A 57,671-nucleotide genomic window follows, 5' to 3' on the forward strand; every position below is an offset into this window, starting at 1 on the left:
TCAAAAAAACTTTTGTGGTTAAAACAATAAAAAATGAAAAATTTTATAACAGTCAACGATATCGGCAACCTTGAATCTGCAATTTCAAAAGCATTGGAAATCAAAAAAAATCCATTTGCAGAGCAAGATTTAGGCAAAAATAAAACCTTAGGTTTGGTGTTCTTGAATCCAAGTTTGAGAACCCGAATCAGTTCTCAGAAAGCCGCTCAAAATTTGGGAATGAACTGTATCGTCATCAATGCAGGACAAGATTCTTGGACTTGGGAATTTGGCGAAAATGCTGTAATGGATGGTACTACTGTTGAACATATCAAGGACGCCGCGAGAGTTTTGAGCGAATACTGTGATATCATCGGAATCCGTTGTTTTGCGGATTTCAAAAACAAAGAAGATGATGTCAACGAAAAAGTTATCACTCAGTTTACAAAATATGCAACCGTTCCTGTAGTTTCTTTGGAGTCGGCGACGAGACATCCGTTACAAAGTTTTGCGGATATGTTGACCATCAAAGAAAATTGGCACTTCGACAAGCTCAGCGAACATCGCAAACCTAAAATTGTTTTAACTTGGGCGCCACACATCAAGCCAATTGCACATGCTGTTGGAAATTCTTTTGCAGAATGGGTGCAAGAATTAGATGCTGATTTTGTGATTGCGAATCCAAAAGGATACGATTTGGACAAAAATTTCACAAAAGATGTCCCTGTTTATCATAATCAGGATGAAGCATTAAAAGATGCTGATTTTGTTTACGTTAAGAATTGGTCTTCCTTTGAAGATTATGGTCAAACTCCTGAAGTTGAAGGTGATTGGTTGTTGAGCGAAGAAAAAATGAAGCTGACGAATAATGGAAAAGTAATGCATTGTCTTCCTGTTCGTAGAAATGTGGAAGTTGCGGACGAAATCCTCGACCATCATTCCCTGATTTATGAGGAAGCCAACAACAGAACGTATTCGATGCAATATGTTTTGAGTGAAATTTTAAAGAATTATCCGTAATCTGTCATTGCGAGCGTAACGAAGTGAAGCGCGGCAATCTATACTTAGAAGGGGATTGCTTCGTCATTCTTCCTCGCAATGACAAAAATGAATAAATATGCAACAACTCCACATCATCAAAATCGGCGGTAACGTCATCGATTTCCCAGAAAAACTGAATGCTTTCTTGAACGATTTTTCAGCCATTGAAGGTTACAAAATCTTGATTCACGGTGGTGGAAAATTGGCAACGGACTTGGCGAAAAAATTAGATATTTCACAAGAAATGGTCAACGGAAGACGAGTAACCGATGCCGAAACTTTGGATGTGGTAACAATGGTTTACGCGGGATTAATTAACAAAAAAATCGTAGCACAACTTCAAAAAAATGGAGGGAATTATGTTGGCGTTTCAGGTGTGGATTTTAATTTAATTAAAACTAAAAAAAGAGAAGTTAAAGATGTGGATTTTGGATTTGTAGGTGATATTTTTGATGAAAGCATCAATAAAAATCAAATTGAATCTTTAATTAAATCTCAAATCACGCCCGTTTTTTGTGCAATTACGCACGATGGGAATGGTAAACTTCTTAATACCAATGCAGATACTTTGGCTTCTTCGATTGCCGTTGCGATGAGCAAAATTTTCAAGACAAGTCTGTATTTTTGCTTCGAAGAAAAAGGGGTCTTGCAAAGTTGGGAAGATAAAGATTCGGTGATTTCTGAGATTAATTTCGAGAAATTCGAAGATTTAAAAAAACAAGGAATCATCAGCAAAGGCATGATTCCAAAATTAGAAAATGCTTTATCCGCCATCGAAAACGGAGTGGAAAATGTGTTTATTTTACAGGAAACCTATATTTTACAAACGATTAACGAAAACAAAACGAATGGAACAAGAGTTTCAAAATAAAATTGAAGAACTTTACGAGGAAGCTTTATCACTCCTCAAAACATTGATTTCAACACAATCTTTTAGCAAAGAAGAGGACAAAGCGGCGGATATTGTTCAAAAATTTTTGAGAGAAAAAGGCATCAAAGCTGAACGCAAACTCAATAATATTTGGGCGCAAAATTTACATTATGACGAATCCAAACCTGTGATTTTATTGAATTCTCACCTGGATACGGTTTTGCCGAACAAGTCTTATACTTTGGACCCATTTTCTCCGATTGAAAAAGAGGGGAGATTATTCGGTTTGGGAAGTAATGATGCGGGAGGAGCTTTGGTTTCTTTATTGGCGACGTTTCTTTATTTTTATGACAAAAAAGATTTGGCTTATAATTTCTTTTTCACGGCAACAGCTGAAGAAGAAATTTCAGGTGAAAACGGCATCGAATGCATTGTTCCAAGGTTGGGTGAAATTGGTTTTGCGATTGTTGGTGAACCAACCGAAATGCATTTAGCCATTGCTGAAAAAGGCCTTTTGGTTTTGGATTGTGTTGCAAAAGGAACGCCTTCTCACGCAGCGCATCCTAACGATGACAATGCAATTTACAACGCTTTAAAAGACATCAATTGGTTCCGAACGTATGAATTTCCAAAAAAATCCAAATTTTTGGGAGGAGTAAAAATGACGGTTTCAGTTATCAATGCGGGCTCGCAACATAATGCAGTTCCTGACCGATGCCATTTTACGGTAGATGTTCGAGTGAATGACCAATACAATAATTTGGAAGTTTTGAAAATTATTGAAAATCACGTTAAGTCCGAAGTAACGCCTCGTTCTGTAAAACTAAATCCTTCCAAAATTGAAGAAACACATCCATTTGTTTTAGCGGGAATTGAGTTAGGTAGAAAAACATACGGTTCTCCAACAACTTCTGACCAAGCGGTAATTCCGTTTCCTTCGTTGAAAATGGGACCTGGACTTTCGACACGTTCGCATAGCGCAGACGAATTTATTTACCTTCATGAAATCAAAGAAGGAATTGAAATCTACATCAAAACTTTAGAGAAAATCGTTTAAAAAAAACAGAATTGAAGTTGTTGCGACTTCTAAATGGTCTTAATTAGAATAAACTTTGTTTATTCAGATTTAACATTAAGACAATAAGTGAATTATAAAGTCATTTTTTAAGAAATCAATAAATTGATTTTAATAAAGAATATTAAGCTAAATCTCTTAATGTTTTACACCTAAGAATAATCTGATAACAAAAGCTTTTGCGACTTTTGTGGTTTAAAAAAATATAAAAATGAAACTTTGGCAAAAAGATAATACCCAATCGGGAAGTGTCGCAGAAAAAATCGAGAAATTTACGGTAGGAAACGACCGTGATTTTGATTTAGTTTTGGCGGAATCTGATGTAGATGGAAATCTCGCTCATGCGGAAATGCTTTCTAAAATTGGACTTTTAACCGAAGACGAATTTTTGAAACTAAAGTTTGAATTAAATTTAATTAAAAATGAAATTGAGGAAGGGCGCTTTGTGATTGAAGAAGGTATCGAAGACGTCCATTCTCAAATCGAATTTCTTCTCACTAAAAAGTTGGGTGAAATCGGAAAAAAAATTCACAGTGGAAGGTCTCGCAACGACCAAGTTTTGGTGGACTTGAAACTTTTTCTAAAGAAAGAGATTATCAAAATTTCTGATTTAACAGAAGACCTTTTTCATGAACTTCAAACCCAATCCGAAAAACATAAAAATCAATTACTACCTGGTTACACGCATTTGCAAATTGCGATGCCTTCATCGTTTGGACTTTGGTTCGGCGCTTATGCAGAATCCTTGAATGATGATATGGAAGTGCTTTTGGCAGCTTACAATGTGGTAAATAAAAACCCTTTAGGTTCTGGAGCTGGCTATGGTTCTTCATTTCCTTTGGACAGAACTTTTACCACGGAAAAGTTAGGTTTTGAAAGCATGAATTACAATGTCGTTTATGCTCAAATGACAAGAGGAAAATTCGAGAAAATTTTGGCAATGGCGATGGCGAATTTGGCGGCGACATTGAGCAAATTGTCTTACGATATTTGCCTTTACATGAACCAAAATTTTGGATTTATCAGCTTTCCTGATGAGTTAACGACAGGAAGTAGCATTATGCCACACAAAAAGAATCCTGATGTTTTCGAATTGATTCGAGGGAAGTGCAATATTATCCAAGCTTTACCCAATGAGTTGATGTTGTTGATTAATAATCTTCCTTCGGGTTATCATAGAGAATGGCAATTGACGAAGGAATGCCTTTTCCCAAAAATTGAAAGCCTAAAACATTGTCTGGAAATGATGACCTTCATGTTGCAAAATATTATCGTTAAAGACCAAATTTTAGAAGATGAAAAATATCATTATCTTTTTTCCGTGGAAGAAGTTAATCGTTTGGTTCTGAATGGGATGTCATTTCGTGAAGCTTACAAAAAAGTCGGAATAGACATCGAAGAAGGACGTTTTGAAACCTCAACTGTAGTGTCGCATTCGCACGAAGGAAGCATTGGAAATCTTTGTAATCAAGAGATTAAAGAGAAATTTAATTCTATTAAAGAGAAAATTAAATAATAAAAAACGCTTTCAGTTATTCTGAAAGCGTTTTTGTTAAACTATATTTTCTATTCCGATAGTGGAATTTTATAGGCCGTTTCTTTTTTAACTTCTGCCATGACAATCGAACTGTGATACTGACCAATATTCGGAATATTAGAAAGTGTGTCGATGATAAAATTGTTATACGAATTGATATCCGAAGAAATAATTTTCAACATATAATCATAAGTTCCCGAAACGGACATTAATTCCACAATTTCAGGGATGTTCATAATTTCCTTTTCGAATCTCACCAATGCATCTTTGGATTGCTCTTTCAAGGTAATATTACAATAAGCCGCAATTCCCAAACCGACTTTGGAACGTTCTACCAAAGCCACATATTTTTTGATAATTCCGGCTTGTTCCATTTGTTTAATCCTCTCATACGTAGGTGTAAAAGTCAGATTAATCCTTTTTGCTATTTCCTTGACCGACAATGTTGAGTCTTGTTGAAGGATTTCAAGAATTTGGATGTTTTTTTTGTCGAGGGCTGCCTTCATAGTTTTTTTTGCTAATATAGAAATCTATTGCCCTTGTTGCAACATTCCTCCATCATTCTTTTTCTCTTGATTCAAAAGATTAGGGTCTTCTTTCGCTAACTTGTTTTTGGTAGGGATTTTATAATTGACGGAAAGTCCAAAATTTTGTCCATCAAAACGATTTCCCAAGAAAATATTAGAGTTATTGTATAAAGAAGTCACTGCATTTCTGTTCATTCTGAAGATGTCGTTAGCAAAAACAGAAACCGTCAATCGATCTCCCATAAATTTTTTGGTTGCAGTAAGGTCAACGCTATTAAACCAAGGTTTCTCCATATGATAGTAGTAATAATTACCTTTGGTCATTGTGTTGTAATTGGCAACCAACTTGATATCTTTTGGTAAGATAATTTGCGCCATAATATTGAAAATCCAAAATCCATCACTTTTCAAATCTGGTAGTTCATGCAATTGATAGCCAGTGTATAGGTATAAGAAATTGATTTTGTCTGGATTGAAATTGAAACTCATGGTCTCCTTCAGACCTTTGGTGAAAAGCATCAATGGTAGCGGAAGACCCACATTGAAATTATGGATTTTCATTTGTGAGATATTGATAAATCCATTCCTTACGCCATAAGCTTCTCTTCCGTCAATAACTGGTTGTTCTGGAAAGAAATAAACTTTATCCGCAACTTGTACTGATTGATTTTCTGCAAAACTCACATTATAGCCAATAAATGCGTAATCGAAAGCGCTAATTTTGACTTCGAAATTATCATAAATGGTGGGTTGTAGGAAGGGGTTACCTCCAAATCCGATGTTAGGGTTTTGATAATTGGTGTTATTAGGATTGAGTGACGAAATACTTGGCAACTGAATTTTTTTATTGTAATTAAGTGCGAAATACACTTGCTTCATAAAGTTATACTGAATGCTTGCATTTGGAAAAATCTTGAATTTGTTAAATGCTGTTAGATCTTTGGTAAGCAACCCTGTATCATTATCCAAAACCTTTCCGTCGATATCGTAGTTTTCTGCTCGAAATCCTAAGATGAAATCCAATTTTTTCAGTTTTGCTTGTGCTTCTGCATAAAAACTGGCAGTTTCTCTTTGATATTTGAGATTGGTAATGGATTCGGATTCTGTATTGAAATTGACATTCTCGTAGAGACCTCCTAGCGAAATTTTTCCCTCATCAAGAATCTTTACCGGCTGCGAATAATCAGTTTTGAACTGAATTGTATTTTGTTCCGATCCTGTTTCGAAATCGGAGCTAATGGTCGAGCTTGGGAAATAAGCATTTCCAGATTGGTCGTAGTCGGAAGTATATCGATTAAAAGACCCTTGGAAATTCAGTTTTTTATTAGGGTCGTCAAATTTTTTCTGATAAGTGATACTGGCGTCATTTCTGGAATTGAGCGTTTTTCCAAAATCTTTTGTGGTGTAGTCTTGGAGGTCGTAAGTGTAGTTAGGATCGATACCGTTTCTGAAGGCTCGGAAACCAAAACTTTCTGTTTGTGCATCATTATTATTGTAATTCCAATCATAATTGGCTAATAAACGGTCTTGGCCAAGGTCAAAAGTCAGCGCCGTTTTTACAAAATATCCTCTTTGTACTCTATCAGAATAGGTGCCGGTAATATCGTCGATTTCACTTCTTTGGAAGTTTTCACGATAGTTTTGTCCAACATTTAATTGCCATCCGAAAAGTTTGTTTTTGGCATTCAGTAAAATTGAATTGTTGAATCTGTTTCTGAATTTGTCGTAATTGGTGAACGCATATCTCCCCGTGTAAGTCGCAGAAAGATATTTTTTAGCATTTCTATTGGTAATAATATTGATAATAGCACCACCTGAAGTTGCTGGAAATTCTGCACCTGGTTGAGTGATGATTTCTACTTTCTCAACAGAGTTAGCTGGCATTCCTTCTAAAAATGCTTGTAACTGATTTCCGCTAATCCCTAAAGGTCGTCCGTCCATATAGACATCCAACATTTTACCTTGATACATCATCCCTGCAACATCGGAAACAATAAGTCCTGGAAGTTTTTTTACTCCTTCCATCAATGTTCCGTTATTGAGATGAGGTTGTTCGGAAAAGTCGAAAATTGTTCTGTCGGCTTTTTGTTCAACAGCTTTTTTAACTTTGGTTATCGTAACCTCTTCAATTTTTTTCTCTTTGGACTCGGTTTTAGTATTGTTTTCTTGAGAAAAGTAAAATATTGGATTAAGCGCTAATGCTAATAAAATTAGTCTGTTTTTGTTCATATCATTTTGTCTGGTTAATTAGACTTGATTTTTGGTGTTTTGTTACAAGCGTTTTGGTAAATATTGTCGAACTGAGATTGTCGACTATTATTGGTTTTTTTTATCGTCGATGTTGCTTATATGATAAAAATTATTTCTAATTATCAGGGTCTTATAGCTATTTTTATTACATTTGAGTATTAACAAAAAAAACTATTAAATATGAAAAGAGTTGTTTTATTCTTTGTGTTCTTGTTTTCTTTAAGTGTTGTAGCCCAAGACAAAGGCTGGACTAAATTAGCGGAAAAAAATGTTGGCTTCAAAAGCGATAAAGACAAAGTGACTTTGGTCGGCAATGAAAGGGATATCGACAAAGTGAAAATCAAATGTGTCCAAGGAACTTTGAAATTATACAGCGTTACCATTGTGATGGATAATGGTAAATCTAAAAAATATGACGCAAAAGCGATTGGTGTCCTAACTAACGGAATGTCTTCTGCCTCTTATGGGGTCCCTGACAAAAACGATAAGGTTAAATATATAGAATTTGAATACGATTCCAAGGGAATGGTTGCCGTAACCAAAAGAGCAAAAATTGAGATTCTTGGTAGGAGGGACTAAAATATATAAAGGGTAAGAAATCATTCTTACCCTTTTTTTGTGTATTTATCAGAATGATTGGCTAATAAATTTTAAAATAGATTTAGGATTGGTGAGTTAATTATTTTGTTAGATAATCAGAAACTTCAACCCATTCATATTCTGGAGAAGAGTTGATTAGGTGTCTCAAAACTGCTGCATGCGAGTTTCCCATAATGACCAAGATTCTGTCTTGTTTGTTTGTTGTAATACGTTGTAGGTTTCTAAAAATTCGCAGATTTCTGTCATACCAATATATAGCGAGCATGTCTGCTCCATCAAATTCGCGAAGTTTAAAATCTCCTGTTAAATAAGCTCCATAATCGTATTGATGATATTCTTCAGAATTCATGTACAATAAAATCTCCTTTAAAGTGGAATTTTTGGCTTCGGAAGATTTGTAAAAATTCAGATATTTCTTGGTGATTTCGTCATCACTTAGAAAATCATAATCTTGAGTTAAAGTTTTAAAATATAATGAGTCAGTCCTCCCAAATCTTTCACCCAAATCATTGATAATCGACGACGCATCAACACTATAAATTTCAGGTAAATTGAGTTCCGACGCAATCCGCATTCCGAGTTGAAAACGTTCGTCTCTTTGGTTCTTATATTTTCCCTTCTTGTATTCATCGAATTTTTTGTTGGCGTTCCAGCTTGGGAATGCTTCAATGGCAATTTTGGTAGGATTAAATTTTTTAATACTTGCCACAATTTCATCCATTTCTTTTGCTTTTTGTGGCGAAAGCACATCAATTTTATCGCTTTCCGCCGTTTTTATTGCATCCAAATTGGGATAATCCATATGGAATGTTCCAAAAACCATTATTTTGGCTCTTTGAGAGTCGAAAAAGTCAGAGGGTCTTTTCTTCTGAGCAATCGAGATGCAAAACGTAGTCACCAATAGTAAGACTGAAAAAATTTTAGTATTCATTGTAATAATATTTTTCGCAAAACTGCTCAATTGTCTGAACTTCAAGAAGTAAATTCTATAAACCGTGCTATTATTCCGATGAATTGGTTCGTAGATAAAAATGAGGTGTTTGCAGAATTGGTGATGAAGATTAGTTCAAAAGCCTTTATTTTTGTGGTTATGAAGAAAAAGCATCTCATCCTTTTACATGTCCTTTTTTGGGGTATCATGATTTTTAATAAATTTTTGGCAGCATCTTTTTCTGGTTCAAAAGTCTCTATAAATCTATCTATTACCTTTCTTATAGTCAATTTTATTGCGTTTTACTTTAATTACTTTGTTGTGCTTCCTTTTGTGATGAGAGAAAGGAGAACTTGGAAATTCATCTTTGCTTTCTTTGTTTCCTTTTTCTTTTTTATTGCTTTAAGATTTGTAGTGGAGGAAGTAACTTTGCCCCATATTGTTGGACATGGGAATTATGAGGTAGGAACAACATTTTTTTATTACGTTTTCGATAATTTTTATTGGGGAAGTAATGCAGTTTTTATTAGTTCGCTCATTTGGTTTTTAGATTATGCTTTTAAAAAGGAGCAAGAGAATAAGGTATTATTAAAACAAAAAAAGGACGCCGAACTCAGCCTTTTAAAATCGCAAATCAATCCGCATTTTATTTTTAATACTCTGAATAACATTTATTCTTTGGTTAATCAAAAATCGGATAAATCTTTGATGGCGATTGAAAAATTGGGCGATTTGTTGAGGTATTCAGGAAAGGAGCTGGATAAAGATTTTACAAGTATTGCTTCTGAAGTGCAATACATTCAAAACTTTATCGATTTGGAAAGTCTTCGCTTGCAAAATCCTGAAAATATTCATTTTAAAACAGAGATTTCGAATCCGAACCTTAAAATCGCACCAATGCTTTTAATTCCGTTTGTGGAAAATGCCTTTAAGCATGGAGATTTGAAAAATGATATTTTAAATATTGAAATTAAAACTGAAGGAAATGAGTTGATTTTCATTCAGAAAAATAGAATTTTGAACAGTCAAAAAGACAATACTTCGGGAATCGGAATTGAAAACGTCAAGAAGCGATTGGAATTACTTTACCCTGAAAAACATTCGTTGAAAATCACCAATGATTCTCATTTTTATGAAGTAAATTTAAGAATGGAATTATCTCTGTTGAATTTGTCATCCTGAACATAGCGCAGGGAAGTGAAGGATCTTTCGAGATGCTTCCTTCGTCAGCATGACATTCGCAATTTTAGTTATATTAGGTTAAAGAAAAATATAATATTTTGAAAAAACTCAGTTGTTTAATTGTTGAAGACGAACCACTTGCAATTCAGCTTTTGGAGGATTACATTTCTAAAACCTATTTTTTAGAATGTGGATTTTCCACGACCAATCCTTTGGAAGGACTGCAAAAAATTGAAGAAACTTCTTTCGATCTTATCTTTTTGGACATCCAAATGCCTGAACTCAGCGGAATGGATTTTCTTAAAATTCTGAACAACCGAACCAAAGTAATTCTGACAACCGCTTATTCCGATTTCGCATTGGAAAGTTATAATTATGGTGTGGTTGATTATCTTTTGAAACCGATTTCCTACGAAAGATTTTATAAAAGCATTTTGAAAGTCAAGGGTTTTTATGATTTAAAATTAAATGAAATTCAACCCGAACCAGCTCTTCCTGAAAAAGAATTTTTCTTCATAAAATCTGAAGGCAAACAAGTTAAACTACAGTTTCAAGACATCATCTACATCGAAGGTTTGCGAGATTATGTCAATATCAAAACCTTGAAAGAGGAATGGATTGTTCTCGAGAATTTGAAAGATTTAGAAATGATATTACCTCAAAATTTTATGCGTGTTCATCGCTCTTTTATTGTTAATCTTAATAAAATCGAAAGTGTCGAAGGCAACCGAGTTTTCATCAATAATCAGCCAATCCCGATTGGAGAAACGTACAAAAGTAGTTTTCAAAATTGGTTAGAAAAGCAGTAGAATCTACTACCGTAAAGTACTCAAAACAACGAAAGTAACAAAAGACAAAAATTAGATCTAAATCACGAAAAAGGAAACAAAATTTTGAAAATCATTGATTATTCTTTTGTCTCTTTTGTGGTAATAAAAATACATTTTATTTCATAGATAAATCAAATTAATACTATTAATGAAAGGTCAAAGTGAAGTGCTTTGACTTTTTTATTTACTAATTATCAATAGGTTATAATTTTTTATCTAAAAATTTTAGAGTAAAATATAAATCTTTGCGTCTTTGTAGAAAAGGCCTTAACAATTAACAAACAAAATTTTAAAAATGAAAGATAGAACATCATTTATAGTACCAAAAATACTTGGAATAACAGTTTTAGTAGGTGTCGCTACTTTTATCTTAGCGATGGTTTTCAAACTTCTTGTAGCTGGATTGGTTCTTGCGGGAGTCGGAACCCTGATTGCGAAAGCAGTAGGAAAAAGAAGAAGATACTTCGACCGACAAGAATACTATCAACCTGCCATTTCCAACGATCAATTTAATCAAGATAATTCAGCTTTAAGTCCAGTGAGACAAAGTGTTTCCAATGACTCGGCAATTATCCCAATTTATTAATCTTTAAAAATCAAAAAATTATGTTTAATACACGCACAACAGAACAAAACAGAGAACAATTCAGAAAATGTAGTAACGATTTCAGAAACAAATTCGAGAAGAAATTTCAACAAGGATTTGGACGAGGAAATCATCCTTTCAAAGAGATGTTCTTACAGAAAATGAGCCATCACAAACCTGTAAACATCATCGAAAACGAGGGTAACTTCACATTACTTTTGTTTGCACCAGGTTTAGAAAAGCAATTTTTCAAAGCAACCGTAAAAGACAACGTTCTCAAGATTTCTTATCAAGCTCCTGAAGTTAAAGATGAAGGAAAATATGTTCATCAAGAGTTTTTTGCAAGTTCATTTGAAAGAGCTTTCCAATTGACTAACAAAGTTTTATCTGAAAATATTTCGGCAAACTACGAAAACGGAGTTTTGAAAGTGACACTTCCAAAAAATCCTGAAACCAATCAACCAGCTCAGGATATTTCGGTCAACTAAAACTTTAAGTTTAACATAACAAGAAAACCTCATCGTTTGATGAGGTTTTCTATTTTAAATAAGAATCTAAATTTTTAACCAAATTGAAATTACTGATACTTAGCGCAATTTGTAATTCCCAATTCGTTATTAATTCTTATGTAGTTTCCATTCTTTTAATCAAATTGAGAGCAGAACCAGCGTTAAACCAATCAATTTGAGCTTGGTTATAAGTGTGGTTTGCAATAATAGTATCTTTAGTTCCATCGTTGTGAACAAAGTCAATTGTCAATGGTTTTCCTGGAGCAAATTGGTCAAGGTCTAAGAAGTTAACCACATCATCCTCACGGATTTTGTCATAATCTGCCTTGTCAGCAAAAGTTAATGCTAACATACCTTGTTTCTTCAAGTTAGTTTCGTGGATACGTGCAAAAGACTTCACTAAAACAGCTCTTACGCCCAAGAATCTTGGTTCCATTGCAGCGTGCTCTCTTGAAGAACCTTCACCGTAATTTTCGTCACCAACAACTATTGAAGGAACTTGCGCAGCTTTGTAAGCTCTTTGTACAGCAGGAACTTCACCGTATTCACCAGTTAATTGGTTTTTAACGTTGTTCGTTTCCATGTTGTAAGCGTTAACAGCACCAATCAACATGTTGTTAGAAATATTGTCAAGGTGACCTCTATATTTCAACCAAGGACCTGCCATAGAAATATGATCCGTTGTACATTTTCCGAAAGCTTTAATTAAAACAAAAGCACCAGTAATGTTCAATCCGTCCCAAGCTGGGAATTCTGCTAACAATTGAAGTCTATCAGAAGCATGGCTTACATTAACCTCAACAGCAGAACCGTCTTCAGCAGGAGCTTGATAACCATTATCATCAACTGCGAAACCTCTTGCAGGCAATTCAGAACCTTTAGGCTCATCTAATTTTACTTGCTCTCCAGCTTCGTTAGTTAAAGTATCTGTAATTGGATTGAAGTCTAATCTTCCTGAAATCGCCACCGCAGCCACCATTTCCGGAGAAGCTACGAAAGCGTGCGTATTTGGGTTTCCATCTGCTCTTTTCGCAAAGTTTCTGTTGAAAGAGTGAATGATAGAGTTTTTCTCTGCTTTTTCAGAACCTTCTCTATCCCATTGTCCGATACATGGACCACAAGCGTTAGTAAAGATTCTTGCGTTTTGAAATTTTCTGAAAGAATCCAAAAGACCATCTCTTTCAGCTGTGAATTTCACTTGCTCAGAACCTGGATTAATTCCTAAGATAGCTTTTGGCTTAACACCTTTTGCAACTGCATCTTCAACAATCGAAGCTGCTCTTGAAAGATCTTCATATGAAGAGTTAGTACAAGAACCGATTAAAGCCCATTCTACTTCTAAAGGCCAACCATTAGCTTCTGCTTTCGATCTGAATTCCGCAACTGGAGTTGCTAAATCTGGAGTAAAAGGTCCATTCAAATGTGGAGACAATGTAGAAAGGTCGATTTCGATTACTTGGTCAAAATATTGTTCAGGGTTTGCATAAACTTCAGCATCACCTGTTAAATGTTCAGCAATTTTATCAGCTGCATCAACAACTTCTTGTCTTCCAGTTGCAGCCAAATATCTTCTCATAGAATCATCATACCCAAAAGTAGAAGTTGTAGCACCAATTTCTGCACCCATGTTACAGATGGTTCCTTTTCCAGTTGCAGAAAGAGATTGAGCTCCTTCACCGAAATATTCAACGATGCAACCAGTTCCACCTTTTACAGTTAGGATTCCAGCAACTTTTAGGATAACATCTTTAGCAGAAGTCCAACCGTTCATTTTTCCAGTTAACTTCACACCAATTAATTTTGGCATTTTTAGTTCCCATGCCATTCCAGCCATTACGTCAACTGCATCAGCACCACCAACACCGATGGCAACCATTCCAAGACCTCCTGCATTTACTGTGTGAGAGTCTGTCCCGATCATCATTCCACCAGGGAAAGCATAATTTTCTAAAACTACTTGGTGAATAATACCCGCACCTGGTTTCCAGAACCCGATACCGTACTTATCACAAACAGAACTTAAGAAGTTAAAAACTTCAGAGTTTTTATTAATTCCTTCTTGTAAATCTTGTTCAGCACCAACTCTTGCTTGGATTAAGTGGTCCGCATGCGCTGTTGAAGGAACAGCAACTTTGGATTTTCCAGCTTGCATAAATTGCAAAAGCGCCATTTGTGCCGTAGCATCTTGCATGGCAACTCTATCTGGAGCGAAATCTACATAAGAATTTCCTCTTTCATACGATTGAGTGGCATTACCTTCCCAAAGGTGGGCGTAAAGAATTTTTTCAGAAAGTGTCAACGGCTTTCCAACTGCTTGTCTCGCAGCTTCAATCCTCTCAGGATAACGCTCGTACACTTTTTTAATCATGTCGATATCAAAAGTCATAGTGCTAATATTTTACAGTATTTTTATAAGAAGGTCAAAAGTACGAAATTTTAAATATTTTTGGTTTGGATAAAGATAGTTTTTTTCGATTTTTTTGTTTAGAATTGAAAAGAAATGATAGTGAAGTCAAGAAAGTCAAGATTTTTTTTGATTCTTAGTAAAAATTTAATTTTAAAAGAGCGGGTTTTCAAATTTCAAGAAGATTAAATTTGTATAAAAAACTTTGTCTACAGAAGAATTATGGAATCATGAAAATCTAAAGGCGTACTTTTTTGTAAATTTTTGATTTTGAGAATGATTCTATACATTGATAGATTTTTTCGAGAGAGTCAGTTTCTTTTTTTTAAGAAGAAAAAAACAATGAATGATAATATAAATTGAGCTTATGTTTAAGATGATTAATGTGCCGGATCATTTGCAGAAACTCGTAAAATATTTTTACATGTTGGAGCAGTCTGAAGAAATGGGGAAGAGCCAGTATGTTTTGCCGCCTTTAACTCCGATTGTTGGTTTTATTTATCAAGGTGGTTGGAGTATTCGTTCCAAGACAAGAAATGAATTAGTAGAGTTTACACTACCTTCTTTTTATGTTGTCGGACAGGCTCTTTCTGGATATGATTTAATTATTGATGATCAATGGTCTGGTATTATTGGAGCAGCGCTAAAACCCGATGCGTTGTGGCAGATCTCTAAAAAGGACACGAAAAAATTCACGAATGTTGCTTACGAATCTGCTGACTTTTTTTAGGATTAGATTTTGGATATTTTAAAGAAAAGTATTTAAAATGTGATGATGAGCAAGGAAGGATAAATTTGGTATTGGATTTCTTTGAGAAAGTTCATCAGGGCATTGATTATGAATATAGTCCTGCAACAGATATTGTTAATATGATTGCTCAAAAAAACGGCATTATTAAAGTTGGTGAAATATGTGAACAGCTGAAAATGAATGAGCGTTATTTGCAACGATGCTTCAAAAAAGTTATTGGAATTACCATTAAGGACTATGCAAAAATGGTCAGATTCAATTATTTGTATTCGGAGATTTTCCTAAAACCCGACAATCAAGATATGGAAGCGCTGATTTACATGTATCAATATTACGATATGTCTCACTTTTATAAAGATTACAAATTTTTCTTTAACGCGATACCTACAAAGGAACATTCAGAGAGATTTCAGCTTTTTTCGGAATTGGTGCAAAATGGGAATTATCTTAAAAAATAATTTTTCCCGTTTGGATTTTTTTGTCGGTTTTTTACAGTGGTGCAAATACGAGATGCTTTAATTTTGCACTTAGAATAAAGCACGATAAAAAAAACACATTAAATAAAACACGCGATGAAATCGCTTTCAACTGCCTTTTGTATTTTTTACAAAAGGCTTTTGTTTTTAATAGTCATTTTGAAAATCGTTTTTGTCTGATCCTAACCTAAACTTAATATTAAAGAAAGTTTTATATCTTTGCCCCAGAAATTTAAGGGGTGCTGTGAAAAGCTGAGATGATACCCAATGAACCTGGAACAGGTAATGCTGTTTAGGGAAATTTGAAAAATGTACCAATGTAAAGATTTTCCAATGTACCAATGGAATTGATACATTGTTACATTGAAAAAATTGCTACATTAATTATCGCCCCTTTTATTCAATTAATTTAAAATTAAAAGAATGAAAGGATTTTTTATTTTGGGACTTTGTGTAAGTCCGGCTGTGTTTTTTGCACAGGTAAAACAGGATTCGGTTCAAGAATCTAAAATTCAGGAAGTGCAATTGATTAAACGGCTTCCGATAACCAAAGAAATCATTAATGTTTCCAAAGATTTGGACGGGAAGAATCTCGGTCAAGATTTGCCGATTTTGTTGAAGAATCAGACCTCTGTCATTTCGACATCCGATGCAGGAAATGGAGTTGGTTACACAGGATTTCGAATTAGAGGTGTTGGTGGAAACGGGATTAATGTCATGATGAATGGTGTTCCTTACAACGACTCCGAAAGTCAAGGAACGTATTTTGTTGATGTTCCGGATTTGACGAGTTCAGCATCGCAAATTGTTATTCAACGTGGCGTTGGAACGTCTTCCAATGGTGTTTCAGCATTTGGAGCGAGTGTTAATGTTCTTTCCAAAAATCCTGATGAAAAATTTTATGTCAAGTCAGATAATTCTTATGGCTCGTTCAATACCTATAAATATTCTGCAGAAATTGGAAGTGGAAAGTTTTGGAACAATCGACTTTCTGTGATGGGACGTTATACCAAAATTCATTCGGATGGTTATATTGACCGAGCTTTTTCGGATTTAGATTCGTATAATTTTTCGGGTCTTTTTGAAGAAAATAAAACCAAAATTCGACTCTTAGCTTTTGGTGGAAAAGAAAAAACGTATCAAGCATGGAACGGAATTGACAAGGCGACTTGGGAAACCAATCCAAAATTCAATTATTCTGGTGCAATTTACAGTGATGATTGGAGCGAAATTGTTGGATTTTATGATAATGAAACTGATAACTACAAACAGAATCACTATCAATTGTTATGGAATCAAGGTTTAAATGAAAACTGGAATCTCGAAACCACTTTACATTATACCAAAGGAAAAGGGTATTATGAAAATTACAAACAAGGCGACCCGTTTGCGAGATATAATTTGGCTGACCAAAATGGTGAGCAATATTCCGACTTTATCAGAAGAAAATGGTTAAATAATGATTTTTATGGAATTATTTCCACCGTTTATGGAAAGTTGAATGCTGTTGATTTGAATTTCGGAGTCGTTGCCAATCAATATTACGGAAGACATTATGGCGAAGTTTCGGGAGTCTATTTTCCGCAAATTCAAAATCACGAATATTATCGAAATCGTTCTGTAAAAAATGAAATGGCAGGTTTTGCAAAAGCAATTTTTAAATTGAATAAATTCGAAATTTTTGGAGACCTTCAATTGAGAACCATTGGTTATGATGCCAAAATTTTAACTGAAGGCGATGATGAAGGAGCTAATTTGGATAAGAATTGGACATTTTTCAATCCAAAAGCAGGCGTTTCTTATCAAATCGAGAAAGGGAAGCTTTACTTTTCCTACGCTAACGCACATCGAGAACCAAACCGTGATGACTTGATTGCGAATCCTGAAACTGAAGCCGAATCATTACATGATTTTGAAGCAGGTGTTGAAAAATCTTTTGGGAAAATTCAATTGGGAGCGAACCTATACTATATGTACTACGTAAATCAGTTGGTTCTGAATGGGCAAATCAATAATGTAGGCGAATTCATCCGAACTAATTCGGGGAAATCGTTCAGAACTGGTCTTGAAGTTTCCGCTGTTGCCAAACTTTCAGAGAAATGGAATGTTTCAGGAAATTTTACTTTGAGTGACAGCAAGAATTTAGATTTCAAACAAGAAAATAATGGAGAGATTCAAAATTTAGGGAAAACCAAAATTTCTTTTTCACCGAATGTTATTGGAAATATTTTATTGAATTATCAACCTCTTAAAAATTTAAGTTTAGGAGTTCAAAATCAATACGTTGGAAGTCAGTATTTAGACAACGCCGATTCCGAAAACTTGAAGTTGCCTTCGTATTATTTAATGGACTTCAATGCAAAATATTCGCTGAACTTTAAAAAAGTAGGAGTGGATTTCAAATTTTTATTGAATAATGTTTTCAATAAAAAATATGTCAATAATGGTTACGTCTGGGACGGGCCGATTTATTTTGCTCAAGCTGGTACTAATTTCATGTTCGGAGTAAGTTTTATGTTTAAATAAATGATGGGGTATTTGGACAGAATTTGACAACTTCTAAAGGTGTTAATTATGTAGTGTTTTCTAATGATATACCTCAATAATTAAAGAAGGTTGCAGAAATGCAGTCTTTTTTTTGATGTTTTTTTTGCAACACGTAGAAAACCACTAAATTTGCCAAGTATGAATATTTCTACACTCATTTTTGAATATCTTCTATCCAAAGGAAAAGTTTCCGTTGAAGGACTTGGTACTTTTTTGATGGAAAATGCACCTGCAGAAATCGTGGGTGAGCGTATTATTCCTCCGTCCAAAAAGATTTCGTTTCGTTCCGATGATAACGAAAAGGGCCAGAATTTTACAGGATTTTATGCTAAGAAAAGTAATCAGAGTTTTGAAAATGCAGAACAAGAGATTTTTTCTCAGGTTAATTTGTGGAAAAAAGGCACCCAAAATGGAGAGGCTTTTGAAATTGAGGAATTGGGCAAACTGGTTTTAGACCAAGGACAATTAACATTAGTAGGGCGCCGAATCGAGGCTGATAATCCTGACTTTTATGGTTTGGAGAACGTTAGCATCGCAGATATCACCGCTCCTAAGCAAGTAGCAACGGTGGCTAACGAATATCAATTTAGTCGTCCTGTTTTGTGGTTTTTCTTACTTATTATTCCCGTTGCAGGATTAATTTATCTTGGAATTGTGAATTCGGAAATGCTATTCGGTAAAAAATCGGTTTTAGAAAATTCATACGAAAAGGCAACACACAGAATCGAAGATAAACCTATCAAGAAAGAGGTGTTACCTATCAAAAATGATTCTTTGAAAGTGGATAGCGTATCTGCGTACCACTAATTCTATATATATTATCTCCATGAGTAAAAGCAAAACAGCGATTGAATCGCTTACCGTAATGACGAATATCGTCCTGCCGAATGAGACCAATTCTTTAAGAAATTTATTCGGGGGAGAATTATTGTCCAAGATGGACAGATGTGCATCTATTTCTGCTGCAAGACACAGCGAAAGAAGAGTTGTAACGGCTTCTGTTAATCACGTTTCGTTTGACCATCCGATTCCAGAAGGAGGAGTGGTGGTGTTAGAATCCAAAGTGTCTCGTGCGTTTTCTACTTCGATGGAAATCTATGTTGATGTATGGTTGGACGATCCAATTATGAAGAAAAAAATTCAGACCAATAAAGGGATTTATACTTTTGTTGCTGTAGACGAGTTCAATAAACCTGTGCCAATTCCAGAATTGATTCCTGAAACAGATGAAGAAAAAGAGCGTTTTGCCGCAGCATTGAGGAGGAAAGAGCTGTCATTGATTCTTTCTGGACGCATGAAAGCAGCGGACTCTGTTGAGTTGAAGAAGCTTTTTCAAGAGTCTTAACCACAATTATTCCTAAATTAGAAAAACTATAATGTTTTCGAGATACGATAATTGAATAAAAACAACAGTGTCATGCTGACGAAGGAAGCGTCTGCACGATGTATTTAGATTCTTTGGCTTCACTTCTGAACTTCGTTCGCAGACTTTTAGTCTGTACTCAGAATAACATTCTTTTATTAAGTTTTATTTTTGAATATGAAAATTCTCCAATTAGATAAAAATCATCCCCTTATTTCGAAGCAACTTTCGGAAAGTGGATTTTTAGTAGATGAGGACCATTCTTCGTCCTATGATGCAGTTCTTGAGAAAATCAATTCTTATGATGGAATTATCATTAGGAGCCGAATTCCTTTGGATGCAAATTTTTTGCGCAAAGCATCGCATTTGAAGTTTATTGCAAGAGTGGGAGCAGGGATGGAGAATATTGATGTTGAAGTAGCGAAGGAGCTTAGAATAAGTTTGATAAATTCACCCGAAGGAAATAGAGATGCTGTTGCAGAACATGTGGTTGGGATGCTTCTGATTCTAATGAATCGTCTTTTTATTGCTTCGCAAGAAGTAAAAGAAGGAATTTGGAAAAGAGAAGAAAACCGGGGTGATGAAATTCTGGGTAAGACTTTTGGAATTGTCGGTTACGGAAATATGGGAAAAGCGGTTGCGAAAAGACTTTCGGGTTTTGGATGCAAGGTGATTTTTTACGATATTTTGCCTAATCTTTCGGATGAATTTGCAACGCAGGTTACTTTAGAGGAGTTACAGAAAGAAGCTGATATTTTGAGCCTTCATGTTCCGCTTACCCCAGAGACAGATTATCTCGTTGATAAAGACTTTATTGACTCGATGGAAAAGAACTTTTATTTTGTTAATACAGCACGAGGAAGAAACGTAAGAACGAAAGATTTAGTTGAAGCTATTAAAGGAGGTAAAGTTAAAGGAGCAGCTTTGGATGTTTTGGAATATGAAAAGTCCTCGTTTGAAAATATTGACGCTACAGGCTCGGGTGATTCCAGTGGAAATGATGATTTAGAATTCCTTCTTCAGTCCGATAAGGCCATTGTTACGCCTCATATTGCGGGTTGGACTCATGAAAGTAAAGAAAAATTAGCCCAAGTTATTGTAGATAAAATTGTAGATCAATTTGCTTGATGTTATTCTGCGATTTAGTTGAATTCATTATTATATTATGTTAAAAAAAACATAAAATAATCTTGTCATTATTTTTAACTTTTCAGAAATGATTATCTTGCTTCGCTTTAATTTTTAATAATGAAGAGAAGGATTTCTGTTTTTTTTCTGCTGTTACTTTTGGTCACTTTTTCGAGTTGTAAAAAGGAAACTTCTAGTGGTGAGGTTGCTCGTGACCTTCCTAATTTTGAGAATGTTGACCTAGAAAAAGTTTTCACTGATGAAGATCGAAAACTTGCTAACGAAGATTCTGTTGTAACATTTATTAAAGATTATTATCACAATATTTGGGAAGCAGGTAATCTATGGGGAGGATTTTTGGTAGCAAAAGGAGACAAGATTCTTTATGAGAATTATAGGGGATTTGCACAAGATGGACATCAGCAACCGATTGACGCCAACACTCCTTTGCATTTGGCATCTATCAGTAAAACTTTGACGGCAATGGCAACGCTGAAGCTTGTCGAAGGAGGCTTGATTTCCTTAGATGACCCTATTTCTAAATTTTTTCCAAAATTTCCCTATTCAGGAGTTACTGTTAAATCCTTATTGACTCAAAGAAGTGGACTTCCAAAGTACGAGCATTTTATTGACCACATCGAGCCGCAACCCAAAGAATTGACAAAACCATTTCTTACAAATCAAGATGTACTTAACTTGATGATTCAATACAAGCCTGAGGCTGCAAGGGCGCCTGAAACTGGTTTCATGTATTGTAACACTAATTTTGCCTTATTGGCTTTAATTATAGAGAAGGTTACCCAAACTCCTTTTCCACAGGCGATGCAAACCATACTTTTCAAGCCTTTGAAGATGGATCATACTTACGTGTTTCAAGAAAAGGATGTCCAAACTGCTGCGCGGTCTTTTTACAATAGAGGGGAGCGAGTTTATCCTTTTGACCGTTTGGACTTGGTTTATGGTGACAAGAATATTTATTCGACGCCAAGAGATTTGCTTAAATTTTCGACGGCGCTATATTCTCCGGATTTCCTAAGAAAAGACCTTCAGGATATGATTTTTGTTCCATATAGCAACGAAAAGCCTGGAGTTAACAACTATGGAATTGGTTTTCGTATGAAGATTTTTGATGATGGAAAGAAGCTGGTTTATCATACAGGTTGGTGGCACGGTACCAATTCGGTTTTTGGACATTTGGAAAATTCTAAAGTGACCATTGTTGCGATTGGGAACAAGTTTTCTAGAGGTCCTTATTCGGCTTTGGCTCTGTCCTCGTTATTCGAAGATTTACCTGTAGAATCCGAAAAGTTACAGAAAGCAATGGGAGAGCAAGATTCATTGTCAGGAGAAAATTCAGGGAGTGATTCTGCAATGGTTGCGGAATAATCTTTAAATTTGTCCAAACTTCTTTAATGAAAAGATTTTTTCTTCCGTTTTTATTATCAATTATCTTAATATCCTGTGCAAGAATTGGGTCGCCAAACGGTGGTGCAAAAGATACGATTGCACCAGTAATGATTGGAGCTAACATCGACTCGACACGAGTTAAGGTTTCTAAGGATTTGAAAGAACTTCGAATTGACTTTAACGAATATGTGACTTTGAAGGATATTCAGAAGAATCTTATTATTTCTCCACCGATTAAATACAATAAGATTTTACCTACTAATTTGGCTACTAAGTTTGTATCAATTCAGTGGAAGGATTCGCTTCAAGCTAATACGACGTATAATTTTAATTTTGGTAATTCGATTCAGGACCTTAATGAAGGTAATGTTTTGCCTTACTATAATTTTGCATTTTCAACAGGAGACAAGTTAGACTCTTTGTTTGTAAGTGGTGATTTAATCGATGCATTACAAATCAAAAAGTCTGCGGATTCCAAAGTAAGTAATGTAGTTGGTCTTTATCAAGTAAAGGACTCGATGAATTTTAAAGACAAACCTTACTATATCTCAAGAGTTGATGAGGACGGCTATTTTGAATTAGATTATCTTGGTCGAGGTTCTTACGAGCTTCTTGCTTTTCAGGATGATAATGGTAATTCTGTGTATGATTTTGGTAAAGAGAAGGTAGGTTTTTTGAAAGCTCCCATCAAGCTAGATAGCGCTGTTTCCAGAATGAAGGTCAATCTTTTCCCTTCCAAAAAACCAATTAAGGAGAAGGAAATTAAAGAGTCTCAAGGAGGAGTCCTTTTCTTGATGGAGGGAAATCCAAAAGAGGTTGAAATTAAATCTTTGTCCGAAAAACTTCAAGATTTCAAGGTTAGTCATCGTCCGTATTCTGACTCTATCAAAATTTGGTTTGATGCGAAAGCTTCGGATGTAGGAATGAATGGAAGTGAAAATCTTAAATTCAGTTATCAAGCTACAGGTGCTAAGTCGGATACGGTTTCACTATTTTATAAGAAGAATCAGAAAGATGAAATGGAGATATCTAACCCACAAGGAAATTTGTTGGCGCCGGAAACTGAGTTCAAATTTGCTTCTAATTATATTATTTCTAAAATCGAACCTGAAAAATGGTCTTTAAAGATTGATAGTTTGACGGATAAGAGCTTTACCGCAAGAATTTCAGAGACTAATCCTTATGAAGTATATGTAAAGTCCGATTTCAAAGAGGGCGAGAAGTATCAATTGACCGTTCCTAAAGAAAGTGTGCATTCCTATTACGACAGTAATAAAGTTGGAAAAAGATTTGATTTCGAAGGAGATAAAATACAGAATTATGGAAGCTTCAAAATGGTGCTTCAAAATGTGCCTGATGGAAAATTTTGGTTTCAGTTATTAGACAGTTCAGAAAAAGTTGTTTATGAGCAGTTTACCAATGCAAAGGAAGTTAAATTTAGCTTGATAAAGCCAGGTGATTATTATGTGAAAATGATGGTAGATACCAATGGAAATGGGTATTGGGATCCTGCGGATTTCGAGACTAGGACTTTTGCGGAACCAGCTGCTGTATATTATAAAATTGTGACTATCAAATCGATGTGGGAGGTTAATGAAGATTGGGATTTTACAGATGGTAAAGCTTTGGATCCAAAGTTGAAAGCTAAATCAACATCTAAGGACGGAGATAAAAATAAGAATAAACCTGGTGATCGACAGAATGCGATTGACAATAAGGCGGTCTTAAGTCCAGGAACTTTAACAAGATAATGAAAAAAGTATATAGAATTTTGCTCTACGTAATATTGGGTTTGATTGTAATCCAGTTTATTCCTGTGGATAGAGTTAATCCTCCCGTGGATTCCAAACTTAATTTTGTAGAAGTTAACAATACTCCTCAAGATGTTCAACAATTATTGAAGAACGCTTGTTATGATTGTCATTCTTACGAAACTAAATATCCCAACTATGCTTATGTAGCACCGATTTCTTGGTCAATTAAAAGCCACATCAATGATGGTCGTAAGCACGCAAATTTTTCCGTTTGGGGCAAATATAACAACGAGCTCAAAAGAGACGTCCTTCAAAAATCGATGGAAGAATTAGAAAGTCAAGAAATGCCACTTGCAGGTTATGTAGTTTACCATGAAGAGGCGAAGCTTTCTTCGTCTGATAGAAAGAAGCTTATTGATTATTTTGATTCGATTTTAAAAGAAATGGATAAGTCGAAATAGTTTTATTTCTTCAAGAATTCTTTTAAAAATTGACGTTGCGAATCAAAGGCAATTTCATCTAGGTTGATCTCTTCTTTTGTAATCCATACGCCTTCCGAAATCTCAGAAATTTCTGGGTCAAAGTTAAATTTTTCCCTTAATCTAGATTCGTAGAATAAATCAATCGTATTATAATTAATCTGCTTGTATTGATAGACATTAGGAAGACTTCCAAGATAATTGAAATCTTCTGCCTTGAATTGTACTTTCAATTCTTCCCAAAGTTCTCTTGCGCAAGTGTCTTCAGCTGACTCTTTGGGGTCAACAAAACCTCCTGGTAAATCCAGTTTTCCTTTTCCTGGTTCTTGGTTTCTTCTAGTAAGGAAGATTTCGTCTTGATGACTTAAGATAACAGCGACAGCGCCGGCTACGTTATGAAATAGTGTAAAATCACACTTGGGACAATGCCATTTTTTTTCATTGTCCCAAGTGATAGAATTTGACCCACAATTTGGGCAAAATTTGAAATTTTCGTTCATTTATTTTTCTGTAATATTCCTCGGGTGGTAGTTGAGGATAACATCACGCAATTCTTCCGTCTCTAAGTGAGTATAGATTTCTGTGGTCGTTATGCTTGAGTGTCCCAACATTTCTTGAATGTACCGAAGATCGGCTCCATTCTGTAACAAATGAGTAGCAAAGGAGTGTCTGAAGGTATGCGGAGAAATATTTTTGTTAATTCCAGCCTTCTGAGTAAGGTCCTTAATAATAATAAATACGATTACTCTAGACATGGCAGATCCTCTTGTATTAAGGAATAACACATCTTCACTTTTCTTCTTGATCTTGTTAAGAGAGCGTACCGTTTGGATATAATTGTTAATGAGGTCAATGGTGTAAGTAGCTAAAGGAACATATCTGACCTTTTCTCCTTTTCCGTTGACTTTAAGGTATTGTTCTTTGAAGTTGATATCAGAAATTTTCATTTCGATAAGTTCGGAAACCCTCAATCCACAGCCGTAGAGTACTTCAATCATACATTCATTTCTTTTTCCTAAATCTGTTGAAGTATCAATGGCTTTTACGATGGTTTCTACATCGTTGTAGCTAAGGGTGTCTGGAAGGTACAATCCTAATTTAGGACCTTCCAATAAAGCTGATGGATTATCCTCACGAAACTCTTCTTCTAATAGGTATTTGAAGTATGCTTTAATGGAAGAGATCCATCGCGCTTGAGTTCGCTCACTGAATTTTTTCTTGGATAGTTCGTAGATGAAGTCCTGAAGTTGTTGATAAGAAATCTCAGCAGGACCTATTTTTAACTCTTTTTCCGCGTATTTTTTAAGTTTTTCTATATCCCTTAAATAGGCATCTAAAGTATTGTCTGCGAAATTCCTTTCGAACCTCAAATATTGCTCGAAGTCCTTTATGCTTTCGTCCCAGTTAGTCATTTTTGTGTTTTTGTGTTTTTTTATTGTAATAATTTTATACTAATTCATTTTCTGGTATTTTAGTGATATCAATTCCGTGATTTTTGAGGAATGAGATTCCATCATCATCGGAGTATTCATTGATATAAACCAATCTGGAAATTCCGGATTGGAGGATCAATTTACTGCATTCTTTGCAGGGAGACAGTGTAATATACAATGTAGCTCCTTTTGCAGATTGCGTGGAACTTGCAAGTTTTAATATCGCATTGGCTTCAGCGTGTAGGACATACCAATGAGTAGAGCCGTCCTCAGCTTCGCAATTGTTTTCGAATCCAGAAGGAGTCCCATTGTAACCATCAGAAATAATCATTCTGTCCTTTACAATTAATGCTCCTACTTTCTTTCTTTCACAGTACGAAAGTTTGGCCCATTCCAAAGCCATCTTTAAGTACGCGATGTCAAATTTATTATGTTTCAAACTATTATGTTCCAAAAATAAGATAATTTGTACTAAAATTCAGGTTTTCGTTTTTCTAAAAAAGCAGCAACTCCTTCTGCTTTATCTTCCATTTCAAACAACTGTCCAAAGGATACGATTTCTTTTTCAAAACCTTTATCGGTGTCGGATAGTTGTACCGCTTCAATTGCTTTCGCTATTGCCATCGGTGAGTTTCTTGATATTGTTTTTGCTAATTCTTTTGCTTTTTCTAATAAAGTCTCTTGAGGATATACCTCATTGACAAGCCCTATTTCTTTTGCTTTGTCGGCAAGAATCATCTTTGCTGAAAAAATGATTTCATTTGCCCAACCTTTTCCCACCAATTTTGGTAGACGCTGAGTTCCCCCATAACCAGGAATGAGACCTAAAGTTACTTCAGGAAGTCCCAGTCTTGCATTTTCTGATGCATAACGGATATGACAAGCCAACGCAAGTTCTAATCCTCCACCCAACGCAAACCCATTAACGGCAGCGATGACGGGTTTGTTCATGTTCTCTATTTTGTCAAAAAGAGAATTTTGGCCGTTTCTAGCCAATTGTTCTGCTTTTTCTACATCAAAGTCAGCAAATTCTTTGATGTCTGCTCCGGCAACAAAGGATTTTTGTCCGCTTCCTGTTATTATAATCACACGACATGTCTCGTTAGTTCTAAGGTCATCTAAAGCCGAACTGAGTTCTGATATAGTCTTCCCGTTCAGTGCGTTAAGGCTTTCTGGACGGTTGATGGTAATAATAGTGGTATAATCCTCTTTATTTATAGAAATGTTGCTATAAATCATAAATAATTTGTTGTGAAACTGATGCAAGATACAACTTTTAATAAAAGTTCACTAAAAAAAGCGAAAAAATATTATGTTAATTGCATAGTGATTACGTGTTTGCGTGTTTAATAGTGTTTGCGTCAATATTAATTTGTAGCCCAAAAGCTACTTTCATTCCCATTTCGATGTTAGCGCGGAAGAAGTGACAAAGTTGGCGATTGATGATTTCGTCTCTTTTTGGACCGTCAATTTTCTTCATGCTGCTTATGATGTTGGCAATCAAGTGTTGGCGGTCTTGCTCGGTCATTGCTTTTGTGTACAAAAGTCCTGGTTGAGTGTGGTGGTCATCATCATTCTCGTTGCGATTGAAGTTTCTCACTTGGTCGCTATCAAGGTCGTATTCAAAATTTTTGAAATGACTATCGGGTTTTATGTTATCAAAGCTGTTAGGATAATAATTAGGTGCGTCTTCATAGTCTTTTGCGTCTGCCATCACTCCATCCCGTTGATAATTGTTGACGCCAAATGGACATCGATTAACATCTAAAAGGTGAAAATTTGCACCAAGACGATATCGGTGTGCATCAGGATATGAAAAAAGTCTTCCTTGAAGCATTTTGTCAGGGGAAAAGCTTATTCCGTCAATTAAATTACTAGGCGAAAAAGCAGCTTGTTCTACGTGTGCAAAATAATTTTTCGGTATTTCATTAAGTTCGAGTTCTCCAACTTCAATTAATGGGAAATCCTCATGAAACCAAACTTTGGTTACATCAAAGGGATTCCAACGATACTCTCTTGCTTGGTCTTCTGTCATCACTTGGATGTACATTGTCCATTTTGGAAATTCGTTATTTTCGATGGCTTGGACTAGGTCTTCTTGAGAGAAATCAGGATTTTCACCAGCAACTTTAATAGCTTCTTCTTCGGTGAAGTTCTTGATGCTTTGTTTAGTTTTCAAATGAAATTTTACCCAAACTCTTTCATTGTGGCTATTAATCATTGAAAAAGTATGAGAGCCATAACCATTCATGTGGCGATAGCCAGAAGGTGTGCCTCTATCTGACATCAATATCATCACCTGATGAAGAGACTCTGGATTAAGACTCCAATAATCCCACATCATGGTCGCTGATTTCAAGTTGGTTTTTGGATGTCTTTTTTGGGTATGAATAAAGTCCGGAAATTTTTTAGCGTCTTTAATAAAGAAGACAGGCGTGTTGTTTCCAACTAAATCCCAATTTCCTTCTTCTGTGTAGAATTTAACTGCGAAACCTCTAGGGTCTCTCGCGGTGTCTGCACTGCCTTTTTCGCCGCCGACCGTTGAAAATCTTGTGAAAATTCGACATTGGTTACCGACTTTCGAAAATAATTTGGCTCTGGTATACTGCGATATATCGCTAGTCACAGTGAAAGTTCCATAAGCGCCAGTTCCTTTAGCATGAACTACTCTTTCTGGAATTCTTTCTCTTACAAAGTGTGCAAGATTCTCCTGTAAAATAAAATCTTGAAGCAAAACAGGTCCTCTCGGTCCTGCGGTCTGAGAGTCTTGGTGTTCGTAGTACGGCGCACCAGAAGCGGAAGTAAGCTTTTTAGAATCCATTTTATTAAGATAAACTGTACAAATATACGAAATCGCTCTGTGACATTAATATTTTAAAGTTATTTTTCGGATTAAATAAGTATCTTTGTGATAGATAACATAAATTACGATGAATATTCAACAGCTGGAATATCTTATTGCGGTGGATAAGTACAAACATTTCCGAAAAGCCGCTGAAGCTTGTTTCGTTACTCAGCCGACTCTTAGTGCAATGGTGCAGAAATTAGAAGATGAATTAGGGGTTAAGATTTTCGACAGGACTTCTCATCCAATCAGGACTACTGATGCGGGTGTGCAAATTATTAAGCAGGCAGAGTCAATCATTGATTCTGTCAATGACTTAAAGAAAACTGCGGACGGACTTAATGATGTTGTTGGAGGTAATATCAATTTGGGGATTATTCCTACTGTTTCCGGTAATATTTTATCAACAGAGATTTTTCCATTTCTACAGAAAAATCCTAAAATTTCGATGAATATCAAAGAGATGACCACCGAGAGTATTATAAGGTCTCTCAAGTCTGGCGTTCTAGATGCCGGAATAATCGCTACACCTCACTCGGACGCGAAGGAATTCTTCAATGAACTACTTTTCAATGAAGAGTTGATGGTGTATTCTTCCGAAATTAAGGGAGGAAAGGATGTATATGTCGCACCACAAGAAATTTCTCCGGAGAAAGTTTGGCTTTTGGAGGAGGGGAATTGCCTTCGTACACAGTTCGAAAATATATGTAATCTTAGGGAGCATCAGCAAAAACCGAAAAATCTTGAGTTTTTAGCATCTAATGTCTATACTTTGGTTCATTTGGTTGACCAAATGGGGGGTATTACTATTCTTCCAGAAATGGCAGTTGAATTATTGGGCAAGAATCAGAAGACACGCGTTTCCAGGTTCAAACAGCCGTTTCCATTCAGAGAAATAAGTATTGTGTATTATAAACCAACTTATAAACAAAAAATCATTGACGAATTGGTAGCACATATTAGAGCTTCTCTCAAGGGAAGACTGCTATACGAAAGGGCACCAGAGGATTATGTGAATATAAGGCCAGAGTAAATTAGCTAAAATCGAAACAATTTTAATAATTTGACTTGGTTTTTTGAAAATAGTCCTTAAATTTGCAGACCAAATAATTTCAAGAGGAGAAATTTGACTTGATTGCAACCTCAGAAAAAAATGCTAAAACAGATTTTCGAAATTTTAGTTTTCTGATTTTCAGTTTCATTTCTCTTTTTGGCAAAAAATAATATTATGCCATATTTATTTACATCAGAATCAGTTTCTGAAGGACATCCAGACAAAGTAGCGGATCAGATTTCCGATGCATTAATCGACCATTTTTTGGCTTATGACCCACAATCCAAAGTTGCGTGCGAAACATTGGTGACAACTGGTCAAGTTGTACTTGCAGGCGAGGTTAAGTCTCAAGCATATCTTGATGTGCAGACCATTGCAAGAGATGTAATCAACGGAATTGGTTACACCAAGGGAGAATACATGTTTAACGGAGATTCTTGTGGAGTAATCTCAGCAATTCATGAGCAGTCACCAGATATTAATCAAGGAGTTGATAGAGCTTCTGCAAATGTTGATTTTGAAGCTAAAGCTAATTCACAAGGAGCAGGAGATCAAGGGATGATGTTTGGTTATGCAACTAACGAAACCGAGAATTATATGCCACTTGCCTTGGACTTGGCGCATGCTATCTTAAGACATCTTTCGGACTTAAGAAAGACAGGTACTATTCCATATCTTCGTCCTGATGCTAAGTCTCAGGTAACTATTGAGTACTCTGATGATCATAAGCCTTTGAGAATTGATTCAATTGTTGTTTCCACTCAACATGATGATTTTGCAAGTGATGAAGCAATGCTTGATAAAATCAGAAAAGATATCGTTGAAATATTAATTCCAAGAGTTAAAGCTGAACAAAAGGCTGAAATTCAGACTTTGTTTAACGATAAAATTCAGTATCATATTAACCCAACTGGGAAATTTGTAATTGGAGGTCCTCATGGAGATACAGGATTGACAGGAAGAAAAATTATTGTTGATACTTACGGAGGTAAAGGAGCACACGGAGGTGGAGCTTTTTCTGGAAAAGACCCTTCTAAAGTTGACCGTAGTGCAGCTTACGCAGCAAGACATATTGCAAAAAACTTAGTTGCAGCTGGAGTTGCTGATGAAGTTTTGGTACAGGTATCTTATGCTATTGGGGTTTCTAAACCTTGTGGTATCTATATTAACACATACGGAACTGGTAAAGTTGCTTTCAATGACGGTGAGATTGCTAAAAAAGTTGAGGAGTTATTTGACCTTCGTCCGTATGCAATCGAGCAAAATCTTAAGTTAAGAAATCCAATTTATCAAGAAACGGCTTCTTATGGTCACATGGGAAGAGATTATTATGTTGGAAACAAGACTTTTAATAAAGGAAAAGATAACGAAAAGACTATCGAAAATCTGGAGTTCTTCACTTGGGAGAAGCTAGATCGGGTAGATGATATCAAAAAGTCTTTTGGACTTTAAGAATTATAAAAACTGCATGAACATCACATGCAGTTTTTTTTATTTAACTTTAGAGAATATTTGAGAACATTAATGAGAACCCCTATATTAGTATTATTCTTTTTTTTAGCGATGACTCCCTTTTTTCAATCGCAATATACTAAGTATCCTATGGTTACCGCTGGATATGTTTATCAAAATCAAAGCTTTGGTGAGATAGGAGGTAAGGTGTTGTTTCTTAAAAATGATGACTTTATTTTTCGTTTGGGAGCTTCTGCAATGATGGGGTCTGTGCACAGCAAATTTGCAGTTATTCCAAAAGTACAAGGAGAAGTTTTATTGAATTCTGAAAAGAATGTTGATATCAGTCATTCCTACTATTTTCTTGCAGGGGGCGAAGTGACGAGTAAATATGCTTCTCCCAAAATAGGAGTTTCTTTATTTGGAATTGTTGATTTAGCCGCAGGTTATGCCTTTCCTTTTGGCGACCATGGAGTTAATGGAAAGCAATTAAAAGGACTCAACTTTAATTTTACAGTTAATATTCCAACGGTTGCTTTTCAAAAGTAATATTTTCCTTTTTTTTCTAATTTTTATACTTATCCGTTTATATTTTTTATAGATTAGTCTCTTAAAGGTGTAAGGGATAATTCAACTAATTTTAATTGCGAATTATAGAATAATTAATACTTTTTGCTAAAATAGGTCAAAAAAATTACTGAAAATCTCGTATTTGTTAGGAGTTTTGAAAAAAAGGACTATATTTACACAAAATTAAACATCACGCCTATAGCATAATTTTACTTCAGTTTGATAGATAGATTAGTTACCAAGTCCTAAATTCTTAGTTAGGGTATGTCAAATTAAAAATGAAGTAAAGTTATGAAATCACTAACCGACAGTACGCTTATTGCCCAATATCAGGGTGGAAACGAGGATGCACTTGCTGTGCTTGTAGATCGTTATCAGAAGGATTTGTACTCATTTATTTTTTACAAAATTTTAGACGACGATTTAGCAAATGATATCTTTCAAGATACATTTATCAAGATTATTATTAAGCTAAAAGCTGGTAAATATAATGAAGAGGGTAAATTTATAGTATGGGCAAAAACAATTGCTCATAATTTGATTATAGATCACTTTCGTCAGAAATCAAAACATAAAAAAGTTACAGACTGTACTTACGGCGACGAAGAGTTTTCGATATTTGATCTGGTAAGAGAGCCTTCTGAAAACATAGAAGAGGAACTAATTACTTCCCAAATCTATGACGATATGATGAAGATGTTAGTGTATCTTCCAGAGAACCAACAAGAAGTTATTCGATTGAGGTTTTTTGATGGATTAAGTTTCAAAGAAATTGCAGAGCAGACAGAATGCAGCATCAATACGACTTTGGGAAGAGTGAGATATGCGTTGATTAATCTGAGAAAAATTATGGAAGACAATAATATTATTCTGACTAGATAATATTTTGAAAAAGTTTGCGTTTAAAGTTTAAAAGAATCGCCTATGAGAAAGAATGATACTTTAAACAAAAAACTTTTGAAACCAAGAAAACAAACCATTCAGTTTATTTTGGACTTTTCCAAGTCAGTTGAAGTGGTTAAGTCAAAAAAGAGAAATCTTTTAATCAGTAAGAATTAATTAAAAAACTGTTTTATTTACTTAAATTTGTGCCTTATGGATAGTAACCTAAGGCACATTTTTTTTGATTTGGACAATACTTTGTGGGACCACCGCAAGAACGCCAAATTGACACTTCAGAAACTTTTTGTAGATTATAAAGTCGAGGATAAATACAGTATTTCTTTCGATGCTTTTTATCAAGAGTACTTTTGGATTAATGAAGAACTTTGGGCAAGGCTTCGAGATGGAGAAATTGATAAAGACTACCTTCGGAAGCATCGTTTCTATGATTCTTTTTTAGCTTTTGAAATTGATGATTTCGAGCTTTCTCAAGAGTTTGAACATCGATTTTTGGACGAAATTGTAGAATTTAATGAGGTTGTTCCCGGCACCATAGAACTTTTGGATTACTTGAAGGAAAAGGACTACCAACTGCATATTATAAGCAATGGCTTCAAGGAAGTGACGCATCGAAAAATTGAAGGAAGTAAAATCGAACAATATTTTGAAACGGTAACCAGCGCAGATGATGTCGGAGTTAGAAAACCTAATCCCAAAATTTTTCAACACTGTTTGGATATCACCGATGCGAAGAAGGAAGAATCCATTCTTATTGGTGACGACTGGATTGCTGACGCTTTGGGCGCCAAAGATTTTGGAATGAAGGTTATTTTCTTTGATACCTTGGACGAAAACTTTGAAACAGATATTCCTGTTATTAAACAGTTAGAAGAAGTCAAAGACTTTTTATAAATAAAAAACCCTTTCAGATTTTGAAAGGGTTTTGTTTTGTGATTTACATTCCGAGGCTTTCTCTTGTTCTTTTCAAGGTTTCGGAAGCAATTTTTCTGGTTTTGATTGCTCCTTCTTGAAGTTTAGTTTCTAATTCAGCAAGATTGTTCATATAGTAATCAAACTTTTCTCTTTCCGTTTTGAATCGTTCCAAAATCAATTCCAACAATTCTTTTTTAGCATGACCATATCCGTAATTACCACCTAAATAATTCTGACGCATTTTTTCAGTTTGTTCAGGAGTAGCAATTAAAGAATAAATCGCAAACACTTTATCAGTATCTGGATTTTTTGGTTCTTCCAATGGAGTAGAATCGGTTTCAATGGACATTACTTGTTTTTTCAACTGTTTTTCAGGAAGAAAAATATTGATAATGTTTCCTCTGGATTTTGACATTTTTTGACCATCAATTCCTGGAACATACATGGTGTCTTTCTGCAATTCAGCCTCTGGAAGGACAAAAACTTCTCCCATCTGATTATTGAATCTCGATCCCATATCTCTTGCCATTTCCAAGTGTTGTAATTGGTCTTTCCCAACAGGGACAATTTCTGCATCATACAACAAAATATCTGCTGCCATTAAAATTGGATATGTGAAAAGTCCTGCATTAACGTCTTGCAAACGGTCAGCTTTGTCTTTAAAAGAATGAGCCAATGTCAACCTTTGGTAAGGAAAAAAGCACGATAAATACCAAGAAAGCTCCGTAACTTCTGGAATATCACTTTGTCTATAGAAATAGGTTTTTTCTGTGTCCAAACCGCAAGCTAACCAAGCTGCTGCAATCTCGTACGTGTTTTGCTTTAGTTCTTCTGCATTCTTAATTTGAGTTAAAGAATGCATATTGGCAATAAACAAGAACGATTCGTTTTCTGGATTTTTAGATAATTCGATGGCGGGAATAATGGCTCCCAAAAGATTTCCTAAGTGAGGTGTTCCTGTAGCTTGTATTCCGGTAAGTATTCTGGACATTCAGATTTTAGATTTTAGATTTTAGATTTTAGATTTTCTAAAATTTGTTTGACAAAAATAAGGAAAAGAAAATTTTTCAGCCATAGAAGCGATAAAAGTTTTACGGTATCACCACCTTCTCACCCCCAAACTTTGGATCCACGCCGAAAAATAAATCGATAAAGACTTTGGCTCTTGCAATCTTTTCGCGGAGATTGGTTTTGAAACCATACATTTTGCTTACATCTTTTGCATTGTAGCCATAGGCCTCAATTCCGTTTTTTTGAGCAAGAAAGATGGCTCTTTCGTTATGGAATTTCTGAGAAATGATAATAATTTCGTTTTGTCCGAAAATTTCTTTTGCGCGAACCACGGAATCCAAAGTTCGGAATCCTGCAAAATCTTCAAAAATATGATCCTCGGGGATACCTTTGTCCATAAGCGAGAATTTCATGTCTTCGGTTTCGTTGTAACTTTTTACACTGTTGTCGCCACTTACGATAACGTATTTTATTTTACCCGCTTTGTAAAGTTCAGCTGTAGCATCAATTCTATTGGAGTAGTATTGATTAATTGTAGTTCCGTTGCTTAACAATTTGGAAGTTCCCAAAAGCAAACCCACTTTTTGGCTCGGAACTAAAGAAATGTTATCAAAAACTTTATCTTTTGTGTTCTTTTCTATTGTAAAATTTGACCAAATAACGAATAAGGCACAAAGCCCTATAAATATTACCATTGGTAATATTATTCTTTTTAAAATTAGATTTTTAGTCCTCATATTGTGTTTTTTTAAAATGAAGAAGGCCAATCGTTTTTAACCCAACGAATTTTATTGTAGGTTTGGATTTGCTTTGCCTTTATTTCAATATTTTTTTCTTGCCCTTCTAATAATTTTAGTTCGCGCGAATTAATTAGAAATACCGAACCATCTCCATTCATGAAGCGTATATTTTCGCCATTGAGTAACTGCTCGTACAATGTAATGTTTTTTTCGGTCAGTTCCGTCTGGTATTTATAATTTTCAAACAAATTTTGATATTGTAGTAGTTTAAGATTTAACTCGTTTTCTTTTTGTAAAAAATCTAACTCATTCTGTTGTATTTTGAGCTTAGTATTTTGGTAATCTGCTCTTTCGGTTCGCATAAAAATTGGGACTTCCAATTTTAAGCCATATTGGAAATCATCTTGAAAAAGAGGCGTAAATTGCCAGTTATCTTTTCGAATAAAATTATAAGTGAAATCTAATTTTGGAAGTAAGCTTTGAAATTTAACTTTTTTTTCGATTTCCAAAAATTTCTGTTTATTTCTGTAATACTGTAAAGCGAAATGGTTTTCGGGAATTTGATTGTCCAATGGTAACTCTGGCAATGTGAGTACTGTTTCAGGGATTATCTCCTCCGGAATTTGTACCAAAGTGTTTTCATCGGTCCATAAAAAAACAGAAAGATCTAAGGTAGCGTTTTTAAAACCTGTCTTTGCCTCATTCACTTTCAATTCAAAAAGCTGAACCTGAGCTAATGCTTCTGTTGTATCAATAGCTGGTCTTTCGCCAAGTTCGTAGGCACGGCGTATCATTTTTAATCTTGCGAGATTACCTTTGTAGGCATTTTCATTAATCTTCAAAACCTCATAGGTTTTCCACCAATCAATATAGGAATTATGAGCTTCTAACATCAAATCGTTGATAAGTAAATTTTGCTCGTTTTCAGTCATTTTTGAAAAAACTTGGGCTTGCTGAATTGTAGCTCTTCTCTTATCGAAAAGTAAACCTTTTGCTAAAGGAATCTCTATTCCAAGCTGTTGAATATTCCCTTTGGTATCACTATTATTGAGTTTTTTACCATCCAAATCATTGATGTTACCTAGCAAAGTAACACCGTACCAAGTTGGAATTTCAATGCCGATCCTTTTTTCGGTATAGTACTCTGTTCCTCCAATTACTTTTTCTCCTACTTTACCTGAAATTACAGGATCGAGGCTTCCTTTTGAGGCTTGTATTTGGTTTTTGGCGATCTGATTTTGAAGATTCGCTTGTTTTATAATGGGATGGAATTTTCTAACGGTTGCTAGAAACTCTTGTTGCGAAAAAATTGTTTGTGCAGAAAACCAAGGCATTAGCAATAAAAAAGTTATGCACCAGATTTTAGGGTTATTTTTTCTGTTCATCTTTTTTAGTTTGATCTTCTTTTACTTCGTAATAATCAGGTGGAAAACCGTTGATGTTTCTCCAGATTTCGTACCAAACAGGGACGTCGTTAAGAATAGCAATACCATGGGTCGCCGTCCCAATGCGTATAGATTTTGGCCAAGGTTTGTGAGATGGATCCTCTAAGACAATTGCTTTGAAGTAACCATTGTTACTAATATTTTTCTCTACTACCAGAACTTTACCAGAAAAAGTTCCGTAACTTGAGTTGGGCCATCCGGAAAACACAATTGATGGATAACCATCGAATGTGAAAATAATTTTTTGTCCGGGTTTTATCAAAGGTAAATCTACTGGTTTTATATAGATTTCAGAAACGTATTGTGCCTTGTCAGGAACAACAGTGGCAATAGCTTCTCCATCTTTTAATATTTCTCCGATCCCTGCCTTACTGATATTGATGACCTGCCCATCCTGTGAAGCAATAATATAATACAAACCGCGTCTCACTTTATAATTGGTTACTTGGTTTTGCAATTTTGCAATTTCGGCATCACTACCTGCAACAGAAGATAAATTGCTATACCTATCACCTTCTATTTTGTTTATTTTTTCTGTGTATTCTTGTAATACAGAGCTTTGCTCAATATTATTGTTTAGAATTTCTTGTTGCGTAACAAGGATTTTGTTTTCTGCACCTATTTTCTTAGCGTTAATATTTTGATAGGCAACACTTCGTTGCTGAAGTTGGGTGAGAGAGACCAAGCCTTCGTTATACATCTTGGTTTGGCGATCGTATTGATCTTTAGCTAATTTCAATTCGTTGTTAATAGCTTGTAATTCAGATTGTTCAGCTTTTAGCTTGCTTTGTAGTTGGTTAACTTTATTTTGAAGTTGAGTTATCTTTAAATCCTTTGCTTTGTTAAGGGCTACAGCTTGGTTATTCGTGGTAGAAATCTTTGAAGAATAATAATCCCTCATATTTTTTTTGGCTTCAACTTGTTGTTCGGTTCGTTCTACCAATTGAGGATCCATATAATCTTCTTTAATTTCGGAAATTTGAAGTATGGTATCTCCTTTTTTTACTTGGTCGCCGTTTTTTACATACCACTTTACGATTTTACCTGGAATAGGTGAGTTAAGAGCTTGTGGACGCTGTTCCTGATAAAGAGTGGTTATTTGTCCTTTTGTCTTAATGTTTTGAGTCCAAGGAAGAAATAACCCGACAGTTACAAATGCTAAAAATAACCAAAACATAAACTTAACGTTTGTTTTTTGGTTGATTTTGTAAATGGTTTGATATGATTTGTATTGAGTGTACATGAGTAAGAAATTACAGTTTTTTGATATTTCCATCCTTCAATTCGAAAACAGTATCGTAAATTCCAGAATAATCATTGGCCTTACCAATAATAATAATCGTCCTGCTTGCAGATAATTGACTTAAATAACTCTTTATTTGCTCTTTTATATCTTCATTAAAGCCTTCTAACGGATCTTGTAGAACTAAAATTCGTTTGTTGCCGACCAAAGCTCTTAAAAGTAAAATTAATTTTTTGGTTGTGTAAGACAATCTTCTATCCGAAGCTTTTATACTGGTTAAAAAACCATCTGTAAATAACCCCGAAAAATTATCTATACCTAAGTTTTTTGATATTTCTATTATTTCTTGAGTTTTAATCTGGGTGTCTCCCATATTAATATTGTCCAAAACATTGCCATTGACAAGTTCTAAATCCTCTGTATAAAGACCAATGTATTTTCTGAGTTGAGATTTTTGGAAATTCTGTAATGGGATGTCATCCAGAAATATAGTCCCGGAAAATGGTTTATATAATCCCGAAATAATATTCATCAGCAAAGATTTTCCAGATCCTTGTTTTCCTTTAACAAGTGTAATTTGGTTGCGGGGAATGTAGAAGCTAAGACCATTGAGCAAAGGTTGGCTTTCGTCGAAACCAAATTTTACGTTTTGTAATTCTACAGCAAATCCGTTCTGTTCATTGTCTGGAATAATACTTCCTGATGTTTCCTCTTTCATATCCAAAATTTTGGATAGCTTGGTAAGAGAAGTGATAACATCATAGTATTTTTCTAAACTTTTGATTAATTTCTCTACCGCGGTCATAATTGTAAGAACTACGATTTCTGTTGCAATAAAAGCACCTATGTTTATTTTTTGATTAATAAGTAGGTATGTTCCCAAAAGCAACATAATCACCGTGATCGTTACTTTGAAGAAGATAATAGCTCTGTATTGTAACATTAAAATTTTGAAATGAGCTGTTCTAAAATTAATGTAGCCTAGTAATTTTCTATCGGTTTCTTCTGTATGGGTTTGAAGAAATGCATTGATTTTGAAACTTTTGATGTCGCGGGAAATGTCTTCAAGCCAAGCTGCAACTGCATACTTTTGGTCACTTTCTTCTAAGCTTGTCGCAATACCTTGATCTTTGGTTATGTTAAAAATGACCAACACAATAAGGAGTATAAAAATAGAAAAAACTATAAAGTATGGATGGTAAAACGAAAGTAAGAGCAAACCAAATATAATTTGGATAAGAGCAACAGGAAGATCTAATAATATTTTAGAAACACCTTTTTGTAAGTTTTGGGTATCAAAAAATCGGTTAACTAATTCTGGTAAATAGTATTGATGGGCACTAGTTAGTTCAATTTTGGGTAATTTTTCTGCAATTGCAAGGGCATATTGAACAAAAATCTTCTGCTGGATTTTTTCAATAATTTCCATTACCCTAACTTGGAAATGGCCTGATAGAAATGTACCTAAAGCAACCAGCCCAATCAAAACATATATTGAGGTGGCCATTGTTGCTCCAAAAGCGTAGTTGATAATAGCCTGTATGCCTAAAGGAACGGATAAACTTACTAAACCACTTAGAATGGCGTAGAAATAAATGTTTAATATATCTCTTTTTTCAGTTGCAAGAAAAGAAAGTAGTTTTTTTGAATAATTCTCTTTTACCATAAAGAATTTTCTGCAAATATAAATGACAAGAGGAAATTATCAAATTGATTCTTTCTATTACTGATTAAGGTTGATCAAGAATTTAGTTTCAGGGAGTAAAAGATTCTTAGATTATAAATCAAATCCATTAGGAAACGCCTTTTTTCTAAAAATAAAGAGCAAAACAGCACCAACCGTGATAGAAGAGTCAGCTACATTGAAAATATATTTGAAGAACTCCAAATGTTTTCCTCCAATGATTGGCCAACTTTCGGGAACATACCAATCCACCATTGGGAAATGGAGCATATCCACAACACAGCCTTTCATAAAATGCGAGTATCCTTCTCCGAAAGCAACAAATTTTGAAAGTCCGCCATAACCAATCCATTGATTAACTTCTGGATCATAGACTGTTCCACTGTCGAAAATGAGTCCGTAGAACATTCCGTCCAGTAAATTTCCAATTGCTCCCGAAAAAATCATTGCCATTGGAATTAGTAGATAATTTGAGGTTTGACCTTCTTTGATCCACTTACGGAAAAGGTAAATCATTCCACCAATTAATATGATTCTTACAATCACTAAAAAGTACTTTCCAATCAATCCTCCAAACTGAAATCCATAGGCCATTCCAGGATTTTCAACAAAGGTTAATCTTGCCCAATCTTGTCCCAAAATAGGAATGCTTTCTCCAAGTTGAAAATGGGTTTTGACATAGATTTTCGAAAGTTGGTCAATCAATAGGATGATAAAAGTTACTAAAGCTATTTTTTTCATTTTCTTGTAAAAAGTAAAATGTACAAAGTACAAATGTTTGAAACTAATCTTTTGATTTGAAAGGTTTGGTGGACTTCTTAACGGTAGGTTTGAAGTCTTTTTTCTGGGGTGGTTTTGCGTTACGAGTGTGAAATTTTTCGAACTTAATACCCATTTCTTTTAGCGTACTTTTCAGAGCGCTAAGTTCCATTTGATTTTTCGGATGTACTATGATAGATTCCATATTTTTCTTTGTTTTTGTGAAATGCACAATGTTAAAAGTACCGAATTATTTAATTTTGACTACTAATTGTCTCGTTTCTCGTTTCTCGTTTCTTGTATCTATATATTTATTTCCTCGAAAGTTCGTCCAATCTTCTTCGGTCTTTTTCGCTGAGGTCGTCTAATCCTTTAGGTCCCATCTTGTCAAGTATCGCATCAATCTCCTTTTCTCTTTCTCTTTTTTGGGAGTTGTATCGGTCATCGATGGTATAATTTCTGGTTTTGTCTGGCGATATTTTTTCTTTGATCTCTTTTCTGAAGAAAAAGGCAAAAATAACAATTACAGCTCCAATAATAAGTATCGTTTCCATCTTTTTAAATAAAATGTAAAATGTACAAAGTACAATGTAATTCGGATGAAAATACACTATACTTTGTACATTTTATTTTGTACATCGTACAATTTATCGTTGCATATTCTTAGCCTCAATGCTCAATGTTGCATGAGGAACAGCTTTCAATCTCTCTTTAGGAATTAATTTTCCTGTAACTCTACATACTCCGTAAGTTTTGTTTTCGATACGGATAAGCGCATGCTTGAGGTCACGGATAAATTTTTCCTGTCTTCCAGCAAGAATTGCATTTTGTTCCTTGCTTAAAGTTTCAGCACCTTCTTCAAATGCTTTGAAGGTTGGTGAAGTGTCATCGGTTCCATTGTTTTGGTCATTAACGAAGTTTTCGTTAATCATCGCCAAATCCTTTTCTGCTTTTTCTATTTTTTGTTGAATCAATTCTTTGAATTCCTTCAAGTCAGCATCACTGTACCTTTGTCTGTCGTCTGCCATAGTGTTTTTAATTTGAAAATTTTTTAATTCAAAATTTGAAAACTATTTATTTTTTAGCCATTCTCAAATGGGCTCATTTTCAGATTCTCAAATTTTGTCAATGTTTACTTTAAATTTTTCTTCATCAATCTCGATTTCGTTAAAAATCGGTAGTGAATTTACAAATTCTATTCCATTTGACAAGACTTCCGAAGATATATATTGACTATTGTTAATAAGTTCTTGTTTAAATGGACAGCTCTCTTCTAAACTAATTGATATTCTATCAGTTAGATCAAAATCTTTTTCTTTTCTAAGGTTCTGAATTCTATTGATGAATTCTCTCGCGATACCTTCAGATTTTAGTTCGTCGGTAATGGTTAAATCCAAAGCAACCGTCAGTTTTCCTTCGCTTGCTACTGTCCAACCTGGGATGTCTTTTGTTGAAATCTCTACATCATCTAACGAAATTTCATAACCCGAAATTGTAGCGGTGCCTTCTTTTTCTAACGCTGAAATTTGTTCTGAAGTGAAATTTTGAATTTCTCCAGCCACCATTTTCATATCTTTTCCTAATCTTGAACCTAAAGTTTTGAAATTAGGCTTGATTTGTTTTACAATTAAATGTGAAGCTTCTTCGGCATCAATTAAATCCAATTCTTTGACGTTCACTTCTTGTTTGATTAATTCCGAAACGGCTAAGATTTGCTCTTGCGTTTTCTTGTCCATCACCGGAATCATCACTTTTTGAAGCGGTTGACGAACCTTGATGTTTTCTTTCTTTCTTAAAGAGAATACCATTGAAGTCAATTGTTGAGCCAAATGCGTTTTGTCCAGCAAATCTTGGTCAATTTTGCTTTCGTCTGCAACAGGGAAGTCGGTCAAATGAACGGATTCTGCATTTTCTTTTCCAGTCGCTGAGTTCAAATCCTGATACAATTGGTCCATAAAGAACGGTGCAATTGGAGCAGATAATTTCGCAACGGTTTCCAAACAAGTATAAAGTGTTTGGTAAGCTGAAATTTTATCTTCAGAATAATCGCCTTTCCAGAAACGTCTTCTACATAATCTTACATACCAGTTACTTAAGTTGTCATTCACAAAAGTATTGATGGCTCTTGCGACTTTCGTAGGTTCGTAATCTTCGTAGAATGCTTTGACGTCTTTTATCAATAAATTTAATTCAGATAAAATCCAACGGTCGATTTCTGGTCTGTTTTCAACGTCTTTTTCTTCATATTTAAATCCGTCAACATTGGCGTACAAAGCGAAGAAAGAGTAGGTGTTGTAAAGTGTTCCGAAGAATTTTCTTCTCACTTCATCAATTCCTTCTAAATCGAATTTCAAATTTTCCCAAGGATTCGCGTTGGAAATCATATACCAACGTGTTGCATCGGGACCATAAATCGCTAAAGTTTCAAATGGGTCCACTGCGTTCCCCAAACGTTTGGACATTTTTTGACCGTTTTTGTCCAAAACTAAACCATTAGAAACCACATTTTTATAAGCAACGGAATCGAAAACTGTTGTTCCAATTGCGTGAAGTGTATAGAACCAACCACGAGTTTGGTCAACACCTTCTGCGATAAAATCTGCAGGGAAAGCTTTGTTTTGGTCAATCAATTCCTTGTTTTCGAAAGGATAATGCAATTGTGCATAAGGCATTGAACCTGAGTCGAACCATACGTCAATCAGGTCGCTTTCACGCTTCATTGGTTTTCCAGACTCGGAAACCAAAACAATCGCATCTGCAATATTTTTGTGTAAATCAATCTGAGCGTAGTTTTCTTCAGACATGTTCCCCACTTCAAAATTTTGGAATGGATTTTCAGTCATCAAACCAGCTGAAATCGATTTTTCAATTTCATTCTTTAATTCTTCAACCGAACCGATGATTATTTCTTCTTTCAAATCGTCTGTTCTCCAGATTGGCAATGGAATTCCCCAATAACGAGAACGAGAAAGATTCCAATCGTTCACATTTTCTAACCAATTCGCAAAACGACCTTCTCCAGTTGATTTTGGCTTCCAGTTGATTTCTTTATTTAAATTCACCAAACGCTCTCTAACAGCGGTCATTTTTACAAACCAAGAATCCAAAGGATAATATAAAACAGGTTTGTCCGTTCTCCAACAATGTGGATAGCTGTGAACGTATTTTTCTACCTTAAAGGCTTTGTTTTCAGTCTTTAAAAGAATGGCTAATTCTACATCCCAAGATTTTTCAGGTGCAGTTCCATCATCGTAATATTCGTTTTTGATGTATTTCCCACTGAATAATTCAGGAACGTTTTCCCCTTCAATAAATTTACCTTGAAGGTCCACCAAAGGCACCAAATTATCATTAACATCTTTCACCAACATTGGCGGAATTCCATTCTCTTTAGCAACACGAGCATCGTCCGCACCAAAAGTTGGCGCAATGTGTACGATTCCGGTTCCGTCTTCTGTGGTTACAAAATCACCAACAATCACGCGGAATGCAGATTCAGGATTTTCCGCAGGTAAAAACCAAGGAATTAACTGTTCATATTCAGTTCCAGCCAATTGCTCTCCTGTAAATTCAGCTAAAATTTGATAAGGAATGGTTTTGCTTTCAGAAGTATAGTTTGCAAAGTCTTCATCAGTTCCTTCTGCATATTTTTTACCAAAATTCTTCGCTAAAAGAACTCTTGCCAAAATAATATTAATCGGTTCAAACGTATACTGATTGAAAGTCTTCACTAAAACATATTCGATGTCTCTACCAACAGCTAAAGCCGTGTTAGATGGCAAAGTCCAAGGAGTGGTCGTCCAAGCGAGAATGCTCAAATTAGATTCAAGATTCGAGATTCGAGACGCGAGACTTTCGGACAATTTTTTAACTTTAAACTGAGCAACGATGGTCGTATCAGAAACGTCTCTGTACGTTCCAGGTTGGTTCAATTCGTGAGAAGACAATCCTGTTCCTGCTTTTGGAGAATATGGTTGAATGGTATAACCTTTATACAACAAATTTTTGTCGTACAACTGCTTCAATAACCACCAAACAGTTTCCATATATTTTGGTTCGTAGGTGATGTATGGATGTTGCAAATCTACCCAATATCCGATTTTTTCGGTAAGGTCGTTCCAAACGTCTGTGTATCGCATTACTGCATTACGACAAGCTTCGTTATACTCTTCAATGGTAATTTTTTTACCGATATCTTCTTTGGTGATGCCTAATTCCTTTTCAACACCCAATTCTACAGGAAGACCATGCGTGTCCCAACCTGCTTTACGGAAAACTTGCTTCCCATTTTGAGTTTGGAAACGGCAAAAAATATCTTTAATCGCTCTTGCCATAACGTGATGAATTCCCGGCATTCCGTTTGCGGAAGGTGGTCCTTCATAGAAAACAAATTCTGGTTGTCCTTTACGGATTTCAACAGATTTTTTAAAAGTTTGGTTTTCGTTCCAAAATTTTGAAACGTTATCTGCAACAGCAGTAAGATTGAGATTTTTATATTCTGTGAACTTCTTCATTTTCAGTCGATTCAAAAATATTTTTTTCGTTAAATAAGTTTGCGAATATACGGAATTTGCGCGAAATATTGAAGTTAAATTTTTTGTTTTTTACTATATCTTTTGAGGTGCGATTTCATATTGTTTTGTGAATGTTTTCTTGAATATCGAAATGAATGTTTTCAATAAAAATTGTACTTTTGAAATAACAAAAAAGCATAACATTGTCACTGAAACCCGCTATTGAGTTTGCATCTATTGATGAAATAAAAAAAGTTCAAGAACAGAAGCTGAAAGAACTGTTGGTATATCTTCAGCAGAATTCTAAGTTTTATCAAAATCTTTTTGAGAAGCATCAGATTAATATTCAAAAAATTAACAGCCTTGAAGATGTGCAAAAAATTCCAACGACTTCAAAAGAAGATTTGCAAAAATACAATGATGATTTCTTTTGTATTCCCAAATCAAAAATTGTCGATTACAGTACCACTTCGGGAACTTTAGGTGACCCAGTTACTTTTGGTCTTTCCGATGGTGATTTAGAACGATTGTCTTACAACGAGGCAATTTCTTTCGCTTGTTCGGGGATTAAAGAAGGAGATTTGGTTCAGATGATGACGACCATCGACAAGCGTTTTATGGCCGGTTTGGCTTATTTCCTTGGACTCCGAAAATTGGGAGCCAGTGTTATCAGAATGGGACCTGGAATTCCTGAATTGCAATGGGATTCCATCTTAAGGTATCAACCGAAATTTTTAGTTACAGTACCATCTTTTCTTTTAAAAATGATTGAATACGCTGAAAATCACGGGATTGATTATAAAAATACATCCGTTTATGGTGCTATTTGTATTGGAGAAAGTTTGAGGAATCAAGATTTTTCGCATTCGGAGTTGGCAAGAAAGATTGAAGAAAAATGGGATATTCAATTGTTTTCTACTTATGCTTCGACGGAAATGAGCACTGCTTTTCCTGAATGCGAACATCAAAAGGGAGGTCATCACCATCCTGAATTGATTATCGCGGAAATTTTGGATGATGAAGAAAAACCTGTATCAGAGGGAGAAAACGGAGAATTGGTGATTACGACTTTGGGCGTTGAAGCTTTGCCTTTGCTTCGTTTTAAAACCGGAGACATGGTGAAAGCGCATTATGAACCTTGCGAATGTGGACGGACAACGATGAGGTTAGGACCGATTGTGGGTCGAAAAAAACATATGATTAAATATAAAGGAACCACCCTTTATCCTCCTGCAATGAACGATATTTTGAATGGTTTCAGTGAAATTTTATTTTATCAAATTGTTATTAAAAGCAATGATATTGGGACGGATGAAATTTTGGTTAAGATAAGTTCCGAAAACGACACTGACGAATTTTTGAAAGAAGTCAAAGACCGATTCCGAGCAAAATTGAGAGTAAGTCCGAAAATCGAATTATACCCCAAAGATGAATTAATGAAAGAAGTTTTCGATCCCAAAAGTCGCAAACCGATTAACTTTGTGGATTTGAGATAAAGCATGATTTTTAACATATAATTCGGTTTTGGATTTTATTTGGAAAGGTGGAAATTCGTAATTCACTAAAAAATAAAATATGAAAAAATTAGCGTTTAGTTTTCTGCTTGCAATGAGCGTGTTTTTAATGGCTCAGGAAGTGAACCCCCAAGTAATATTTGTTAAAGGAGATTTTAACATTTTGAAAAGCCAAAGTGAAGTTAATATTGAGGTTAATTTTGACAATGTTTTGTTTTTGAAGGATAATTATTCCGAAGCAGAGTATCTTGCTCGAAGAAAAAAAGATTTGATAGAGAATCCTAAAAGGGGAGAGCAGGGGTGGTTGAAGTGGAATGCAGAATGGGAGAAGTACAAGACTGAAGAGTACTTAAATTATTTCTTAAAGGGATTGAGTAAATCTTCTAAGAATATTAAATTCTCAAAAGGTATTCACTCCAACTACACTATAATTGTTGACACAAAATGGGTGTTTCCTGGTTGGGATGCTGGACTGTTTGGTCAAGAAGCCAAACTTAGTGGCATGCTTAGGGTGGTGAAAACGGATGATCCTACAGTTGTGGTAACTGAAATTGAAATGAAGGAATTTGATGAATATGTGAAGAATGATCAATTTGTGATGGAATATGGAAGGATTGCTGGCGCCTATCAAGCGCTTGGAAAATTTGTATCAAGAGAAATAAGGAAATAAAAAAGGCGGTCAAATTGAACCGCCTTCTGTTTTTTTATATAATATTTCTTTATAGTTCTATCTTTCCATCAGCTTCAATTAACGAAGCAAGATTTCGAATAACATGTTCATGTTTTTTGACGAATGGATTGTCTTTGTTCCAAACATAACCTGCTAATACAGCGCATATTTTTTGTTTAATATCTGGGTTTTCAGGTTGGTGGAAGAACAGTTTTTGTAAATTTCCAGTGTACCATTCCTGAACATAAGTCGTGAAAACCTTAACACCAGAAAGAATATATTCAGAATATTCTTTTTCCCAATCTACTGATTCTCCTTTTAGTTGTTTTGCAGCAAGTTTTGCAGCAAGCATTCCGCTTTCTGTCGCGAAAGCCATTCCAGAGGAGAAAACAGGGTCAAGGAATTCGGATGCATTTCCTGTCAGTGCATAGCCATCTCCATAAAGTTGTTTAACAGCACAAGAGTAATTGGTCAAACGTTTCGGCTCGAATAAGAAATCTACGTCGCCAAAACGTTTTACGTAATAATCTGATTTGGCAATGGCATTTCTCAACGCTTCTGTAGTATCCCCATTTTCAGATAATTTGTTAATCCATTCTGTTGGCCCTACGATTCCAACGCTGGTATTTCCATTAGAAAACGGAATTACCCAAAGCCAAACTTGAGTTTCCAAAATATCAAAAGAAATCTGTGTTCCTTCTACTCCTTCTTCTCTGTTGATGTCCTTCACATGCGTAAAAATAGAAGAGTGAGGATCTAATTTTGAAGGTTTTTCTAAATCGAGAAGCCTTGGAAGAACTCTTCCGTAACCACTACTGTCAATTACAAATTTTGCATGAATTTTTTTGGTGTTCCCATCTTTATCCTTAACTGTTGTAATAGAGTCAGAACCATTGAATTGGATATCCGTTACTTCAGTTTCGAATTCGATATCAATTCCTTTCTTAACGACTTCTTGAGCCATCACATTATCGAAATCATCACGTGGAACTTGCCATGTCCAATCCCAACCTTCTCCAAATTTATCACTGAAATCGAATAAGCAAATTTCGTTACCTCTTATAAAACGAGCTCCAAACTTTTTCTCAAATCCTTGGCTATCCAATGCATTAAAAAGACCAGCTTCATCGAAATGGTCCATTACTCTAGGAATTAGACTTTCGCCAATAACAAAACGTGGAAATTTTGCTTTTTCTACCACTTTTACTCTGACTCCATTGTTATGGAGGTAAGAAGATGAAACGCAGCCAGAAGGACCAGCTCCTATCACAAGAACATCACAATATTCATCATTCATAATTAAATGTTTTTTTTAATATCTTTGTTGCAAAATTAGTTACAAAATAATTGATTTGTTGTAGGTTTTTACTTTTTTTAATCAAAATTTAATGATATTAGTCAGTAATTTAAAAATCGGGGACTTTCAGGACGTGATTTTTAAAAATGAAAAAATAGAATTGGATAATTCTATAATTGAGAAAGTTGAGAAAAGTTTTCAATTTTTACAGGAGTTTTCAAAACAGAAAGTAATTTATGGAGTCAATACGGGTTTCGGTCCAATGGCGCAATATAGAATACCGGAAGAAGACAAAAATCAATTACAATATAATTTAATACGGAGTCACTCTTCAGGAGTGGGAACTCCGCTAAAACCAAAAGCTGCAAAAGCTGCCATGTTGGCGAGGCTTAATACGCTTTCTCAGGGGAAATCTGCAGTGCATCCTTCGGTTATTATCTTATTGAAAGAATTGATTAATAGAGATATTACCCCTCTTATTTTCGAACATGGAGGTGTGGGTGCGAGTGGTGATTTGGTTCAGTTGGCGCACTTGGCTTTAGTTCTTATTGGTGAAGGTGAAGTTTTCTACAAAGGAGATCGCAGACCAACTTCAGAAGTTTTTGAAATCGAAAATCTTCAGCCCATTAAAGTGCATCTTCGAGAAGGAATCAGCTTGATGAACGGGACATCCGTAATGTCAGGAATCGGAATTCTTAATACTTATAATACTAAGAAGTTAATAGATGTTTCTGTGAGGCTTTCTTGTGCGATTAACGAGATTGTTCAAGCTTACGATGACCATTTTTCATTTTCTCTCAATGCTACCAAAAAGCATGATGGTCAGCAAAAAATTGCGGAAAAGATGCGTCAATATCTATCAGACAGTCAATTAATCCGTAAAAGGGAAGACCACTTATATAATAGTGAAACTAAGGAAGAAATTTTTAAAGATAAAGTTCAGGAATATTACTCTTTGAGATGTGTTCCTCAAATTTTGGGTCCTGTTTTGGATACTTTAGAATTTTCCGAAAGGATCTTAGAAGACGAGATTAATTCTGCGAATGATAATCCAATTATTATCCCAGAAGAAGAACACGTTTATCACGGAGGTAATTTCCATGGTGATTATGTTTCTTTGGAAATGGACAAGCTGAAATTGGTGGTGACTCGTCTTACGATGCTTGCCGAAAGACAATTGAACTATCTCATGAACTCTAAAATCAATGAGATTCTTCCTCCATTTGTTAATTTGGGTCGATTAGGATTCAATTTTGGGATGCAAGGAGTACAGTTTACGGCAGTCTCTACAACAGCAGAAAATCAAACTCTTTCTACTTCGATGTACATTCATAGTATTCCTAATAATAATGACAACCAGGATATTGTGAGCATGGGGACTAATGCGGCGGTTATTTGTGAGAAGGTGGTTGACAATGCGTACGAAGTATTAGCGATTGAGTTGATTACTGTGGTTCAGGCCATAGAAGTGATGAATTTTCAAGATAAGATTTCGACTTCTACGAAGGAGCTTTATAATGATATCCGTGAAATCGTTCCTCCTTTCAAAGAGGATTTGATTATGTATCCTTTTGTTGAAAAAGTCAAGAATTATTTAATTAAAAATTACGTACTATGAAGTGTGCGATAATCACTGGAGGTTCCAGAGGAATTGGAAGAGCTATTTGTATTAAGTTGGCAGAAGAAGGTAATTATCATTTGCTTATTAATTATACTTCTAATGAAACTGCTGCCAAAGAAACATTGGAGCAAGTTAAAGCATTGGGAGCGTCAGGTGAAATTCTAAAGTTTGACGTTTCTAATATGGAAGAGACGACAGCTGTATTAGAAAAATGGCAATCAGATAATCCTGATTCTTTAGTGGAAATTGTTGTTAATAATGCTGGAATCACCAGAGATGGATTGTTTATGTGGATGAAATCAGAAGATTGGAATTCGGTTATTAATACCAGTCTTAATGGTTTTTTCAATGTGACTAATTTTTTCATTCAGAAAATGTTGCGTAATAAATATGGTAGGATTATTAACATGGTATCTGTATCTGGTTTGAAGGGAACACCTGGGCAAACTAATTATTCTGCAGCTAAAGCAGCTTTGATTGGCGCAACTAAGGCACTTGCTCAAGAAGTTGCAAAAAGAAATATTACGGTTAACGCAGTGGCTCCAGGTTTTATCAAAACCGATATGACACAAGAATTTAATGAAGATGAATTGAAAGCGATGATTCCTGCTAATCGTTTTGGAGAGGCAGAAGAGGTAGCTGATTTGGTTGCTTTCTTGGCTTCGAGAAAATCTTCGTATATTACTGGAGAAGTTATTAATATCAACGGAGGAATTTATTCATAACAAAAAATGGAGAATAGGGTAGTTATCACCGGAATGGGAATTTACTCTTGCCTTGGACTTAGTTTGGATGAGGTAAAGGAATCGCTTTTTAAAGGAAAATCAGGGATTGTTTTTAGTCAAGAAAGAAAAGACTTTGGATTTCGTTCTGGATTAACAGCAACTGTTCCAAAACCCGATTTGAAGAATCTTCTTAATCGGAGACAGCGAATTAGCATGGGTGAGGAGAGCGAGTACGCGTATATGGCAACTTTGGATGCTTTCAAGAGTGCGGGCATTGACCAAGACTTTTTGGATCATAATGAAGTAGGTATTTTTTATGGTAACGACAGTGTTTCTCAGGCGATTATTGAAGCAACGGACATTGTAAGAGAAAAGAAAGATACTACATTGATGGGTTCTGGTGCGATTTTCAAATCCATGAATTCTACTGTAACTATGAATCTTTCAACTATTTTTAAGTTGAGAGGAATCAATATCACTGTTAGTGCAGCTTGTGCAAGCGGTTCGCATTCTTTGGGATTAGCTTACTTAATGATTAAAAATGGACTTCAGGATATAGTTGTTGCAGGAGGAGCTCAGGAGACCAATAAATATGGAATGGCGAGTTTTGACGGATTAGGCGTTTTTTCTTTGAAGGAAAGCGAGCCCGAAAAAGCTTCAAGGCCTTTTGATGCAGGTCGAGATGGATTGATTCCAAGTGGAGGAGCAGCAACTTTGATCGTTGAAAGCTATGAAAGCGCTATGAGAAGGGGAGTTCCGATTATTGCCGAGATTATGGGTTATGGCTTTTCTTCTAATGGAGGACATATTTCTACTCCTAACGTTGATGGACCAGCTCTTGCGATGGAACGCTGTTTGGAAAGCGCTAAAATGAAACCTGAAGATATTGATTATATCAATGCTCACGCGACTTCGACACCAATTGGAGACGCCAACGAAGCTCAGGCAATTTATCGAATTTTTGGAGGTGAAGTTCCAGTGAGTTCTACAAAATCCATGACGGGTCATGAGTGTTGGATGGCTGGAGCAAGTGAAGTGATTTACTCGATTTTGATGATGCAAAATGATTTTGTCGCTCCCAATATTAATTTGGAGAATCCAGACGACGATGCAAAAAAAATAAATCTGATCACTCAAACCAAAAGTCAAAAAATTGACGTATTTTTGTCGAATTCCTTTGGGTTTGGTGGAACTAACTCCGCTTTAATAGTTAAAAAATTTGACAAATAAAACACGATATTTTTATGGAAAGAGGAAATATTATTTCGATTGTAAATGATTTTCTGGTTAATGAGTTCGAGGTAGATGCAGCGGAAATTAAGAATGATGCACCTCTGAAAGAAACTTTGGGGTTAGATAGCTTGGACTATATTGACCTTGTAGTGGTCATCGAGAGTAATTTCGGTGTGAAGTTAGGAGAAGCCGACTTCAAAGCAATGGTCACATTTGATGATTTTTATAATGCAATCGAGCAAAAAGTAGCAGAAAAGGTAGAGGCTTAATTCATCTACTTTATTCACAAGCAAAAATCTTATATTCTTACCGTCCTTTTAAAAATTTATACCATGGCAAAATGGAGTGGAAAATCGAGGGGAACATTAGTAGGATATAAGATTTTTGTTTTTTTTATTAAAAATGTCGGAGTCAGAGCTGCTTATTCAATTTTATACTTTGTTGCTTCTTATTACTTTTTATTCCTGACCAAGAGCAACAGATATCCTTTTTATTATTTTAGAAAGCGTTTGGGTTGGAGTTATTGGAAGTCCAAACGAGCTTTGTTTCAAAATTATTTGGTTTTTGGGAAGACCATCATTGACAAAACAGCCATTTCATCGGGGTTGAGAAACCGTTTTACGTATGAATTCGATGGGATTGAAAATCTCAAAAAAATGATGGCTGACAAAAAAGGAGGAGTTCTTATCAGTGCGCACATCGGTAATTTTGAAATTGCAGAGCGTTTTTTCGCGGAAATAGACTTTGATTATCAAATCAATTTGGTGACAACAGATTTGGAGCATAGCGTTATTAAGGAATATTTAGAAAGTGTTTCTGATAAAAAAAGTACAATAAAGTTTATTTTTATCAAAGACGATATGTCTCATATTTTTGAGATTAACAGAGCTCTTTCTGAAAATGAGTTGATTTGTTTCACAGGAGATCGCTACTTTGAAGGTTCCAAATTTTTAGAAGAAAAACTATTAGGTCAGTCTGCTAAATTTCCTGCAGGTCCTTTTCTTATTGCTTCACGGCTAAATGTACCAGTAGCATTTGTTTACGTTATGAAGGAACCCAAGCTTCATTATCATTTGTTTGCAAGGATAACCGAAGTAAAGCATCGTGATGCTCAAGGACTTCTGAAATCATATACAGAGAATCTTGAGAGCATGCTACAATTGTATCCTTTGCAGTGGTTTAACTATTTTGATTTTTGGGACCAAGTAGATCACCATAGTGATAAATCGTAATGCATAGAATATAATTTCGATATCTTCTAAGTATTAAATTGACCTTGATAAAGTGAATTATCAATCAAAAAATCCCTATTTTTGGGTAATACAATCTTTTTAAGTGACAAAAGAATTTGACATAGTAGTAATTGGAAGCGGACTTGGTGGATTGGTGTCGGCAGTAATTCTTGCAAAGGAAGGATTTAGCGTTTGTGTACTTGAAAAGAATAATCAATTCGGTGGAAATCTACAGACTTTTTCCCGAGATAAAATGATTTTCGATACAGGAGTGCATTATATTGGTGGACTTGCTGAAGGACAAAATCTCAACCAATACTTCACTTATTTGGGAATTATGGACAAGCTCAAGCTTAAAAAGCTTGAGGATATAGGATTTGACCGAATTACGTTCGGAGATGATGCGATAGAATATCCTCACTCCCAAGGCTACGATAATTTTGTGGAACAATTAGCAAAGTTTTTTCCAGAAGAGCGTGAGAATTTAGAACGTTATGTGAAAGAAATTCAAGCTGTTTGCAATAAGTTTCCAAGATATAATTTGATAGGAGCAGACCGTTATGATGATGATTTGTTGTATATTAATGCAGCAGATTTTATCAAAGAAATTACTCCTAACAAAAGGCTTCAAGATGTTTTGTATGGCTCTAATTTTCTTTATGCGGGAATTGCAGAAAAGACTCCACTTTATGTACATGCTTTAACGATCAATTCCTACATTCAGAGTTCTTATAAATGCATTGATGGAGGTAGTCAGATTTCGAAAATGCTCATTAGAGAATTGCGCAAGTACGATGTAGAAATACATAAGCATACGGAGGTAACCGAGTTTGGCTTTGATGGAGATAATCAGTTAAGATCTGTCAAAACAAAAAATAAGAAAAAGTATCACGCAAAGAAGTTTATTTCGAATATAGATGTCAAAACAACACTTCAATTGGCTGGTCATAGTCAATTCAAGAAATCTTTTCTTAATAGGGTAGCGGATTTACAGCCGACAAGTTCGTGTTTTAGCGTTTATATCGTTCTAAAACCCGAAGCGATCCCATATTTCAACTACAATCATTATTTCTATGATAAAGCTGACTTGGTTTGGGATACTTATGTCTTCGACAAGAATAATATTTGGCCAGATCGATATATGCTTTCTTGCGTGCAGAACAAAAAAAATCCAGCATTTGCAGAAAGTCTTACTGCGATAACCTATATGAATTTCGATGAGGTTTCCGAATGGGAAAATACCAGAAATACAGTCGCAGACAAAGGAGATCGTGGAAATGCTTATGAGGAATTCAAAAAAATGAAAGCCGACCAATTTATTACAAAATTAGAAGGTAGGTTTCCAGAGATTCGTTCTGCAATTAAGGAAATTTACACTTCTTCTCCACTTTCTTATAGAGATTATATTGGTGGCGACCAAGGGAATATGTATGGTTATATCAAAGACAGCAATAACCCTTTAAAAAGTATTATCTCTCCAAAAACGAAAGTCGGTAATCTATTTCTCACAGGACAGAGTGTTAATATGCATGGAATCTTGGGAGTGACTATTGGTGCATTTGTAACCTGTTCCGAAATTTTAGGCAAGGAAGTCATTGATGAACGATTAAAAACAGTTCTTTAACTGAATACTTAAATGAGATAAAATGAACAAAAAATTATTTTTTTGGCTCCTTTTATTGCTAATAATTTGCTCTTGTGGTGTTTCGAAATCATTGAAGCATCTTCCAGAAATTGACCAATATTCTTTGGAAATTCCTCAAGTTAAAAAGCTTAATGACAGTACTTCGGTCTACAAGGAGAACTTTATTTCTAAAAACCCACAACAACTTAGAGAACTTTATATCACGGGAAATGCTCTTCAGTTGGGCTACAATAATGGAGCGTTGACGCAGGATTTGATGCAAAAACAAGAACGTATTTTCTTTTCTAAAGTTGAAGATTTAGTTCCTTCAAAATTTAAGCAAAAGTTGTTACGAAATGTTTTGAAGTGGTACAACCGAAAGATCTATCTTAATATACGAAACGATTTTCAAGCTGAGATTTATGGAATTTCTCGCTACTCATCGGATGAATATGATTTTGTTGCCAACAAATTTTTGAGAAATCTTTATCTTCAGGGAGCTCATGACATTGGACATGCTTTGCAGGATCTGATGTTGGTAGGATGTTCTTCTGTTGCAGTTTGGGACGATAAGTCGGAAGATGGGCAACTCTTGATTGGGAGAAATTTTGATTTTTATGCAGGAGATGATTTTGCTAAAGAAAAAATGGTTGCGTTTGTAAAACCAGAAGAGGGAATTCCGTACATGTACATCACATGGCCCGGAATGACTGGTGTGGTTTCTGGAATGAACCAAAAAGGGATTACAGTGACCATCAATGCAGGGAAGTCAAAAATTCCATTAACTGCAAAAACACCAATATCGATAGTGACCAAAGAAATTTTGCAGTTTGCAGAGAGTTTGGAAGATGCTGTTGAAATTGCGAAACAGAGGGATGTTTTTGTTTCTGAGAGTATTATGGTAGGAAGTGCAGCGGATAGGAGGGCCATTACGATTGAGATTTCTCCAAAGGATTTTGCGGTCTATGATGTTCCCAACACAGACAAGTTAATTTGCACCAATCACTTTCAATCTGATAAATACAAAAATGACCAGCGCAATGTCAAATGGATTGAAGAAGGGCATTCGCTTTATCGATATGAGCGAATTCAGGAGTTGTTGGACAAGGAAGGAAAACTAAATCCAGCTAAGATGGCAGCAATTCTTCGTGAAAGAGAAGGATTGAAGAATCAACCTATTGGATATGGAAATGAAAAAGCACTTAATCAATTGTTAGCGCATCATGCTGTTATTTTTTCTCCCGAAAAAAGATTAGTTTGGGTTTCAAGTAGTCCCTATCAGTTAGGAGAGATGGTTTGTTACGACCTTAATGCGATATTTGATGGACATCCAACTCCAGGGACATTAAGCAAGGAAGACTTTAATATACCTCGTGATTCTTTTGCTGATTCCAAAGCATTTTTTGACTATGAGGAATATCGAAAAATTAGTCATGAGGTCGAAAAAGCAACGGAGAATAACGAATCGCTTTCGGATGAATTTATTCAACGCTATCAAGAACTTAACCCTGAATTTTGGTTGGTGTATTTTCAAGTAGGGAAATACTATTATTCAAAAAAGGAATATGCGAAAGCTCAATTTAATTTCGAAAAAGCTTTGACCAAAGTCATTACAACCGTTCCAGATCGAGAAAACGTCGAAAAGTATTTGAAAAAATCCAAAAGGAGGCTTCAATAATTGCTTATTTTAGCGCTGCTTAAAATATTTTTTAAATTAAGTTAATATTTTTTAATTCAGATATTTATGACTCTTTTTCTGGGCTTAGCTTAGAAAGAAAAAAGTAAAAACCTGCCCCAAAAAAAATCGAGACCGAAGTTGCCAAAACAAAGCTACCGATAAGGTATTGCACAAAATGTTCTTTGGCTATTTCCATAAAGGAATCCATCGTAATATCTTGGTCGAAGAAGTTGGTCTCGGTTCCAAGAAAAAAGCCACCAATTGCTAAAGAAATTCCGATGATGAAAGGAATAAATGGAGGGACGCTGATGTTAGAAAACGCGAAAGCCAAAACCTTGTTCAGTTTCAATAATACGGCCAGCGAAATCGTTATCATGGTCTGTAATCCCCAAAAGGGAGATAGGCCAACGAAGACTCCCAATGCGATGGAAGCAGCTTTGTTTCTATTGGTTCCTTTACTTTCCAGTACGTCTTCTTGGATGAATTGTCTAAAGCTTTTTTTTCTGAAATTTCTAATGAAGTTTCTCGGAGCGATGTAGAAAATAGTAATGAGTACCAGTATCGTATTAAGAATGCTGATTCTTGTAAAATCCTTGAAGGGGCGAAAGTGGGTCACTCTTTCTTCGGGGTCATACAGAACTTTTACTGGTATGTTCTTAACGGGAATTCCGTTCCAAGCGGAGCGAACAATGATTTCTATTTCGAATTCGAATTTGGGAGTATAGTACTTTTTGGGAATTTTGTTCACCGGATAAAGCCGATATCCCGACTGCGTATCTTCTAATTTGATTCCTGTTTCGAACCAAAACCAAAAACTCGAAAATTTGTTCCCAAAACTGCTTTTTCTTGGGATGCCTTCTTGAGACATATTTCGGTTACCAATGAGTAATACATCCTGTCCTTCTTTTTCCAAAGCTTCCACAAAAACGGGAAGGTCATCTGGAAAATGCTGTCCGTCAGAATCTATAGTGATTGCGTAATCAAATCCTAATTCTCGCGCTTTTTGAAATCCTATTTTGAGGGCGTTACCTTTCCCTTGATTTTGTGCAAGACTGATGACATCAATCTGTGGATAGGTTGCCAAAATTTCGGCTGTTGTATCTGTAGATCCGTCATTAACAACAATAACCTGATTGGTGTATGCCAAAACGCCGTCTATCACTCGACGAAGGGTTTTGTGGTTGTTGTAAGTTGGGATGAGGATGCCAATTTTATGCTTCAAAATCGCATTTTGCGTTTCGGACAAGGTCATGATGTTTATTTTAAAGAAGCGCGTTCAGCTGGA

Annotated in this window: 54 protein-coding genes (1 of these 54 running past the window's edge); 32 read left to right on the plus strand and 22 right to left on the minus strand. The window is 35.3% G+C overall.

From position 1 onward, the window contains the following. Positions 1-33: 33 nt before the first annotated feature. From AC4AGG_RS00895 to argH, 4 genes are all read left to right on the plus strand, one after another. The gene (locus AC4AGG_RS00895) at positions 34-999 is read left to right on the plus strand and encodes an N-acetylornithine carbamoyltransferase (protein WP_489770083.1); all 966 of its coding nucleotides are present in this window, start codon (positions 34-36) and stop codon (positions 997-999) included. A 97-nt stretch (positions 1,000-1,096) separates the two neighbouring features. Beyond that, a complete protein-coding gene (gene argB, locus AC4AGG_RS00900; protein ID WP_489770084.1) occupies positions 1,097-1,891 on the plus strand; it encodes an acetylglutamate kinase in 795 nt (264 codons plus the stop codon). Continuing rightward, a complete protein-coding gene (locus AC4AGG_RS00905) occupies positions 1,869-2,948 on the plus strand; it encodes a M20 family metallo-hydrolase (protein WP_489770085.1) in 1,080 nt (359 codons plus the stop codon). The genes argB and AC4AGG_RS00905 overlap by 23 nt, the downstream gene beginning before the upstream one ends. A 229-nt stretch (positions 2,949-3,177) precedes the next feature. Further along, entirely contained in the window at positions 3,178-4,482 is a 1,305-nt protein-coding gene (gene argH, locus AC4AGG_RS00910; RefSeq protein WP_489770086.1) for an argininosuccinate lyase, read from the plus strand. A gap of 50 nt (positions 4,483-4,532) precedes the next feature. Here argH and AC4AGG_RS00915 read toward each other — a convergent pair whose 3' ends face one another. Further along, a complete protein-coding gene (locus AC4AGG_RS00915) occupies positions 4,533-5,009 on the minus strand; it encodes an Lrp/AsnC family transcriptional regulator (protein ID WP_489770087.1) in 477 nt (158 codons plus the stop codon). A gap of 24 nt (positions 5,010-5,033) precedes the next feature. Continuing rightward, the gene (locus AC4AGG_RS00920; protein WP_489770088.1) at positions 5,034-7,259 is read right to left on the minus strand and encodes a TonB-dependent receptor domain-containing protein; all 2,226 of its coding nucleotides are present in this window, start codon (positions 7,257-7,259) and stop codon (positions 5,034-5,036) included. Between the two features lie 201 nt (positions 7,260-7,460). On the opposite strand from AC4AGG_RS00920, the gene AC4AGG_RS00925 reads away from it, so the two are divergent. Beyond that, positions 7,461-7,859 carry a DUF2541 family protein gene (locus tag AC4AGG_RS00925; protein WP_489770089.1) on the plus strand — a complete coding sequence of 133 codons (399 nt, stop codon included), beginning with the start codon at positions 7,461-7,463 and terminating at the stop codon, positions 7,857-7,859. Positions 7,860-7,959: 100 nt separating this feature from the next. On the opposite strand, the gene AC4AGG_RS00930 is transcribed toward AC4AGG_RS00925, so the two are convergent. Then, positions 7,960-8,811: a DUF5694 domain-containing protein gene (locus AC4AGG_RS00930; protein WP_489770090.1), complete on the minus strand. Its 852-nt coding sequence runs from the start codon at positions 8,809-8,811 to the stop codon at positions 7,960-7,962. Between the two features lie 30 nt (positions 8,812-8,841). Between AC4AGG_RS00930 and AC4AGG_RS00935 the strand changes: the two genes are divergently transcribed. From AC4AGG_RS00935 to AC4AGG_RS00950, 4 genes are all read left to right on the plus strand, one after another. Further along, complete coding sequence (locus tag AC4AGG_RS00935) at positions 8,842-9,993, plus strand: sensor histidine kinase (protein ID WP_489770091.1); 1,152 nt, start codon at positions 8,842-8,844, stop codon at positions 9,991-9,993. A 98-nt stretch (positions 9,994-10,091) separates the two neighbouring features. Next, positions 10,092-10,802: a LytR/AlgR family response regulator transcription factor gene (locus tag AC4AGG_RS00940; protein WP_489770092.1), complete on the plus strand. Its 711-nt coding sequence runs from the start codon at positions 10,092-10,094 to the stop codon at positions 10,800-10,802. Between the two features lie 316 nt (positions 10,803-11,118). Next, positions 11,119-11,409: a hypothetical protein gene (locus AC4AGG_RS00945; RefSeq protein ID WP_489770093.1), complete on the plus strand. Its 291-nt coding sequence runs from the start codon at positions 11,119-11,121 to the stop codon at positions 11,407-11,409. A 20-nt stretch (positions 11,410-11,429) separates the two neighbouring features. Then, positions 11,430-11,897, plus strand: a complete 468-nt coding sequence (locus AC4AGG_RS00950; protein WP_489770094.1) for an Hsp20/alpha crystallin family protein — start codon at positions 11,430-11,432, stop codon at positions 11,895-11,897. A 136-nt stretch (positions 11,898-12,033) separates the two neighbouring features. Here AC4AGG_RS00950 and AC4AGG_RS00955 read toward each other — a convergent pair whose 3' ends face one another. Next, positions 12,034-14,304 carry an aconitate hydratase gene (locus AC4AGG_RS00955; protein ID WP_489770095.1) on the minus strand — a complete coding sequence of 757 codons (2,271 nt, stop codon included), beginning with the start codon at positions 14,302-14,304 and terminating at the stop codon, positions 12,034-12,036. A 394-nt stretch (positions 14,305-14,698) separates the two neighbouring features. Between AC4AGG_RS00955 and AC4AGG_RS00960 the strand changes: the two genes are divergently transcribed. The 9 genes from AC4AGG_RS00960 (at position 14,699) to AC4AGG_RS01000 (ending at position 24,209) form a co-directional block, all read left to right on the plus strand. Beyond that, entirely contained in the window at positions 14,699-15,052 is a 354-nt protein-coding gene (locus tag AC4AGG_RS00960) for a DUF6597 domain-containing transcriptional factor (protein WP_489770161.1), read from the plus strand. 71 nt (positions 15,053-15,123) lie between these two features. Then, on the plus strand, positions 15,124-15,531 hold the full coding sequence (locus AC4AGG_RS00965; RefSeq protein ID WP_489770096.1) for a helix-turn-helix domain-containing protein: 408 nt from the start codon (positions 15,124-15,126) through the stop codon (positions 15,529-15,531). Positions 15,532-15,972: 441 nt separating this feature from the next. After that, positions 15,973-18,075, plus strand: a complete 2,103-nt coding sequence (locus AC4AGG_RS00970) for a TonB-dependent receptor (RefSeq protein ID WP_489770097.1) — start codon at positions 15,973-15,975, stop codon at positions 18,073-18,075. Between the two features lie 159 nt (positions 18,076-18,234). Then, the gene (locus AC4AGG_RS00975) at positions 18,235-18,903 is read left to right on the plus strand and encodes a hypothetical protein (protein WP_489770098.1); all 669 of its coding nucleotides are present in this window, start codon (positions 18,235-18,237) and stop codon (positions 18,901-18,903) included. Between the two features lie 19 nt (positions 18,904-18,922). Continuing rightward, positions 18,923-19,441, plus strand: coding sequence for an acyl-CoA thioesterase (locus AC4AGG_RS00980; protein ID WP_489770099.1), 519 nt, complete (start codon positions 18,923-18,925; stop codon positions 19,439-19,441). Positions 19,442-19,636: 195 nt separating this feature from the next. Continuing rightward, entirely contained in the window at positions 19,637-20,587 is a 951-nt protein-coding gene (locus AC4AGG_RS00985; RefSeq protein ID WP_489770100.1) for a 2-hydroxyacid dehydrogenase, read from the plus strand. A gap of 120 nt (positions 20,588-20,707) precedes the next feature. Further along, entirely contained in the window at positions 20,708-21,973 is a 1,266-nt protein-coding gene (locus AC4AGG_RS00990; protein WP_489770101.1) for a serine hydrolase domain-containing protein, read from the plus strand. A 26-nt stretch (positions 21,974-21,999) separates the two neighbouring features. Then, complete coding sequence (locus tag AC4AGG_RS00995; RefSeq protein WP_489770102.1) at positions 22,000-23,745, plus strand: Ig-like domain-containing domain; 1,746 nt, start codon at positions 22,000-22,002, stop codon at positions 23,743-23,745. Continuing rightward, positions 23,745-24,209 carry a heme-binding domain-containing protein gene (locus AC4AGG_RS01000; RefSeq protein ID WP_489770103.1) on the plus strand — a complete coding sequence of 155 codons (465 nt, stop codon included), beginning with the start codon at positions 23,745-23,747 and terminating at the stop codon, positions 24,207-24,209. Before AC4AGG_RS00995 ends, AC4AGG_RS01000 begins: the two co-directional genes overlap by 1 nt. Positions 24,210-24,211: 2 nt before the next feature. Here the strand turns inward: AC4AGG_RS01000 and AC4AGG_RS01005 are convergent, their stop codons facing one another. The 5 genes from AC4AGG_RS01005 to AC4AGG_RS01025 all read right to left on the minus strand — a co-directional run bounded on the left by AC4AGG_RS01005 (position 24,212) and on the right by AC4AGG_RS01025 (position 28,481). Beyond that, positions 24,212-24,727: an NUDIX hydrolase gene (locus AC4AGG_RS01005; protein ID WP_489770104.1), complete on the minus strand. Its 516-nt coding sequence runs from the start codon at positions 24,725-24,727 to the stop codon at positions 24,212-24,214. Then, on the minus strand, positions 24,728-25,639 hold the full coding sequence (xerD, locus tag AC4AGG_RS01010) for a site-specific tyrosine recombinase XerD (protein ID WP_489770105.1): 912 nt from the start codon (positions 25,637-25,639) through the stop codon (positions 24,728-24,730). 34 nt (positions 25,640-25,673) lie between these two features. Then, a complete protein-coding gene (locus tag AC4AGG_RS01015; protein ID WP_489770106.1) occupies positions 25,674-26,114 on the minus strand; it encodes a deoxycytidylate deaminase in 441 nt (146 codons plus the stop codon). A gap of 17 nt (positions 26,115-26,131) precedes the next feature. Further along, positions 26,132-26,899: an enoyl-CoA hydratase-related protein gene (locus AC4AGG_RS01020; RefSeq protein WP_489770107.1), complete on the minus strand. Its 768-nt coding sequence runs from the start codon at positions 26,897-26,899 to the stop codon at positions 26,132-26,134. A gap of 91 nt (positions 26,900-26,990) precedes the next feature. After that, positions 26,991-28,481 carry a catalase gene (locus AC4AGG_RS01025; RefSeq protein ID WP_489770108.1) on the minus strand — a complete coding sequence of 497 codons (1,491 nt, stop codon included), beginning with the start codon at positions 28,479-28,481 and terminating at the stop codon, positions 26,991-26,993. Between the two features lie 109 nt (positions 28,482-28,590). Between AC4AGG_RS01025 and AC4AGG_RS01030 the strand changes: the two genes are divergently transcribed. From AC4AGG_RS01030 to AC4AGG_RS01050, 5 genes are all read left to right on the plus strand, one after another. Further along, positions 28,591-29,538, plus strand: coding sequence for a LysR substrate-binding domain-containing protein (locus tag AC4AGG_RS01030; protein ID WP_489770109.1), 948 nt, complete (start codon positions 28,591-28,593; stop codon positions 29,536-29,538). 195 nt (positions 29,539-29,733) lie between these two features. Beyond that, positions 29,734-31,011, plus strand: a complete 1,278-nt coding sequence (gene metK / locus AC4AGG_RS01035; RefSeq protein ID WP_489770110.1) for a methionine adenosyltransferase — start codon at positions 29,734-29,736, stop codon at positions 31,009-31,011. Positions 31,012-31,038: 27 nt separating this feature from the next. Then, the gene (locus tag AC4AGG_RS01040) at positions 31,039-31,560 is read left to right on the plus strand and encodes a hypothetical protein (RefSeq protein ID WP_489770111.1); all 522 of its coding nucleotides are present in this window, start codon (positions 31,039-31,041) and stop codon (positions 31,558-31,560) included. Positions 31,561-31,872: 312 nt separating this feature from the next. Then, positions 31,873-32,463 (plus strand): RNA polymerase sigma factor, encoded by a 591-nt coding sequence (locus AC4AGG_RS01045; protein WP_489770112.1) that lies wholly within the window; start codon positions 31,873-31,875, stop codon positions 32,461-32,463. A gap of 213 nt (positions 32,464-32,676) precedes the next feature. Further along, positions 32,677-33,375: a YjjG family noncanonical pyrimidine nucleotidase gene (locus AC4AGG_RS01050; RefSeq protein ID WP_489770113.1), complete on the plus strand. Its 699-nt coding sequence runs from the start codon at positions 32,677-32,679 to the stop codon at positions 33,373-33,375. A gap of 43 nt (positions 33,376-33,418) precedes the next feature. Here the strand turns inward: AC4AGG_RS01050 and trpS are convergent, their stop codons facing one another. From trpS to ileS, 10 genes are all read right to left on the minus strand, one after another. Further along, positions 33,419-34,387 carry a tryptophan--tRNA ligase gene (gene trpS / locus AC4AGG_RS01055; protein WP_489770114.1) on the minus strand — a complete coding sequence of 323 codons (969 nt, stop codon included), beginning with the start codon at positions 34,385-34,387 and terminating at the stop codon, positions 33,419-33,421. Positions 34,388-34,487: 100 nt separating this feature from the next. Further along, positions 34,488-35,102, minus strand: a complete 615-nt coding sequence (locus tag AC4AGG_RS01060; RefSeq protein WP_489770115.1) for a SanA/YdcF family protein — start codon at positions 35,100-35,102, stop codon at positions 34,488-34,490. 53 nt (positions 35,103-35,155) lie between these two features. After that, positions 35,156-36,532: a TolC family protein gene (locus AC4AGG_RS01065; RefSeq protein ID WP_489770116.1), complete on the minus strand. Its 1,377-nt coding sequence runs from the start codon at positions 36,530-36,532 to the stop codon at positions 35,156-35,158. Next, complete coding sequence (locus AC4AGG_RS01070; RefSeq protein ID WP_489770117.1) at positions 36,516-37,769, minus strand: HlyD family secretion protein; 1,254 nt, start codon at positions 37,767-37,769, stop codon at positions 36,516-36,518. The genes AC4AGG_RS01065 and AC4AGG_RS01070 overlap by 17 nt, the downstream gene beginning before the upstream one ends. Positions 37,770-37,845: 76 nt before the next feature. Next, positions 37,846-39,501 (minus strand): peptidase domain-containing ABC transporter, encoded by a 1,656-nt coding sequence (locus AC4AGG_RS01075; RefSeq protein ID WP_489770118.1) that lies wholly within the window; start codon positions 39,499-39,501, stop codon positions 37,846-37,848. 111 nt (positions 39,502-39,612) lie between these two features. Then, positions 39,613-40,260 (minus strand): lipoprotein signal peptidase, encoded by a 648-nt coding sequence (locus tag AC4AGG_RS01080; protein WP_489770119.1) that lies wholly within the window; start codon positions 40,258-40,260, stop codon positions 39,613-39,615. 43 nt (positions 40,261-40,303) lie between these two features. Then, positions 40,304-40,483 (minus strand): DUF2683 family protein, encoded by a 180-nt coding sequence (locus AC4AGG_RS01085; protein ID WP_489770120.1) that lies wholly within the window; start codon positions 40,481-40,483, stop codon positions 40,304-40,306. Positions 40,484-40,589: 106 nt separating this feature from the next. After that, positions 40,590-40,832 carry a DUF6576 domain-containing protein gene (locus tag AC4AGG_RS01090; protein WP_489770121.1) on the minus strand — a complete coding sequence of 81 codons (243 nt, stop codon included), beginning with the start codon at positions 40,830-40,832 and terminating at the stop codon, positions 40,590-40,592. Between the two features lie 93 nt (positions 40,833-40,925). Continuing rightward, complete coding sequence (locus AC4AGG_RS01095) at positions 40,926-41,306, minus strand: TraR/DksA family transcriptional regulator (RefSeq protein ID WP_489770122.1); 381 nt, start codon at positions 41,304-41,306, stop codon at positions 40,926-40,928. A gap of 87 nt (positions 41,307-41,393) precedes the next feature. Then, entirely contained in the window at positions 41,394-44,792 is a 3,399-nt protein-coding gene (gene ileS, locus AC4AGG_RS01100; RefSeq protein WP_489770123.1) for an isoleucine--tRNA ligase, read from the minus strand. Positions 44,793-45,001: 209 nt separating this feature from the next. Between ileS and flxY the strand changes: the two genes are divergently transcribed. Further along, positions 45,002-46,288, plus strand: a complete 1,287-nt coding sequence (flxY, locus tag AC4AGG_RS01105; RefSeq protein ID WP_489770162.1) for a flexirubin biosynthesis putative acyl-CoA ligase FlxY — start codon at positions 45,002-45,004, stop codon at positions 46,286-46,288. A 79-nt stretch (positions 46,289-46,367) separates the two neighbouring features. Beyond that, complete coding sequence (locus AC4AGG_RS01110) at positions 46,368-46,976, plus strand: hypothetical protein (protein WP_489770124.1); 609 nt, start codon at positions 46,368-46,370, stop codon at positions 46,974-46,976. A 49-nt stretch (positions 46,977-47,025) separates the two neighbouring features. On the opposite strand, the gene AC4AGG_RS01115 is transcribed toward AC4AGG_RS01110, so the two are convergent. Beyond that, on the minus strand, positions 47,026-48,273 hold the full coding sequence (locus AC4AGG_RS01115; protein ID WP_489770125.1) for an NAD(P)/FAD-dependent oxidoreductase: 1,248 nt from the start codon (positions 48,271-48,273) through the stop codon (positions 47,026-47,028). A gap of 91 nt (positions 48,274-48,364) precedes the next feature. Here AC4AGG_RS01115 and flxA point away from each other — a divergent pair, with 91 nt between their 5' ends. From flxA to AC4AGG_RS01150, 7 genes are all read left to right on the plus strand, one after another. Next, positions 48,365-49,891 (plus strand): flexirubin biosynthesis tyrosine ammonia-lyase FlxA, encoded by a 1,527-nt coding sequence (flxA, locus tag AC4AGG_RS01120; RefSeq protein WP_489770126.1) that lies wholly within the window; start codon positions 48,365-48,367, stop codon positions 49,889-49,891. Continuing rightward, entirely contained in the window at positions 49,888-50,619 is a 732-nt protein-coding gene (flxB, locus tag AC4AGG_RS01125) for a flexirubin biosynthesis SDR family reductase FlxB (protein ID WP_489770127.1), read from the plus strand. The genes flxA and flxB overlap by 4 nt, the downstream gene beginning before the upstream one ends. 6 nt (positions 50,620-50,625) lie before the next feature. Next, positions 50,626-51,849, plus strand: a complete 1,224-nt coding sequence (locus AC4AGG_RS01130; RefSeq protein WP_489770128.1) for a beta-ketoacyl-[acyl-carrier-protein] synthase family protein — start codon at positions 50,626-50,628, stop codon at positions 51,847-51,849. A 14-nt stretch (positions 51,850-51,863) separates the two neighbouring features. Next, a complete protein-coding gene (locus AC4AGG_RS01135) occupies positions 51,864-52,121 on the plus strand; it encodes a phosphopantetheine-binding protein (protein WP_489770129.1) in 258 nt (85 codons plus the stop codon). Between the two features lie 63 nt (positions 52,122-52,184). After that, complete coding sequence (locus AC4AGG_RS01140; protein WP_489770130.1) at positions 52,185-53,084, plus strand: lysophospholipid acyltransferase family protein; 900 nt, start codon at positions 52,185-52,187, stop codon at positions 53,082-53,084. A gap of 103 nt (positions 53,085-53,187) precedes the next feature. Next, on the plus strand, positions 53,188-54,708 hold the full coding sequence (locus AC4AGG_RS01145) for a phytoene desaturase family protein (RefSeq protein WP_489770131.1): 1,521 nt from the start codon (positions 53,188-53,190) through the stop codon (positions 54,706-54,708). Positions 54,709-54,730: 22 nt separating this feature from the next. After that, the gene (locus AC4AGG_RS01150; RefSeq protein ID WP_489770132.1) at positions 54,731-56,386 is read left to right on the plus strand and encodes a C45 family autoproteolytic acyltransferase/hydrolase; all 1,656 of its coding nucleotides are present in this window, start codon (positions 54,731-54,733) and stop codon (positions 56,384-56,386) included. A gap of 64 nt (positions 56,387-56,450) precedes the next feature. Here the strand turns inward: AC4AGG_RS01150 and AC4AGG_RS01155 are convergent, their stop codons facing one another. Together AC4AGG_RS01155 and AC4AGG_RS01160 are read right to left on the minus strand one after the other, a co-directional pair. Next, positions 56,451-57,638: a DUF2062 domain-containing protein gene (locus tag AC4AGG_RS01155; RefSeq protein ID WP_489770133.1), complete on the minus strand. Its 1,188-nt coding sequence runs from the start codon at positions 57,636-57,638 to the stop codon at positions 56,451-56,453. Positions 57,639-57,643: 5 nt separating this feature from the next. Further along, a protein-coding gene (locus tag AC4AGG_RS01160; protein ID WP_489770134.1) for a hypothetical protein crosses the window boundary here: on the minus strand, positions 57,644-57,671 show its final stretch. It continues 455 nt past the right edge of the window; only the last 28 of its 483 coding nucleotides appear in the window; its start codon lies off the right edge, out of view; its stop codon occupies positions 57,644-57,646.

It is taken from the genome of Chryseobacterium sp. CG10_8, from assembly GCF_058117085.1.

Bases quoted from the DNA above. Each gene is read 5' to 3' on its own strand.
- AC4AGG_RS00895 (WP_489770083.1), top strand. From the start codon at position 34: ATGAAAAATTTTATAACAGTCAACGATATCGGCAACCTTGAATCTGCA.
- argB (WP_489770084.1), top strand. From the start codon at position 1,097: ATGCAACAACTCCACATCATCAAAATCGGCGGTAACGTCATCGATTTC.
- AC4AGG_RS00905 (WP_489770085.1), top strand. From the start codon at position 1,869: ATGGAACAAGAGTTTCAAAATAAAATTGAAGAACTTTACGAGGAAGCT.
- argH (WP_489770086.1), top strand. From the start codon at position 3,178: ATGAAACTTTGGCAAAAAGATAATACCCAATCGGGAAGTGTCGCAGAA.
- AC4AGG_RS00915 (WP_489770087.1), bottom strand. From the start codon at position 5,009: ATGAAGGCAGCCCTCGACAAAAAAAACATCCAAATTCTTGAAATCCTT.
- AC4AGG_RS00920 (WP_489770088.1), bottom strand. From the start codon at position 7,259: ATGAACAAAAACAGACTAATTTTATTAGCATTAGCGCTTAATCCAATA.
- AC4AGG_RS00925 (WP_489770089.1), top strand. From the start codon at position 7,461: ATGAAAAGAGTTGTTTTATTCTTTGTGTTCTTGTTTTCTTTAAGTGTT.
- AC4AGG_RS00930 (WP_489770090.1), bottom strand. From the start codon at position 8,811: ATGAATACTAAAATTTTTTCAGTCTTACTATTGGTGACTACGTTTTGC.
- AC4AGG_RS00945 (WP_489770093.1), top strand. From the start codon at position 11,119: ATGAAAGATAGAACATCATTTATAGTACCAAAAATACTTGGAATAACA.
- AC4AGG_RS00950 (WP_489770094.1), top strand. From the start codon at position 11,430: ATGTTTAATACACGCACAACAGAACAAAACAGAGAACAATTCAGAAAA.
- AC4AGG_RS00955 (WP_489770095.1), bottom strand. From the start codon at position 14,304: ATGACTTTTGATATCGACATGATTAAAAAAGTGTACGAGCGTTATCCT.
- AC4AGG_RS00960 (WP_489770161.1), top strand. From the start codon at position 14,699: ATGATTAATGTGCCGGATCATTTGCAGAAACTCGTAAAATATTTTTAC.
- AC4AGG_RS00970 (WP_489770097.1), top strand. From the start codon at position 15,973: ATGAAAGGATTTTTTATTTTGGGACTTTGTGTAAGTCCGGCTGTGTTT.
- AC4AGG_RS00975 (WP_489770098.1), top strand. From the start codon at position 18,235: ATGAATATTTCTACACTCATTTTTGAATATCTTCTATCCAAAGGAAAA.
- AC4AGG_RS00980 (WP_489770099.1), top strand. From the start codon at position 18,923: ATGAGTAAAAGCAAAACAGCGATTGAATCGCTTACCGTAATGACGAAT.
- AC4AGG_RS00985 (WP_489770100.1), top strand. From the start codon at position 19,637: ATGAAAATTCTCCAATTAGATAAAAATCATCCCCTTATTTCGAAGCAA.
- AC4AGG_RS00990 (WP_489770101.1), top strand. From the start codon at position 20,708: ATGAAGAGAAGGATTTCTGTTTTTTTTCTGCTGTTACTTTTGGTCACT.
- AC4AGG_RS00995 (WP_489770102.1), top strand. From the start codon at position 22,000: ATGAAAAGATTTTTTCTTCCGTTTTTATTATCAATTATCTTAATATCC.
- AC4AGG_RS01000 (WP_489770103.1), top strand. From the start codon at position 23,745: ATGAAAAAAGTATATAGAATTTTGCTCTACGTAATATTGGGTTTGATT.
- AC4AGG_RS01005 (WP_489770104.1), bottom strand. From the start codon at position 24,727: ATGAACGAAAATTTCAAATTTTGCCCAAATTGTGGGTCAAATTCTATC.
- xerD (WP_489770105.1), bottom strand. From the start codon at position 25,639: ATGACTAACTGGGACGAAAGCATAAAGGACTTCGAGCAATATTTGAGG.
- AC4AGG_RS01020 (WP_489770107.1), bottom strand. From the start codon at position 26,899: ATGATTTATAGCAACATTTCTATAAATAAAGAGGATTATACCACTATT.
- AC4AGG_RS01025 (WP_489770108.1), bottom strand. From the start codon at position 28,481: ATGGATTCTAAAAAGCTTACTTCCGCTTCTGGTGCGCCGTACTACGAA.
- AC4AGG_RS01030 (WP_489770109.1), top strand. From the start codon at position 28,591: ATGAATATTCAACAGCTGGAATATCTTATTGCGGTGGATAAGTACAAA.
- metK (WP_489770110.1), top strand. From the start codon at position 29,734: ATGCCATATTTATTTACATCAGAATCAGTTTCTGAAGGACATCCAGAC.
- AC4AGG_RS01040 (WP_489770111.1), top strand. From the start codon at position 31,039: ATGCAGTTTTTTTTATTTAACTTTAGAGAATATTTGAGAACATTAATG.
- AC4AGG_RS01045 (WP_489770112.1), top strand. From the start codon at position 31,873: ATGAAATCACTAACCGACAGTACGCTTATTGCCCAATATCAGGGTGGA.
- AC4AGG_RS01050 (WP_489770113.1), top strand. From the start codon at position 32,677: ATGGATAGTAACCTAAGGCACATTTTTTTTGATTTGGACAATACTTTG.
- trpS (WP_489770114.1), bottom strand. From the start codon at position 34,387: ATGTCCAGAATACTTACCGGAATACAAGCTACAGGAACACCTCACTTA.
- AC4AGG_RS01060 (WP_489770115.1), bottom strand. From the start codon at position 35,102: ATGGTAATATTTATAGGGCTTTGTGCCTTATTCGTTATTTGGTCAAAT.
- AC4AGG_RS01065 (WP_489770116.1), bottom strand. From the start codon at position 36,532: ATGAACAGAAAAAATAACCCTAAAATCTGGTGCATAACTTTTTTATTG.
- AC4AGG_RS01070 (WP_489770117.1), bottom strand. From the start codon at position 37,769: ATGTTTTGGTTATTTTTAGCATTTGTAACTGTCGGGTTATTTCTTCCT.
- AC4AGG_RS01075 (WP_489770118.1), bottom strand. From the start codon at position 39,501: ATGGTAAAAGAGAATTATTCAAAAAAACTACTTTCTTTTCTTGCAACT.
- AC4AGG_RS01080 (WP_489770119.1), bottom strand. From the start codon at position 40,260: ATGAAAAAAATAGCTTTAGTAACTTTTATCATCCTATTGATTGACCAA.
- AC4AGG_RS01085 (WP_489770120.1), bottom strand. From the start codon at position 40,483: ATGGAATCTATCATAGTACATCCGAAAAATCAAATGGAACTTAGCGCT.
- AC4AGG_RS01090 (WP_489770121.1), bottom strand. From the start codon at position 40,832: ATGGAAACGATACTTATTATTGGAGCTGTAATTGTTATTTTTGCCTTT.
- AC4AGG_RS01095 (WP_489770122.1), bottom strand. From the start codon at position 41,306: ATGGCAGACGACAGACAAAGGTACAGTGATGCTGACTTGAAGGAATTC.
- ileS (WP_489770123.1), bottom strand. From the start codon at position 44,792: ATGAAGAAGTTCACAGAATATAAAAATCTCAATCTTACTGCTGTTGCA.
- AC4AGG_RS01110 (WP_489770124.1), top strand. From the start codon at position 46,368: ATGAAAAAATTAGCGTTTAGTTTTCTGCTTGCAATGAGCGTGTTTTTA.
- AC4AGG_RS01115 (WP_489770125.1), bottom strand. From the start codon at position 48,273: ATGAATGATGAATATTGTGATGTTCTTGTGATAGGAGCTGGTCCTTCT.
- flxA (WP_489770126.1), top strand. From the start codon at position 48,365: ATGATATTAGTCAGTAATTTAAAAATCGGGGACTTTCAGGACGTGATT.
- flxB (WP_489770127.1), top strand. From the start codon at position 49,888: ATGAAGTGTGCGATAATCACTGGAGGTTCCAGAGGAATTGGAAGAGCT.
- AC4AGG_RS01130 (WP_489770128.1), top strand. From the start codon at position 50,626: ATGGAGAATAGGGTAGTTATCACCGGAATGGGAATTTACTCTTGCCTT.
- AC4AGG_RS01135 (WP_489770129.1), top strand. From the start codon at position 51,864: ATGGAAAGAGGAAATATTATTTCGATTGTAAATGATTTTCTGGTTAAT.
- AC4AGG_RS01140 (WP_489770130.1), top strand. From the start codon at position 52,185: ATGGCAAAATGGAGTGGAAAATCGAGGGGAACATTAGTAGGATATAAG.
- AC4AGG_RS01150 (WP_489770132.1), top strand. From the start codon at position 54,731: ATGAACAAAAAATTATTTTTTTGGCTCCTTTTATTGCTAATAATTTGC.
- AC4AGG_RS01155 (WP_489770133.1), bottom strand. From the start codon at position 57,638: ATGACCTTGTCCGAAACGCAAAATGCGATTTTGAAGCATAAAATTGGC.